This window comes from Ruegeria sp. CF3, from assembly GCF_056537365.1.
The window spans coordinates 1-43,478 of record NZ_JBQFRK010000011.1 but is presented as its reverse complement, the minus strand read 5'-3'; the positions used below and the strand labels follow the sequence as shown (position 1 = coordinate 43,478).

Genomic DNA, 43,478 nt, shown 5'->3' with positions numbered 1-43,478 from the left:
GGCAACACTGCACCAGATGCGGTGGATGACACCTATGTCACGAACGAGGATACTCCCCTTGTCATCGCGGCGGCAGGCGTGCTGGCCAATGATAGCGACGCGGATGGCGATACGCTGAGTGCCGCACCTGTCACAGATGTTTCGAATGGAACGCTGATACTGAATGGCGATGGCTCTTTCGATTATACGCCGGACCCAGACTTTACAGGTCAAGACACGTTCACCTACACCGTCTCGGATGGAAATGGCGGCAGTAGGCAGGCAACAGCGGTCATCACGGTGAACGCAGTCAACGACGCACCCGAAGCTTCTGATGCGGTCTTTGTCATCAGTCCTACAGCCCCTGTGGGCCGCGTCGTCGGAACGGTCGTGGCCACGGATGTCGATGGTGATGTGCTGAGCTATGATATCACCACGGGCAACGATCTGGGTACGTTCGCCATCTCGCCCACCGGTGTCATCACATTGATAGACCCTGCGGCCCTTGATCCTGTCAACGCCCCTACCCTGCAATTAACCGTTCAGGTTTCGGATGGGACAGAGACCGATATTGCCACAATTGATATAAACGTTAGCGAAAACACCACCCCACAGCCCCTATTTGACAGCGGTCCACATGATTTTACCGGGAATGTATCGGGTGCGGTGGTGCTGGCCCATGATCCCGCCTATCTTTTGCCTGATGGCGCGCTGACCTTTACCTTTACCGCAGATACCGTGAGTGGGCGGCAGTTTCTGTTCTCAAAGGACTCCAGCGGATATGACAATGGCGGGCATGCGGGCGTCTATATCGAGAACGGCCGAGTCGTTGCGCGGTTCCAGGACCTGACTACCACCTATATCGCCGAGACCGGTGTCTTGATTAACCCCGGTCAAACCCATCATGTGGCGCTAACCTTCGGAGCCTTGGGGCTGACCGTCTATGTGGACGGCGCCGCACAGGCCAGCGATGCCTATACCGGTGGGCTTCTGGGCAATGAGGAACCTGTGGTGCTGGGGGCTAATCAGTGGTCCAGCGGAGATAGCGTGGCCGACAATCTGCGTGACGGGTTTATCGGCACGCTCCGAGAAGCCGCGCTCTTCGACACTGCGCTTGATGCTGCCACCATCGCACAGCTAAGCGCCGAAGCCCTCGAAACCCCTCCGGGCAACACTGCACCAGATGCGGTGGATGACACCTATGTCACGAACGAGGATACTCCCCTTGTCATCGCGGCGGCAGGCGTGCTGGCCAATGATAGCGACGCGGATGGCGATGCGCTGAGTCTGACGGGCGTGACGCAGCCCGCCAATGGCGCGCTTGTCGACAATGACGACGGCACCTATACCTACACGCCGAATGCGGGGTTCAGCGGGACCGACAGCTTTACCTACACGATCTCAGATGGAACAGACACCGATACCGCTACAGTGAATGTCACTGTCAACAGCGATACACCACCGCCGGGAGACATCGTTTCCGACGATTTTGCGGGCGGTACGCTTGCGCCTGAATGGGCATTTTCTGGGATTGCGGGCAGCGCCGAGCTGGGAACCAGCGCTACGGACGGGTTCCTTATCATTGCCTCGCCGCCGGGCACTCCCGTCAGCGCCTCGGATCTGCTGACCACCCCACGGGTTCTGCAGAATGTCGCGGACGAAGACTTTCAGATCAGCGCCGGGTTCCTAACCGAGCCCAGTCAGACTTTTCAGGAACACGGTCTACTTGTAGTGCAGGATGACAGCAATTTCATCCGGTTCGACATCGCCTTTACCTCGAATTCGGTGTTGCGGTTGATTGTGGGCGTGGTCGAAAACGGCTCAACCGAATTCCGGCTGTTTGATAGCATATCCTTTGGCAGTGTGAGCGATTTCAGAATTACGCGGTCAGGCGACAACTGGGTCTTTGAAACCTCGAATAACCGTGTCAATTGGACCACGGCGCTGGTGCTAGATCATGCGATGACGGTCACGCAGGCGGGGGTTTTTGCGGGGAGCGCGCCGAAGGATGGGGTGACGCCCGGCTACACCGCGCAGGTGGATTACTTCGAGAACAGCGCTGACCCGATCGTGAACGAGGATGGCACAATCATACCTCCATCCAACACCGCGCCGGATGCGGCGGATGACGGGTTGGTGACGGATGAGGACGTGGCGCTGGTGATCGACGTTGCGGGCGATCTGTTGGCCAATGACAGCGACGCGGATGGCGATGCGTTCAGCCTGACGGGTGTGACGCAGCCCGCCAATGGCGCGCTTGTTGACAATGGCGACGGCACATACACCTATACACCCAATGCCGGGTTCAGCGGGACCGACAGCTTCATTTACACCGTCTCAGATGGAACAGACACCGATACAGCAACGGTGAACATATTTGTATCGGATGGATCTTTGCCGTCGCCGATATTGGTAGCAGGGCCCCACATATTCAACGACGATATCAGCGACGCAGTGATTATCCCCCATGACAACGCTTATGAACTTGCAAGTGGCGCGTTAGTCCTGACCTTTTCAACCGACAGTGTGGCAGGCATTAATTACTTATTTTCAAAAGACTCTGGGGGGTTTGATACCGGAGGGCATATCGGCATATTCGTCGAGGATGGCGCGCTGAAGCTTCGGATTCAGGACACATCAAGCACCTATCAAACTGCCACATCAAATCTCATCATACCGGGGCAGACCCACCAGGTCGTTGTCAATTTCGGCACACCCGGTGGACTGCAGATTTTCGTCGATGGGGTTGAGCAAACATCCATTGCCTATACCGGCGGGCTGTTCGGCAATCAGGAACCGATTGTGATAGGTGCAAACCAGTGGAAAAGCGCCAATTTTGTTGCAAACAATCTGGAGCACCCTTTTGACGGCCAAATTCAGAATGCACATGTCTTTTCAGCCCCTCTGGATCTGGCGGCGGTTACTCAGCTTTACGAACAGGTTATCCCGATTGGTTCACCCGCAGATGCACCTGTACCTCAGGGTGATTTGCTAGCCACCTCGCCAAACGAAGCGCTTTTGATCACCATATCTGATGATCTTCTGACAAACGACAGCGATCCGAATGGAGACAGTCTGACATTCTCGGGAACCGGTACTCCGACGCATGGAACACTGGTTGACAACGGTAATGGGACGCTGACTTACACACCCGACCTCGATTATGAAGGCAACGACGGCTTTGAATACACGGTGTCCGATGGCAACAGCACCCGAACCGCCAACGTGATCATCGCAGTAGCCACCGCCCCTGAAGAGCCTGATTTGGGCGGATCTTCTCCGGACTGGCAGTACATCAGCACGACAACCGGCCAGATTCCATTGCCGGGAACCCCTGAATTGACCGCTGCACAGGTTATGGATGTGGATCAGGACGGCCTTATGGATTTTGTGATTGCAGGCCGTAAAGGCGACCCCGCAATCACCTGGTATCGACAGGCCCCAGACGGCACCTGGGAATCTATCGTAATCGAATCCGAAGCCCTGCGCATTGAGGCAGGTGGAACGGTTTACGACGTTGATGGGGACGGCGATCTTGACATCCTCATGGGTGGAGATTCTCAAAGCAACGAAGTCTGGTGGTGGGAAAACCCCTACCCCGAGTTCGACTTCAACGTCGACTGGACCCGCCACGTGATCAAATCCAGCGGCGGGAATCAGCATCACGACATGATTTTCGGTGATTTCGACAACGACGGTCAGGATGAGTTCGTGTTCTGGAACCAACGCGGCACGCCCCGGGGCCTTTACATTGCGGAAATTCCAACCGACCCTAAAACATCCGAACCATGGAATGCTGTCCAGATCACCGAAACAAAACGCGAAGGCCTTGCCAAAGGCGATATTGACGGCGATGGGGGGCTTGACATAGTGACCGGGGGCCATTGGTACAAATGGAATGGCGGCACAAGTTTCACTGAGCATTTGATTGATGCAGACTTCCCCGAAGGCCAAGTTGCCCTTGGCGACTTTGACGAAGACGGCACTCTAGATGTCATTCTGAGTAGCGGCGACCAGAATGGGCCATTGCTGATGTACCAACAGGCCGGAGACCCGACGGTGACTTCAAACTGGGTTGCAACGAATCTGCTGGGGCTCATCACGGACGAAGTTCATAGTCTTGAGGTGGCCGACATTGATCAAGATGGCCATCTGGATATTTTTGCCGCCGAAATGAACCTGCGTGGCGAAAACCTCGACGCAAAGACATGGGTTCTGTTTGGAGATGGTACCGGAAGCTTTAGGACAACCGTTGTTGCCACCGGGATTGGCAGTCACGAATCCACTCTTGGTGATCTGGACGGGGATGGCGATTTGGACATCCTTGGCAAGGGCTTTGAAGAAGCAGATCTGCACATCTGGTACAACACGCTGAATGAAATCACCCTCGGCGGGTGGGAGCGTAATGTGATCGAAAACGACCGACCTTGGCGGGCAATATTCGAAGAACACGGCGATATCGACGGAGATGGCCTGCTGGACATTATCACCGGCGCCTGGTGGTACAAAAACCCCGGCAGCATTGATGGGGAATGGGTGCGTAACCCGATCGGCGGAACACTCAACAACATGGCGGCAGTCTATGATTTTGATGGGGATGGTGATCTGGACATCCTTGGAACCGAAGGCGTCGGCAGCACCGCTAACAGCGATTTTGTATGGGCACAAAATGATGGTAGCGGCAACTTTATCATCTACGACAATATCGAATCCGCAAACGGAACATTCCTTCAGGGCGTGACAGTCGCCGAGTTGGAACCGGGCAGCCCGACAACGGTCGTGCTGTCATGGCAAAACGGAACCGGAGGCACTCAGGCCTTGACCCTGCCGGACGATCCGACCATCAGCACTTGGTCATGGTCGCAGCTGACCCCTGTTTCTCTGGGCGAAGGTCTGGACAATGGCGATATCGACGCGGATGGCGATATTGACCTACTGCTCGGCTTCAAATGGTTGCGCAACGATGGTGGAATCTGGACCGAGTTTGATGTGCATGTTCCGACGGGGGCTGCGGAACCGGATCGTGTCCATCTGGTTGATATGGATTCCGACGGCGATCTGGATGCTGTCGTCGGATTCGGCCACGAGACGAGCATCACGACGCTGGCCTGGTACGAGCAGACCGACGATGAGACAGCCTCTTGGATAGAGCACATTATCTCGAACAGTCTGGTGGGCAATCCGCAAAGCGTTGATGTTGCTGACCTTGATGCAGACGGTGATCTGGATGTTGTCGCAGGTGAGCACTTGCCCAGCGATCCAGACACACTGGCACTGTATGTCTTTGAAAATGTAGACGGAGTTGGAGGTGACTGGTTTCAGTACGAGGTCTTCACAGGCGACGAGCATCACGACGGGGCCCAACTGGCCGATTTTGACAACGATGGCGATTTGGATATCTATTCCATCGGCTGGACCCATGGGCGCGTCTCAATCTACGAAAACCTAACCAACGGGTTCGATTACATTCTGGTGTAAACTCTTTGGCGGGCGTATAGGTTAATCTGGCGCATGGATCATACAGTGGTATGGCGCTCCGGGCGGCAGGCCATAGCATGTAACCGGAGTAAGAATCTGGTGCGATATAGGGCGTAATCGTACATTTCGCGTCACTTAACATTCAGACAGCATGCCGCGAACTCGCACAGAGAACAGTCTACCTGGCGAACGCATGAATTGTCGTTTCCGATCTTCCAAGAAGCAACACATGTTTTTCTAAACAACGGCGATACTCGAGAGCTTTTTGCCACCCTTGAAGAAGGGGACCGCCTAAACAACGTCGTATACCCACAGGAATGGCAGCTGTGCGGGTTGATTGTCTAAATTACCCAAAGACGGGTTGGACCATAACCGTTGGTGGATGGCTTACGATTCCGCTGGCCGCCATGCGCCTATCGCTGCATCGCTCACTCACACGGGCGCAGAAGTATTATGGTGATGAGTAGATAACGAGGGCATCTCACTGTCAAAGTCAACTGAGAAACGTTGTTTCTCTTGCCTCTTCAAACACGCCCTTGGTGATAGGGCAGGATAAGGTGTTTGTGTTACAAATTACTGTTTGTCAATTGGTCCGCGTGGGCAAGACTGCCTAAACAAGAATTTTTGCTCAAAAGCGCAGTCATGTGTCACCGGCCATCACATATTATGAAAACTCTCACTTGGTTTGATCCCGAAGTGTTCCTGATCGCGGGATCAAACAGGCATTTGTGAGGCATTGTGAAGCTGTCAGAAAAGTTTTGACAGAACAGCTAGCAGTTAGCCCCTGCCCGCTTGCGTACCCAACCCAGAAACGCGGCATCCGGCTTCCGCAACCGTGGCGTGCCTGACCGGACCCAGACCCCGCGCCATTCCGCTTCCAGCCCGTAGACATCAACACCGGGCATGAGACGGCGCGCCTCTTTCAGGGTTTCCGCATCCAGTACCGGCGGAGGCATGTCCGGCTCAATCAGCGCTGCACGGGGAGTAAACCGGATCAGATCCCCCGGATTCTCGCGCATTTCGTAATCGGGCAAGTGGTCCGCCTCGATCATATCGCGGAGCATCTTGCGGAAAACACGCCGCGGCGACGCGCTGCCTGACTTCTTCAAAAGCGTGTCCACCGAAACCGTCCAACCAGGCTGACGCCCGCAATGTTTGCGCGCCAACTCGTAAATCCTCCGTTCCAGAGGTTTACGCAGACGAAAGTAATCACGCGACAGCGTAAGCACGGATTTCGACAACACCGCCCGATATAGCCAGTCGGACAGGGTCACCGCCACACTGACCATCCGGCCTCCGCGGGTTTTGCGCACAATCTCCCAGCTTTCGATCAAACCAAAACCCGTGGTGGTTTCTTCTTCTCCTGTGACGATGTTGGTGGTGATGCGAGTGCCTGCCAACCGTTCGAAAGCCTCGCGCAGCCGCCGGTAGGCATCACCGCTGGTCTCACGGTTGGTTGCCACCAGCAAATCATGCGCCTTCAGTTGCAACGTTCGGCTGACCGTACGTCCGGCATTGATCGCCGCCATAAGCTGACTGATGCAGAAAATCAGGATGTCTTTGTCATGAATCGTCGCCAGCCCTTTGACCGACGGCGTCACCGTGATTTGCACACCGTTGTGCTGGTATTCTAGAATGCGGCGATCCGGACGGGTCGCCAGCGAGAACAGCGGGTGCTCCATACTGGCGAGATCATCCTTGGGAATCACATCAAAAACATCGCAGACGAAGAAATCGCCCTGCTGTCTGCGGTCTGGAAGAAGACCCCCGACCGTATCTGTAACTGCCCTGCCCATGGCCCTCTTTCCTGCAGCTCTCTTTCGGAGCCTTCCTGTCAAACCGCCATCCGACTCGTTTTTTCGTGGTTTTAGTGACACCTATCGTAGAGTTATCCACAAACCTGCACAACGGGGGTTCAGAGTCACCAGATCGGGGGATCAGAGTCATTATATCGGGGTTTCAGAGTCAGTGTGTGAGGAAAAATATGAGTTAATTATCTGTTATAAAACAATAATTTTGGGAACAAGAGAGCCTATAACGATAAATAACACAAAAATAACTTAAAAAGAAAATCCACAACATCCTAAGATGCGTTATATTCGCACCATTATCCCCTTATTTTGCTTAGAAAAATCAGCGCTGTGCGCATTTCGCTTTCATGTGTCATGTTTTTGCGTATCATAGGAAAAAGGCAGTACATCAGGCGGCAATCATCATGGCTAAGGACGGAACCCCCCTTCCCCCCTATTTCAATATTGATCCAGATTCCGCACTTGCAGATTTGGACTTACCCACAGGCTCAGACGATTTTGAAGCCATTGCTCAAGCTTGCGCCCAAGGTCGAGCCGATCTTGCCAGTCGGGGTTTGAGCGATGAGGGACATAAGTCTTTACGCCTGTTTTCCACCTGGGAAATCACCCGCTATTTGATCCCTGTTGCTCAAGCGCATTTTCGCCGCGTTCTAAAACAAAACCCTGACCTGCCTCAGGGACGATCCGAGACCGAAGGTGGTGCCAAGTGGTTCAGTCTGGAGGAAGTGTTGTGCCTGCGTGCCTTCTTCGGTGCGCAGGGCTCGAAGTCAAAGAATTATCTGCCTTATCGACCAAAGAAACAGCCTGCTAAATTGGTTGCGGTGGCCAACTTCAAAGGTGGCGTAGGTAAGACATCCACTGCAGCGCATCTGGCAATGTCCGCCGCGCTTGATGGGTATAAAGTACTTGTCGTCGATCTCGACAGTCAGGGCTCAATGACTTCGATCTTCAGTGGTCATGTCGAAGATGAATGGCAAACAGCCTTTCCCTTGCTGGCCCGTCACTACGGTGAATATCTGCGTATAGAAAACCAACGGCGCTTGGATCGTGGAGACCCACCGCAGCCGCTCGACGACACATTGAGTGCAGCTTTGGAAATGACCGCGGAAGATGTCATTCAAAAAACACACTGGCCTAATATCGATCTGATCGGAGCACAACTGAATCTGTACTGGGCCGAGTTCCAAATCCCGGTCTGGCGCATGCAGGCGAGAGGGTGGAAGCTTTGGGACGCATTAAGCGACCGGTTAACAGCTGATAGTGTGCTGGAGAACTATGATCTTGTTTTCATAGATACCCCCCCTGCCCTGGGCTATCTGACTATAAACGGTCTGTCGGCAGCCGATATTCTGTTGGTGCCGCTTGGGGCCTCCTTCCTGGAGTTTGATTCTACAGGGCGGTTCTTCAATATGTTACATTCGACATTTGCCAGCATAGAAGATGGTGAGAATGTTGCAGCCCGAGCCTTGGGACGACCTGAAATGGCATTCGAATGGGATGCTGTCCGCGCGGTCATCACCCGATATGACGGAGCCCAGCAAGGGGAGCTTTCGGCTCTAATGCAGGCCTATCTGGGCAAAACGCTTTCTCCGCACCGACAGGATTTCACCGCTTTGATCGGACAAGCTGGCGAACAGGTAAGCGGAATTTATGAAGCTGACTACCGTGATTTTAACCGTGAAACCTATGCGCGCGGCCGCGAAACATTCGACGCGACTTATGCTGCATTCAAGCGACTGTTGATCGGTGTATGGCGCCGGGATGAACTGGTTGCGCAACAAGCGGCAGAATAACGATCCCGGGACAAAACACTATAGGGCATGTGAGGAGAAGCAGAGATGGCAAAACGCAAGCGATTGACCCCGGCCCAACCGAGCTATCTGAGCGCGGTGCCCGAGGTGAAATCTGCACCATTAGGGACCAATGCGGCACCTATCGCACAAGTCGCGGGAGAAGCGTCAACCGTAGCCGCGCTTGAAGAAGTTACCCAGGTCTTGCAAAGCGCTCGAAAGGAAGGGCGCATGATTGAGATATTGCCTTTGGAGGCTATAGATGAGCGTCATCTGGTGCGTGACCGCCTGGAGCAAAACGAAGAAGAAATGGCTTCGTTGCTGGACAGCCTGCGTGCCAGAGGGCAGCAAATGCCCATTGAGGTTGTCGCTCTACCGAATGCGGAAGGGGCTCTTACCCATGGATTGATTTCAGGCTGGCGGCGCCTGACAGCGCTGCGCAGGCTGTACCGAGAAACCTCTGATCGGAGGTTCGCAAGCGTGAAGGCCATTGTGATTACCCCGAACAGCGCCCAGGATGCATACGTGGCAATGGTTGAAGAAAACGAAATCCGTGTGAACCTGAGCCATTATGAGCGTGCGCGCATCGCCGTAAAAGCAATGAATGAGGGCGTGTACCCGACCCAGAAAGCCGCGCTGCAGGGATTGTTCGGTAATGCAACCCGCTCAAAACGATCCAAGATCGGCACCTTCATTGTTTTGGTTGAAACCTTTGATGCTGAGCTGAACTTTCCCTCAGCCATCAGTGAGAAACTCGGCTTATCATTAGTGCGGCATATGAACCTAGATCCGAGTTTTGGCGACGCACTCAAAGCGAAACTACAGAACAACCCTCGGAGCAATGCTGAGGCTGAAGTGCAAATTCTGTCATCTGCGCTGTCTGAATGGGGGATGCCCCGGTCATCGCCCCGATCCCGGATATGTCAACCAGAGCCAGGTGCAGCATCGCAAGAACGGGTTATAACCCACGTTACAGAGGGTATTGAAATGCGTTTTGTCCCGGCGGTGGACCGCATCGAGTTGGTTGGCGCGGGGGTCTCGGAACAGCTTGCCCTAGCGTTGCAGGAATGGCTGAAGGCCGACTGAAATTTCAGGATGTTTCGCACGCGAAACGTTGAGTAACCTCATCTGACTGGTCCAATTTGATTGTTAGTGCATCGTCGGTCTGTAATCCATCGGGACGACGGTTTCAGGTGCTGGCGGGCGATAGCCCAGTGCACTGTGGGGCCGCTGTGTGTTGTGGTGTTTCCTCCATTGTTTAATCAGAATTTGAGCTTCGCGTAGGCTGTAGAAGACTTCACCGTTGAGTAGCTCATCCCTGAGCCGGCCGTTGAAGCTTTCACAGTATCCGTTCTCTGACGGGCTCCCAGTTTCAATGTGAGCCGTCTGGGCGCCGACGGCGGTAATCCAGTCTCGGACGGCTTGGGCGATAAATTCTGACTCATTGTCTGAACGTATGAAGCGGGGCGTACCCCGCAGTATGAACAGATCCGTCAGGGCATCGATCACATCGACCGAGTTCAGCTTGCGCTTCACTCTAATCGCCAGGCACTCCCGGCTGTGCTCATCAAGGATGTTCAGCGTCCGAAAAGCTTTGCCGTCATCGGTTCGACAATGAACGAAGTCATAGCTCCATACATGATTGCGATACTCCGGCCTCAGCCGAACACACGAGCCATCGTTCAGCCAGAGCCGTCCTTTCTTCGGTTGTTTCACTGGTACTTTCAGCCCCTCTCGCCGCCAAAGCCATTCAATCCGCCCGTCGCTCACCGACCATCCAGCCTCTCTAAGCCGCTCGTTCTCTTTCTGAAGCCGCTTCAGTTCTTTCAACTGATCTACACCCATTCCGCCGTACTTCTTGCGCCACCGGGAATAGGTTTGTTCAATAACGTCGATCTGCCTGATCGCATCGAGACGGGACATCCCTTGCCCCATCAGAACTTCAATCTGCCGTAACTTAGAGACAATCTCTTCGGGCTTCGGTCTCTTGTTTGCCATTTGTGGTCCTCCGTTTCCTAAACATAACGGTGGACCAGTTCAGTTGGGGAGGCTCGGTATGGACTAGCGAAACTTGGGTGTTACGCGTCGCAGAAAAAGGGATAAGAAATGGCTATGCGACTTATTGTTTTCTAGATCGCAAGAGTATGACTTGCCATCTTGCGCTGTTTGCTGAAACCGGGCAAGGTTTTGCTGTGTTTGACTGAACTATAGGAAATTGGTCGAAAGTGCTGCCAGTTGGAAAAGCCTTTGTGATCGGATAGCAGAGTCACTTCGGATAGAAGTAAGGTAGATTATATTTTAGCGAATTGCAGGTTTGGTGTAGTTTAATAAGTGGTTGGTTTAGAAACGGTTAGTATGACAGCCCTAAAAAATCAAAAAATAATGGCAATAGCGTCTGGTGGCGGACATTGGATTCAGATGATGCGCCTGAAGCCAGCCTTGCAAGATCTTGATGTGTTTTACGTCAGCCTCGATCCAACATCTGCTGTGGATGTTCCAGAGGCGCGCTACTACTGTATTCGAGACGCTTCCAGAAAGAACATGCTGGCTTTCTTTGTTGTAGCCTTTCAACTTTTGGCGATTCTCATAAGAGAGCGCCCTAAGGTCGTGATTACAACTGGATCGGCCCCGGCGCTGGTTGCTCTTATTCTGGCCAAGTACACACTGCGGGCTCGCACAATTTGGATTGATTCAATTGCCAATGTCGAAAGGCTTTCGACATCCGGATCTAAGGCCGGGAAGGTGGCTGATGCCTGGTTGACGCAATGGCCGGAGCTGCAAGGTCGTGGCAACCAAGGACCGCACTACTGGGGGAGTGTGCTGTGATCTTTGTAACCACGGGTTCGATGTTCCCCTTTGACCGGCTGATTCGGGTGATGGATGACTGGGCTGCCAACGCCGGTCGCAGCGATATTCTGGCTCAAATAGGAGGCGGAACGTATCTGCCACGGCAGATGGAATATACCCGCAGCTTGTCTAAAAAGGAATTTGGAGAGGCGATGGCTAAAGCCGATCTGATTGTGGCTCATGCCGGTATGGGAACGGTTATAACAGCGGGTCGTTTGGGGCGACCGCTTGTGATTATGCCCCGCATCCAAAAGTGGGGTGAGCATACGACCGATCACCAAATTGCTACAGCCAACTGGCTGCGCGACAAACCCGGCATCTTTGTGGCCGATACAGATTCCGATCTACCGGGAGCAATTTCAAAGGCGTTTCACGAAAAAGGTGAAGTAGCATGTCTGCCGCCTTTTGCTCCTGTCGAATTTACCGATCGGGTCCGGAACGCGATACTAGAATTCTTGAAATAGGCAACTGAGACAATTGAAAAATATGATTAGATTAGGTCTTGTTGGGCTTGGAAAGATGGGAATATCTCATCTCTCAATAGCCAATGCCAACCCCCGGACAGACGTGGTTGTCTGCGATACTTCTGCATTCCTGTTGGATGGAATTAAACGTTATACAGACTGCCCGGTTTATAAAGATTATGATGAAATGCTTGAGCAGGCGGCAGTCGATGCAGTGATAATAGCCACGCCGTCGCGCTTGCATGCCCCGATGGTGCGCAAGGCGCTGGATCGCAATATTCACGTCTTTTGCGAAAAGCCCTTCTGTCTTGACTGGAAGGTTTCAGAAGAACTAGCCGCACTCGCCGCGGCGCGGAATCTGGTTTCTCAAGTAGGGTATCACAATCGCTATGTGGGCGCTTTTCAGGAGATGAAGCGAATTGTCGATTCAGGGGCACTTGGGGGCATCACTCATGTTCTGGCTGAAGCTTACGGGCCGGTGATTTTGCGCCCAAAAGGCAAAACTTGGAGAACCGACCGCCAGGAAGGCGGAGGATGCCTGTACGATTACGCAGCGCATCCCATAAATTTGCTAAACTGGTTCTTTGGTGAACCATCTGGTGTCGCTGGTACCATTCTCAATCCTATTTTCTCAACCGATACGGATGACGAAGTGTATTCGACCCTGATGTGGGGCAATGGTCTTTCGGCCCATGTTTCTGTTAACTGGTCGGACGAAAGTTATCGCAAGATGTCGACGAAAATCACCATAAACGGTACCAATGGCCGCCTTTATTCAGACCGGCAAGAATGTCAGCTTTATCTCCGAAACGCATCAGATAGCTTGCCTACATATACATCAGGCTGGAACGTCCGCTATACAACCGAGCTAACGCAAGAGGTTAGTTTCTATTTGCGCGGAGAAGAGTATTCGGCCCAGATCGAAGACTTCGTGAACGCGATACTGGATGGTACTGACAAGACAGCCAACGATTTTTCTTCGGCCGCCAAAACCGACAAAACAATTGCGATGATGTTGGCGGATCGGGAAACTGCTCCCACACGATCCCCTGGGGCACCGATAGCCGCAAGTAGACGTTCGTGGTTCCGGCGATAATAATCGGAAAGAGATTTATGACACTCGACAAGCTAATTTTTGGCGACAATCAATTCTTTGGCATCAATCATATGTCCGAAGAGAAGGCCCGGGCACAGGCTATTAGCTTTCAGGATACGTCTAAAATCATAGATGTACTGGATGCCGCATTAGACGAGGGCGTACGTAGCTTTATGTGTACAACGCATGACCGGATATCAGAAGTGTGCGATCATATGCGCGTCAATCCGGGACGCTACAAGGATTTCCAGTTCTACCCGTGTATGCCGTATGCTCATAAATACGCCAACGCGGTTACCGAGCTTGGAATGCTGGGGGCAGCTTTGCATTTCATGCCGGATGACGGCTTGCTGAAATCTGCAATAAGGGGCGCCAAATCTTTGGCGTCTAAGGATATTGAAGGTATCACAAAAATTCTGATTGATGTAGAAATGAAAATGTTCAAGGGGCTGAAAACCCCAGTCATCTTCTTGCAGAACGTAATCGTAGATTTGCTTTTGGGTATGGGGATGAAAGATGTATTTCGCATTTTTCATGACCATATCTGCGAGAAATACGATGCCGAGCCGGGGTTTATCACAATGAATATGCCGCAGCTGTATCAAGCTCTGACAGAGGTTGGGATCAAAAACCCGATTATATGTTCGAATATCAACAAGATAGGATTTCGAACTTGCGGGGGATTGGATGCCTATGTGCAAACCTTGAGAGAAGGTCAGTTGCGAGGAATCGCTATGTCTGTTTTCGCATCAGGTGCAATTCCTCCGAGGGAAGCAATTGAGTGGCTTTCTACAGTGCCAAATTTGGAATCGATCGTTTTTGGGGCCTCGAGCCGTCAAAATATCGCAGCTACCAATACTCTGGTAAATGAATATTTTGGTGCCCGATAATCGCTGAAGCTCAGCTTTGTCCTTTTGTCGCGGTGGCGGTAATTGGCGAGGCCGCGTGTTGTTTTTCTAGCCTGCGCCCATAATTGATGAGCGGTCCTTCGAAATATCGAAATGATAACAGGGCTTGAACATGTGTAAACAGCAATGAAGCTAGGACCAGTGCCCAAAATGGGGGCAGGGCGCCGGGTAGCGTTCTCTCCCACACCAAAGCCAGAAAATGAATGTTGAACACGTGAAACAGATATGTGAAGTAAGAATAAAATCCTATTGAGGCCAGCCAGGGAAGCGGCCAAAAGCACCAGTTCTTCATCCAAGCTTCAATAACGACGATAAAAAAGCACGTCCCAAGAGCAATATTTGTAAACAGCAGTGGGTTTTTGAAGGCCGGAACCATCAGGTTCAGCGGCAGCGTTACGGCCATGATGGTCAGAATGCACAAGGCGATTTTATTAGGGGATTTCTTGAGCGAAAAGTAGGCAACCAGCCCACCAATAGCAATCGAATCCAGCCGGGCAGGTGGGAAGGTATCGAATCCTTTTACAATCGGGTTTGCCAGATCAATTCGTAAAGCGGTTGACAGAATGCAGATACCCAACAAGATCAACGGCATGTGTTTTCGGCTAATCCAAGCCGCGATACCAAAGAGAATATACGCGAATTCCTCGACCGAAAGAGACCATGTGATTGTGTATGGAACGGCTGATATATCATAGAAAAAGATGAACCAGCCAGTCAGGAAAAGATATGGAATCCAGATGTGTTCTAAAGGGTCCGGGCTGCCCAGTATTAAACCGGACACCAGAAATGTCGTGACTCCTACAAGATACAAGGGAAGAATTCGAAAAATCCGGCGCTGGAAAAAGATCCGGACACTGCCCTTTCCGGATTGTTTGATCAGGTAACTGGTTATCAGATACCCGCTGAGGGGGAAGAACACATCAACGCCGAGTTTTCCATAAACACGCATGAACTGCCCGAACGCGCCCAGTTCGGCAGGGTTATAGAGTTTCGCAACGTGGAAAATAAGGACAGCCAGTATAGCAAGGCCCCTGATGCAGTCCAACAGAATGGATCTGTGACTCCGAAGGGCCGTAACGGTGTTGCCGTGTCGCGAGGTACTGCGATTGTGAGACTGTCCGGTCATATTAAGCGTCTTATGTCCTGTCCGTAAATTTGTGTGGCGAATCCGCGGGGAACCGGGTGTATTTGATACCTGAAGTTCGAGTAGTTGCAGGAATTGTGACTCCAGACGATTCTGATACACTTGCGCCCATCATCCATATGCCGGAACCGACCACGAAAAGGACAATCGAATAAATTTCGGCCCAGATAGCCACAGTTGATAATACCAGAATAAGGCTGATCATCGTGAATACCCAACCCAGCCGCAACTGTACCAGAATCGGATCTTGTGAAAAGTCCCGGCGGCCAATGCTGATCATAGATGATAGAAAGGCGGCTGCGAAAAAAATGAATGTGGGGACGCCGAAGGTGATGGCAAGCAAAAGCCAGAAATTGTCAATACTACCCGACAACCAGGTCGGCAACGGCCATCGGTGGTAGCCTACGCCGAATGTGGGTGTCCGGTGAATCTGCTGCACCCCATACTCGAATAGGATTTTCCGGGCATAGGCCGTCATCGGGTTGAACGACATTTTTTCTACGATTGCATATAGGGCGAACCGGTTCGAAGCGAGTTCGGCAATTGTATAGAAAATTACGAAGAGCCACCCCAAAAGCCGCCACTGGATGCCGGTCCATTTAAGAGCCCAACCCCATCCGATAAGTGCGAACTGGGCCAAAAGTGCTAGAACCGGGCCACTGGATACAGAAAAGATGCAGCACACTGCGATTATACCAGAAATGATATATCGTCGGGTATTGCTCCAAATACCTTTCATGCCGACAAAGGCGAGGGAAAAGACCAAGGAGCAAAAAACGCCATAGTGAATGGGGTGTGAAAAAACCCATTGGGTTCGCCACAATCCAAGCCGTTTCTGATGCTGGACGTCGTCGTGCGAAAGCACTCCGGGCAACATATCCAACCAGCGAGGAATGGTTGTCCGGCTGGTCCAGGATTCATAAATTGCGAATGGGAAGCTGATGGCGACCACAAGCGCCAGAAAACGGATAAACCCGACAAAGTCCGACTTCGTTCGTATAGCTGCCCGCGCCGTCAAATATCCCCCCAGCAGGATCAATGAATTTGAGCCCATATACTCGACCGCTACGCGGGGCGAATGATTGATGAACATAGCCAGAGCCATCCATGCCAAATACGCAAATATCAGAAGGTCAGGTATTAAGATCTTCCCGTAACGCCCGCTCAAAAACCTGATACCCAGATATGGAACTGTGACCAGAAAGAGTATTTTTGAGGGGGTCAGGACCAGCGGCCCAAGCGACAGAAAAACCGGTGTCAGCAAAGTTAGCAATGTGATTTTGGCAAGCAACGGCAATTGAGAACGGGCATCCACTTGGTTTTGGGTAGAACAGCTCTCAAGTCGTCCGAAAGCTGAGCCCGTGGCAAGAGATGGTCTTTCAGGTCTCATTATTTTCAAGCCTTTGTTTGTCCGCCCTGTAAACTGATGGCCCAGAACAGCGCCTCCAGCTGCGGGCGCTGAAGAGGCTCGGCTATGTGATAGCGCCGTTTGGTTGGCATGATAACTCTAGCTGTGTAAGGTGCTTGCTGCGATCCGGTCTGCATAATCTTTCTCATAATAGTGCAGTTTTTGTGTCTAAACCGCGGCGGGTATCCAACGGCGCGCAGCCGCAGTGAAGAGCGTTGAGCAGGTGCAGACAAAGGCAAACAAAATCAATCCATCGGGTATGTGGATGCGTTCTGCAATCGATGAGATGGCCGGATGGACAAGGTAGATTCCTAAAGAAAGCTGGGACAGATATCTTGAGACCTCGGTCGATGGCACATTTGACTCCAAAGCCAGCCATACAACCACCATACAAATCAGGAGTTGCAGTGCGCCTCTGTCCAGAGGTGTAAGCATTAGAAGCAGGAACAGAATGCTGCTCAGCAATATGATGAGATTTCTGTTCCGAGTGTCCCTGAATAGAAAACCAGCGGCGGCGGCGGGCCACACGGAGAACCATTGTACAAAGGGCGGGCCCAACTCGGTCAGATTGTAAACTAGGTAGGATGCCATGCTGGTTAGCAGCAGCAGGATAATCCTGAAGTGCTTTTCGAGATTGAAAAAGAGGACCGTAAACACAAATACAAAAGGCAGAAACCAAAGGTGGATGTTTGGTCCTGTCAAAAACATCCAAGGTTCGAATTCAGAGACGAGGGTTGAATCGGTTGTGAGGGCTTCGATGCATTTGAGAACAAAGTAGACTCCGGACCATATGGCCCAAGGAACCAGAAGCCGTTTTGCTCTTTCAGCCTTTGGCCGACCGTAGCCGTAGTAAATAGAAAGAAGAACAAAGATTGGCAGTGCGGAAAGTGCAAACTCCGATCCGGGGAGGCTACGGTGAAAATAGACGATGGCAATTGCACCGATAAAGCGAAGATATTCGATGCCGCCGTTACGCTGACGATATAACATACTGATTAAACTCGCTTCATACTCCCAGCCGCCTCTGCAGTATTTAAAGCAAAAAAATCTTACAGGGTAGCGGAAGTGTTACATACTTCTGACATAGCAGAGAGTGCTTTTGATCACATAGATGTGTTTCGTGTAGTAATGAACACAGGCTAAATGCGCCGAGAGGACCTAGGAGTAAACGGCTTGGGGGCGTTTATAGGGGAACAAAACGCGGCAGCCTGCGCATGCTCTGCTCCATGAAATCAATCAGCCGTGTATCTGCATCAGATTCGGTCTCACCCGGAGCTATCGGAGTGACATAGCGGATCAGAGCGCCATCGGTTCGGCCCATCGTGATGCTGTCCATGACAACGCCTATCTTGGCCTGAAAATCATTGATCTGGCGTTTGCCGCGCTGTTCGAACCAGTAATAGACTAGCTGGCGGTTTAACCCCTTCTGAATGATAGCCCGGTTCACCACAAATGTGCCATACGCCTCGACGCCCGGTGCGACCTGATGGGCGTTTAGGTTGAAAATCTCCCAGCCGCCCACAGGCAGGCAGACTTCAGGGGAATGGATGCCCGACCCTTCGGTCTGCTTCTCGTAGAAGGCGACAAACATGTTGATATAGCTGGAGTCTCCGGCCCGGGCATAGGTAGCGTTGAGGTAATCTGTGGCGCCCAGCACTTCTTCAACCTCAGGGTCCAACTGCGTGCTTGATCCTGACCATTCGCCAAGTTGGTGCGGGAACAGAGAGAACGGATCGCGGGTGACCGGATCAGCGCTAGGGGTCGGTTGCAGTGCCCATGCCGTGGATACGGCCAGTGTCAGCAACGTTGCGGTGGCAAGTGCACGTGAGGGGTGGATCGCAAAAACCCGCAACGCAACCGGACCGAAGCCGTGTGTATCCAGATCAATCGCCTCGGAAAGCGGTTTGGGGTCAGGCCCCAAACGTTGCAGGATGACGGCTATCAGGAACAGAATTGCGATACAGATCAAAAAGACGACCCAACCTTCAAAAAAGTGTAGAAACCCTTCGGCAGCTTCAATGCCATAGCTGTCCACAAGAATGCCGATGATCCCGATCCGCACAGAGTTCATCAAGATGGTCAGAGGTACAGCGGCTAGCAGCAGCAATAGTTTGTGCCAAATAGGTCCGCGATAGAGCAGCGCGAAGAGATAGGAAAAACTGAGGATCGGGAACAGGTATCGCAGGCCAGAACAGGCTTCGGCCACCTGTAACTTATAGACACCTAGATCGATCACGTTGCCTTCGAGAAAGACGGTTACGCCCGCCAAGTCGACCAGCCAGACGCCGATCAAAGAAGAAACCCCTTGCAGAAAGATCGTCAGTTTCCAGTAAAGAAATTGGGGCAGGGGCAGCATGAACACCAGATGCACTACCGGTAACTGATGATGCCACCCGCGTTTCCAGCCAAAGATACTGAACACCACGCCGCTCACCCAGATGATTATCGCGTATGTCACGATATCGGGAATGCGTGTTAAGTTACCAAAGATCGCTAGCGCCAGAGCAAGCAGCACAATGATGGGGCCAGGCCAGCGATCAGTCACGTTCGGGTTAGGTGCGGGCAATTGGCGCATCTCGCGCAGGAAAAGATATAATGAGATGACCGGGATCAAGGGGCCATGGCTGTATTCTGGTGTAGACCATGCCTGTACCAGCGATACCAATCCGATCCAGAAAATTGGCACGGAACCAGCCAGGAGCAACAGAAACCACGCCAAACCTGCCGGGTTTATGGCGGGAGATGCGTGGGAAATCGTGTGAAATTCATGTGTGCCAGACATAAAATCGCCGTTCTCAAACTAATAACCGAGCACCGGAAAACGAGGCTATTGCGGTCTATGATCCCATTATAGGCGAGATGGTTGGGAAAGCGAGTCCGACAACTTATCGTCTTGTCGCGAAGCGCCGGGATAGGGTCAGGAATATCTCGTTGGAATCACGCCGAGATTCGGTATTTGATTCAAAACTCACGTACTCGTAACCAGCTGACAAGTCCCAGTCATCCGTCAGTTCATGGACATAGGCTGCGCGGAACGTTCCGGCTGTTGAATCCCGGAAGCTGCCTCGTCCGATAGCGGTGACGCTGGCGTAATCAAGATCAAATGTCATGGAGGACAATGTGTTGATGACTACGGCATAGCCCAGTACGGCGCGGGTGGTACGGGTTTCTTCGCTGCGGTCATTTGTCGTGAACCCACGTTCAAAGCTGCCGGTCAGGGTCGTGCGGGGGCGTTCATATACGATGCTGAGGCCACCAATTGGGTTGGTTTCCCCCAACGGCCCGCGTGTCACACCGACACTGGCAGAGATTTCGCCTAAAGGCAGGTCGATCTCGCGGCTAAACAACAACGATTCACGGCGGCCATTGACCGACAATTCCGAGGAGATATCGACCCCGACCGTGCCTGTGGGTAGCTCACGGATCAAGGCAAAACGGCCAGTCATTCCACGCTCGGTAATGTCCGGGAAGGTGTCTGTTGTTTCATTGATATTGGCATAGCCGATCACGGCCTCAATCAAGGTTACCGGGTTCACGTCATAGGTCAGGGCAAAGTCAGTGGTACGGGTGGTGCGGTCAGTATCATCGTCTTCGGGAGCCCGGTAATCCTCCTGCGCGTAGCCCAACCGCCCATCCAACACTGGAGAAAATCGGAAGCGGCCAAAGACTTCGCTGTTGTTTGTGCGCCGGGCGAACAGGTTGGGATCAGTGGTGTCGTCAAAGCTGATCCGGCGATAATCCAGCGCAAATCCTGCACCGAAAGGATCGCTTAGCCCGGTCTCGAATTGCAGTCCGGCGCTGGCTGTTCTGCGGGTTCCATCATCCAGAACAAGTTCATCATTGATGAGATCGTCGAAATCCTCTTGCAGACGGCGAAACGGATCGTTGAAGGCCAAATCTATTTCGCTGTAGCGCAACTGGCTGTCCAGCAGGCTATTGGCACCGGTGCGTGTATACGCAAAGTTAGCAAAGGGGGCATCGAATTCAGAACCGCTGGACTGCAGGGGAATGTCCGAAAACCGGAGCGTACCACCTAGACCCAGCAACAGTCGATCCAGAGATGTTTCCTTTTGTAACTCGTAATCCAGAATGTTGTCCCACAGCGTCGACGTGCCCGGGGATGGATCGTTGAGGCCAAAATTGTCATTTGACCGCAGCGTGGAAGAGATACCAAAATTCTGGGTCAGAGCGCCCGATCCGGTTTCCTGAGATGCAGCTGGGCCTGTGATGGTAAGGCTGGTGTATAATGTCAGGAAGAAGCGGGCCGTTCTTCTTTTGCTCGTCCTCATTCTCGGATCTTTCGTCTATCTTTACTATATATTCTCTAACGCTGTTGCCGGGCGAAATCATTTAAGAAGCGTCCTAATGTCGTACCAGTTGGCCCAGACGTAACGCCAAAGCCACAATAATCTTGAATGAGATGTATTGTTGACCGTGCCTGCGCGGAATTGCCCGCGCAGGTCACAACCTGTATGCGTGAGCCGCCACTTTGGGAAATGGCTGTTATTTTGAATGATCTCGTTTCAGAGTGCTGATAGGTCTGGAGCTATCTAAGGTGGATTTAAAAGAATATTTTTGACATGTTATGAGTGCCACGAGGAATTTCATGAAAATAGAAGAAACGCACCTATCTGGCGTTCTGATTCTGGTACCAAAGCGTTTTGGCGATGCGCGGGGTTTTTTCAGCGAAAGTTGGAATTACATGGTTCTGGCGGATCGCGGAGTTGATCTAGATTTTGTGCAGGACAACCACTCTCTGTCGGCGCAGGTAGATACGATCCGAGGCCTACATTTTCAAGCCCCACCCCATGCGCAAGATAAGCTGGTGCGCTGCGGGCGGGGGCGGTTGTTTGATGTCGTTGTCGATATCCGCAAGGGGTCGCCCACCTATGAACAGTGGGTGGGGGTTGAACTATCGGCCGAAAACGGCCGTCAGCTTCTGGTGCCCAAGGGGTTCCTGCACGGCTTTGTCACCCGCGAACCCGATACCGAAATCTGTTACAAATGCACCGATTACTACGCACCGGAGTGCGATGGTGCGGTGCGCTGGGACAGTTGTGGCATTGACTGGGAATTGACCGGCGATCCGGTTCTGTCCGAGAAAGACGCCGCCGCCTTGGCCTTGGCCGATTTCGACAGTCCTTTTGTGTGGGAGGGTGCCGCGTGAAAATTCTTGTGACCGGCGGCGCCGGGTTCATCGGATCGGCCGTGGTCCGGCAGGCCATTGCCGCAGGGCATCAGGTGATCAATCTGGATGCGTTGACCTACGCCGCCTGTCTCGACAATGTGGCGAGCGTGGGAAATTCGCCCAATTATACCTTTGTAGAGGCTGATATTCGCGACCGTACGGCGATGGATCAGGCCTTTGTCGACCATAGCCCGGACGCCGTGATGCACCTAGCGGCGGAATCCCATGTGGATCGTTCGATCGACGGGCCCGGAACCTTTATCGAGACCAATATCACGGGCACCTATACATTGCTTGAGGCCGCGCGGGCGTATTGGCAAGGGCAGAACCGGCCCGAGGGCTTCCGCTTTCACCACATCTCGACCGACGAGGTGTTTGGCTCGCTTGGCGAAAGCGGTGCGTTCACCGAAGAAACGCCTTACGATCCGCGCTCGCCCTATTCCGCCTCGAAAGCGGCCAGCGACCATCTGGTCCGGGCCTGGCACGAGACCTACGGGCTGCCGGTGGTGCTATCCAATTGCTCGAACAATTACGGGCCGTTTCATTTCCCCGAGAAACTTATCCCGGTGGTGATCCTGAACGCGCTGGCGGGCAAGCCGATCCCGGTCTACGGCAAGGGTGAGAATGTGCGCGACTGGCTGTATGTCGAGGACCACGCCGACGCGCTGCTGACCGTACTGCAGAAGGGCAGGGTAGGGCAGTCCTACAATATCGGTGGTGAGAACGAAGCCCGCAACATCGATCTGGTCCGCATGATCTGTGCTATTCTTGACAAAAAATGTCCGCGAAACAGATCCTATTCCGAGCAAATTAGCTTTGTTTCCGATCGCCCAGGTCACGATCTGCGCTATGCCATCGACCCGACCCGTATCCGTGATGACCTGGGCTGGCGCCCCTCGGTCACGTTGGAGGAAGGGTTGGAAAAGACGGTGCAGTGGTATCTGGACAATGAAAGCTGGTGGCGGGCCCTGCAGGATCGGCAGGGCGTGGGTGAACGGCTGGGGGTAAAGGCGTGATCCTTGTCTTCGGCCGGACCGGTCAGGTGGCACGGGAACTGGCGGCATATGGGGATGTAGTCTGTCTGGGCCGGGCCGGGGCTGACCTGTCGGACCCTGAAGCATGCACCCAGGCCATCTGCGAACGAAACCCAAAGGCGGTGATCAATGCCGCCGCCTATACCGCCGTGGACCGCGCCGAGGACGAGGAGGCACTGGCCACGGTCATCAATGGCGATGCGCCGGGCGCAATGGCGCAGGCCTGTGCCGATCTGGGGGTGCCCCTGGTTCAGATTTCAACCGATTACGTGTTCGCTGGTGGTGGCGATACGCCTTGGACACCGAAAAGCGCCACCGACCCGCTTGGGGCGTATGGGCGGTCGAAGCTGAAAGGCGAACAGGCAGTGAGCGGGGCAGGGGGATGTTATGCGATCCTGCGGACCTCCTGGGTGGTCTCGGCGCATGGTGCTAATTTTGTTAAGACAATGCTTAGGCTGGGCAAGGAACGTGACCGGCTGACCATCGTTGCCGATCAGATCGGCGGGCCAACCCCGGCGCGCGACATTGCAGCGGCCTGTATAGAGATTGCCGAGCAGCTCGCCTCTGATCCCGGGAAAACGGGAACGTACCATTTCTCGGGTGCCCCGGATGTCAGCTGGGCCGGACTCGCGCGCGAAATCTTTGTGCAGTCGGGCATCACCTGTGACATCGCGGATATTCCCAGTTCGGATTATCCGACCCCGGCCAGACGACCGCTGAATTCACGGCTGGATTGTTCAACGTTAGAGACCGTTTTCGGCATTTCTCGCCCCGACTGGCGGCAGGGTTTGAAGGATATTCTGAAGGATTTGGGAGAGATTTGATGACACAGCGCAAGGGGATCATCCTGGCGGGTGGCAGCGGGACGCGGCTTTATCCGATCACCATGGGCCTGTCGAAGCAATTGCTGCCGATCTATGACAAGCCGATGATCTATTACCCGCTCAGCGTGCTGATGCTGGCCGGTATCCGTGAGATCTGCATCATCACCACGCCACAGGATCAGGAACAATTTCAGCGCACGCTGGGGGACGGGGCGCAATGGGGCGTGACGCTCAGCTATCAGGTGCAGCCCAGCCCAGACGGTTTGGCGCAGGCCTATATTCTGGCCGAGGCGTTTCTGGCAGGCGCGCCATCGGCGATGATCCTGGGTGATAACATCTTTTTTGGCCATGGCTTGCCCAAGTTGATGGCCACAGCGGATGCCAAACCGGCGGGGGGAACCGTGTTTGGCTATCACGTAGCGGATCCCGAGCGTTATGGCGTTGTTGCCTTCGACGATGCGGGCCGGGCGCGGGAGATCATCGAAAAACCTTCGGTGCCGCCGTCGAAATACGCGGTGACGGGGCTTTACTTTCTGGATGCTACGGCTTCCGAGCGCGCCCGCGCCGTCACGCCGTCCCCGCGCGGCGAGTTGGAGATCACCGACCTGCTGCAATCTTATCTGGAGGAAGGTGCGCTGCAGGTGGAAACCATGGGGCGGGGGTATGCCTGGCTGGATACCGGCACCCATGCCTCGTTGCTGGATGCGGGCAATTTCGTGCGCACCCTGGAAGAACGGCAGGGGTTGCAGACTGGCTGTCCCGAAGAAGTCGCCTTTCAGCAGGGCTGGATCAGCCGGGACGAACTGTCCGCACAGGCCGAACGTTTTGCCAAGAACGGGTACGGGGCCTATCTGGCAGGCTTACTAAAATAAGGGGCACTTGCCCCATACCTGCCGGGAGTCACGGACAAATTCAGAGAAAGCGCGTTTATTCGAACAAACGTCGCTGCGGAACAACGATGACGTCACCGGGTGTTAGAACCGTATTGCCCGCGATACTGGGTTTTTTTCCGGTTCGGTGAAAATCATAGTTCATGACTTGATTGTGCCGCCGCAATTGAATGCGCTTGGCCGCCGCAAAACGGGTCAGGCCACCCGCCTGCGCCAAAGCCTGTAACAGGGTCGTGCCCGGCCTTGCTTCGATCAGTCCGGGCGCGTTGACTTCGCCCATAACATAAATGTCATCTGTATTAGGGGCGGCGATAGGGTCGGGGAGTTTGGGCTGCGCCGTTGCCGCAACGGCGACATAGACAGTGGGTGGAGACTGAAACTGCGGGGACAGACCAGAAGTAAGATCACCCCGGATCGCGGCGACCGATCTGCCACTTGCCTGAACCGATCCGACGAGAGGAAAGTTGATGGACCCATCAGGCAGGACCAAAACCGTTCGGTTGAGAGTGGGGTCTTCCAGAACTTCAACCTGAAGTGTGTCGCCGGGCTCGACCTGATAGCTGCTCTGTGCCTGCGCGACGGTCGTCGAAAGGATCAGGCTGAACAGGCCGATCAATATTCTTAGCATCTTATGCGTCCTCAAAATTTGACTTTCCAATCGAGCCTAGCGCGGAAGCTGGGCCTATGTAAGCCATCCGCCGCGCGCCGGATCACTGTTGTGGTGAAATTGTTCCGCCATCAGAATCAATTACCACCTCGGGGTGAAGCATCCAGATTGGTAATAGCATCATGCACTTTTTGTGTCAGATCATCGGATGTTTGCATTTCGGCGGCCTGTTCAAAAATGCTGCGTGCGTCTTGAGTCCTCCCGAGTGCGGCATAGGTGGCCCCCAGATGATACAAAATGCTAGCCTCCTCGGGTAGTTGGCGGGCTGCAAACTCCAAATGTTTCAGGGCAGTTCCATAATCACCGCGCCGATAGGCGATCCAGCCATATGTGTCGCTGAAATGCGGAACCGTGCTGTTCCGTAGGCGACGGGCAATGCGATAAGCCTGATCCAAACTTTCTGCATCGTCGCGTCCGGTTACCAGCAGGCTGGCAAGGTTGTTGGCGATAATGTTTGAGTCGCTATCAGCGGCATATAGGCCTTCGTAGACATTAATTGCACCTTCGATATCACCTTGTCTCTCTAGCGCCCCTGCCTGCAGCCATTTCAGGGTTGCGCTGTTGGGCAGGGCGATGACAGCCTGTTCCAGAATCTCGGCTGCTTGCTGCGGATCGGCTTCCAACAGCAAGACGTGAAGCGCCACCCACGACCGTTCGCTTTGTGGCCTTTCTGCAACCAAACCGCGATAAACAGCGATGGCCTTGTCCTGCTGCCCTAGTCCGGCGAGGACCGATGCTTGGAGAAACCGCAACATGAAATCCTGAGGTGAGGCCTCGAGCGCCTGTTCAAGATATTCAAGCGCCGCGTTCAGGTTGCCGTTGCGCAAATGGGCGCGTACAGTGCCGATCTCAGCCATGTAATCGATGCTGCCATTTTGGGCGTTCAACCCTTCCAGATAACTAAGCAGGGTATCTTCCTGACCCTGAGCATCAATCAGATTAGCGGTTAGAACTTGTGCTTGCTGCTGAGCCGGCGCATCTAGGGCTTGGAGCCTGTTGATAATGGCTTGTGCCCGTCGCCAGCTTTTTTGCCGGATATGAACCCGCCCGAGTAGAACCAGCAATTGAACATTTTTGGGTTGGCGTTCCAAGGCGTCGATCAGCACGCTTGCGGCGTGGTCATTCTGACCTTCGCTGACCAGAAATTCAGCGTAGCGCTGGGACTCGTCCGGGGCACTATTCGACATTTCGACCGCCAGAGACATCATGTCTGCCATTAAGTCCCGATTGCCGCTGCGTTCATGCGCGCGGGCCATCAGTGTCATTAGCTGAGGGTCGCGGGGGCTGTCGCGTAGGGCTTTGCGCAACAGGATAATGGCATCACCAGTACGATCGTTCATAATCAGACGGGCGACCTCGATTTTTATGGCGCCGCTATGACCGGAATCTTCAGTCAGCACCTTTTCGGCGAGCGAATAGGCCCCGGCGGTATCTCCGGTTTCAATCAGCATATGCGCCAGAACCATTTTGGCGTCATTCAGATCTGCTGAGGGTTCGGAGCGATCGATAAAAGCCTGCAGGTCGGCAATTGCTTCCTCTGTGTTACCGGAAGCTAACACCTGTCCGGCCCGCAGCGCGTGATACAACGGACGACGGGTCAGATCGCCAACTAACATTTTGTCGATCTCGGCAATCGTTACTTCGGGACCTTTAGTGGCCGCCAAGAATCGCAGTAAGATCATACGATACTGAGGGTCATCCAGTTTCGGATCGATACGTTGACGCAGAAAAGTCTCGATGGCTTCCAAGTCGCCGCGAGACATGTACCAGTTAATCAGACTGGTCTGAATGCTTTCATCCTCGGGAAATTGTAGGACCATGCCATCGAGCGCAGCGCCGATTTCATCGGTCCGGCCAAGCCGATCCAGAACGCCAAGGCGCAGATTGTAGAACCCTCGTGTTTCTGGCGAGACCGCGATAGCCGCCTCAAGTGCCTCCAGCGCGGCGTGCCAATCCTCTTGCCGTATCCATTCATTTACGACGACGAAATGCGGGATCACAAGGTCTGGCGCTTCGACACTCAGCGCAAGCCCTTGTTTCGCGGCGGACAGAATGGTAGCTTCGTCGTCCAGAGCGATGGCGTCACGATAGGCGATACTGGTTAGGACAGCCCGCACAATTGGGTCTTGCGGAGCTTGTTTTGCAGCGACCTTGATATGGCGCTCGACCTCGGTCCAATCCCCGCCCAGCGTGGCCATCTGCGCCAGGGCACGCCGGCCTTCGAGGTTGTCGGGATATTGTTCGACCAGGCGCAGATATTGACTGTACGCTTCGGATATTTCGCCAGAGTCGCGGCGCATCCGCGCATAGGTCAGCCGTGCTTCTTTGTGTTTGCCGTTCAGCTTGAAGACGTTGCGGAACTCGACCGCAGCCCGGGCGATATCACCGCGTTCAAGATGCGCCAGCGCAGCCTGGTAGTGCTTTTCGGCCCGCTCCTCAGCGGAATCGCAGGCAGCAAGAAGAAACAGCGCCGCTCCGAAATAAACGCCCTTGACGACCTGTTGTATCATTGTTCGCATTCCTATCATCCTGCACAGGATGATGATGCGGCGAGTTCGCCCTTGGTTCAAGAAAGACTGCCTATCTTCAATATCCTGTGCACCGCAGAACAACCGATACCGTGCGCATCAGGATGGACAGGTCTTTTCCGGCCGAAAGGTCTGCCAGATAACGGTTGTCGTATTCTGCACGGGCTGCGAAACTGGTCATGTTTCGATCCGAAACCTGCCATGGTCCGGTAATGCCCGGGCGCAGTTCAAAATAAGCACGACCCGGATAGAGTACCTTTTGGTCGGTCATCATCGGACGCGGCCCAACGATAGACATATCTCCCCGTAAAACATTCCAGAGTTGAGGTAACTCATCCAGCGAAGTACGGCGCAACAGCTTGCCGACACGAGTGATGCGGGGGTCGTTTTTGAGCTTCTGGTCGCGTTTCCATTCAGCGTGGGCCGTGGGGTTTTGGGCAAGATAGGTTGCCAGACGTTTGTCGGCATCTGCCATCATGGTTCTGATTTTGAACATACGGAACGACTTGCCGTCCCTGCCAACTCGCTGTTGGGTAAAAAATGGGCTACCACCATCGCGCATGACCAACACGGCCATGATTGCAATCAGAAACAGTGAGATTGGGGCGGATAGAATAACAAACGCAATATCCAATACCCGCTTTCCCCAAATGGAATACAGACTTTGTTTCTGTGATCGGCTATAGACTGAGGCATCCTGCTCAACTGCACTGGCACCCTTAATGTAACTCGTCATAATCAACTATACTCCGGCATTAACACTGCCGCTCAATTGCGGCCTGCCCACTCATTAACCTCAAAGACCGCACAACAGTTTAGCTGGTCTTGAACACTGCCACCCCGATTACAGGGTATTCTCATATAACTAAGCTAAATTTTTATCCGATTCCTGCCACTTTTCAAAGAGGAATTCAGGTGTTTTGTACATCAGGTCTAATATTATTGTCACCCGCCTGCATTCTATGCAGGAATATCGCTGCATAACCTGCTCTTTAGAGTTTGCCCTGGAAGGCGCGGCGGCAGATTCCAAGAAAATTTTTGACGTTGGGCCAGATGCCCGCGTGTGCGGCGTTTCGGGTAAGATAAAACCCCCGGAACCGAGGCCAAGGCCTCGCCAGAAGGCGTAGAGCGTAAACGCGTGCAATCGTATAGCGTCGTTTCTGCGTTTGCCCCGGCTGGATGTTTTCAAGTCTGGAGATGTCGAAATCGGAAAGCACGATGCGTTTGCTCTCAGCCGCGTCCTGTATCAGGGTATCCCCCTTTGCTGTCCGGCTCATGATCAGGCTGATACCATCCTGTTCGTTAAACAGAGGATAGCCCCTGTCGTCGGTTTCCCACGCGTCGGCGCAGACAACATCGGCCAGTCCCCCGGTTCCGTCCGGGCAGAGTTTGCAGCGGAGTTGCAGGTGTTTGGACAGAATGCCGCCCCAACTGTCGGCATAGCTCATCTGCTTCTGTCCCCCGTCCAAGCATGTTGCCGTTGCAAACCCGGGCCATCCATTGCCGCGATACTGAAAAGCGGCAATGTTCTCCTCTTTAATGCCCAGTGCAGCCAGAATCCCCCGGGCGCCTGACAGGCTGGGTACTCCTGCGCAAAAGAAAGACAACATATAAGGAAAGTGGTCTTTCACGCGCGGGTCACGTTTTTCTAGTGCCCGCAGTGCGGCAATGTCACAAGGCTTACCTACGAACGCATATCTGCAATTCGTATTCAGCAGTTGGTCGATTTTAGTAAGAGGGGCCGAGGGAGCATATCGCGACCCCGAGGCCCGCGATATGGCTTCAAAATCCGCATTCAGAACGGTTTGGTTTCCGATGGGCAAAACCGGGTCAGCCCCCGTCTGCAAAACATAATCCACAGAGCTAGAGGAGACGAGATGATGCAGAATGGCCGACAAACCGCCGCCAGATGACGCTCTGTACCGCATTTTAGGATCCGTTGCATAGCCCTCATACACGCTGACAATCGGGCCCCAAAGAATATGCTGTTGGGTTTGGTTATCTTGGTCGTAGCCCAAGCCGGGACAGACGGCGGCAACGGCAGCTTCCTGTTCTGTAGTCAAGTCTGCAATTTGAACGGGGCGAAGAAAACCGTCCGGGGATATTGTCATGCCAACGGCATTCGGCGCCAAGCCCGAGCAGGCACCGCATCCTGTACACAGATTACCTTTGGCTATTTTTTTCAGGGTCGGCGATGTCATAAAAACTCCTCCCGAGATTATCGCTGAGAGGCGCGTAGACAGTCTGTTATTGAAGCCTCATAGGTTTTCAGTCGTTCAAGACCTCGCTGCAGGCTGGCTTTTGCCTGCAGGCGCAGGGCTGTCCTGTTGTCGAGGGACTGGCGAAACTTAGCGAGAATTTCGTCTGAACTCTCCTCTTTGAAATCTGCAATGGAGTCATAGCCCATAGACGAGAACAACCCTGCGAATTTGCGGCTATAGGCCATAGGTAGGACGGGTACACCGGAAGAAAACGCTGCGATACAGGCATGCATGCGCGCGCCGGCAAAGAAATCCATACCTGCGACGTAAGACTTGGCGTCGATTGGATTGGAGAATTTCGGGGCCAGTGTAACATTGGGAAATTCTATGGCCAGAGTCTGATTGACCCGAAAATCGTCCTCGACCTGGGACCAATCCGAGATAACGTGAGGGACCAGATGGACCTCATATTCGGGGACCGAGGTCAGCCATTGCAGCAATTCCCGGATGGTTTCGGCATAAGGCGCACGCAAACCGAACATGTTGTCCCGAGAGTATCCACCATTAAAAAGCAGGCCGGAAACATTTAGGCCGATCCTGATCTTGGTGTCATCTCCGGTTCTGTTAGGTTTGGTAAACGGAAGCCGGAGAGCGACATCACTGGCTTCGACGATGTGCCGGTCAAATCCCATATCTCGCAGAAACTGCGTAGACAGATCGTCACGGCTTGAGACGATGTCGGATTTCTTCATGACCATCAAGGCCAGCTTTCTGACCCACGCCCTCTGAAACGGCCCGATTGTCTGCGGGCTCAGAATAAGTGGGCGGCGTGATAGAATCGTCAGAATTTTGGATCCGACAACCGTTCCAAACCGTTTTAGACCATAAATATCGGCAAAACTATCACCCGCGCCGATATCCATAACAATGTCACACTCGCGCAGTTGGCTATAAAGCCCACCGGACGGTTTGAGGAAGTCTTTCAGCCGAAGCCCGACAAACCTGACATCATCCCGCTGCAAATAGTCAGGATTTGGATCCGACCAGCCAAGGATAACAAATTCAGGAGTGACTTTAGCCTGCTGCGCTGCGTCTTCGATAATGGCGATATTCGCCAGAGTCAGTGCGCCAACTCCCAGATTGCTGGAGTTCATTGAGTGCCAAACCAGCCCGATCCGGGCTCTACGCGAAGAATGTATCATGCTAAAATCTTTTCTACTCGATAGCCGATCACACAATTTATACCGAAGAGAATGCAGTAGGCACAAACTGAGATTTCATAGCTCTGTTGAGCCCTGAGCATAGAAAATAGGCAAAAATCTTCTTGCCTCAATATGGCATTGGCAGGTCTTTGCCCAGAATATCGCCCTTTGCAGGTCAATAAGTTGCCGCAATCGGAACCAATTGTTATGCGAACCTCGGTTTGTTGCTGAATGAGGGGCAATGAGGCGCCACTAAAACGGAGGCAGAAGCAGGAGCGCTTTCAAAGCGCAGCAGGTAACCAGTTATCCACGTGCTGGGGATGCACTTGGATTGGAATTTCTCGCCCACACGAAAATGAGGCGGCTGTCTGATCGGGAGTCAGGTGTTGCCGTTTTTAGGCTGGACGGTCGAGACGCGCTCATGGGGATGCGCGATGGCCAACGGAGAGAGCGGAACACGCTATGACTGAGATTTATGTATCGAACGAAGCAGAGCTGATGAAAGCTTTGTCATCCGCGGATGGAGGCGACACGATCCTCCTTGAAGCTGGCAACTATGGCGCCGTCGATTTGCGGAACATCAAGTTCAACGATTATGTGACGATCAAATCTGCGGATGCCAATAACAGGGCTGTTCTGCAGGAGGTCGAGTTCGGGAATTCGAGCTACATACGAATCGACGGTGTGAAGGTCGAAAAAGGACCGGAGGCCGGAGCCAAGCTGGTTGAGATCAATTCCAGTGACAATATCTCTATCATGAACTCAGAGATTATTGGTGACGGCGCCCGGGAAGGCACATATGGCATCTATGCCAAAGATGGGAACACCAACCTGCAGATCGATAACAACTATGTCCATCATGTTGGGGTGGGTATTACCATCTTTAGCACAACAGGTGTCGAAGTTACTGAAAACCTTGTGGATTACATCTCATACGACTTCTACAAGGGCGGCAGCATCACCAACGGTCTATGGGAAAACAACGTAGGTGGTGGCCATCTGTTCCCTACCCCGGAAGCCCACGCTGATTTTCTCCAGTTCCAAGGTAGCGCCACAGACGTGGTTTTTCGCGGCAATGTCTATCTTGCACAAAATAATGAGCGAGCGCAGGGTATTTTCCTGGATGATGCCACATATACAAACATATTGATTGAGCAGAACATCATCTACTCGGGCAAATACAACTCGATTTTCGTCCTCGAAGGGTCCGGCATTACGGTCAGGGACAATACGCTTCTGACTACGCCGGATTTGGGGCACAATGCTGCCGGTATTCGAGTGCCGTCAGGGACTGTTGTCGAGAACAATCTGTATACACACCTGAATGGTGGTACGTCTGGGTCGAATGTCGTTGCGCAATGGGATGATGAGAATGACATTAATCACTATAATGACCTTTTCGTGAATGCAGACAAAGGTCTCGGCGTCACTCTCGAAGACTTACGCCCGATCGAGGGTAGCTTGGCGGAAACTCACGGGGCTTATGATCGATTGATGGAACTGCTCAACGGCACATCTTCCAACAATCCTGGTACGACCAATCCGGGCACAGGCTCCGGTGATTACATAGATGACGGTTCCGAAGGCTCTGGAAGTAGCGGTTCGGAGGTTGATGACGCCGGTGAGGCGGGCGGCGGTGGCTCGAGTGAGCAGGGCAGCATCGATACCAACCAAATTGAAGGCACTGCCTTTAGTATGCTGGGCACGAAGAGTATCAGCCGCGCGTCGGATGTTGTTGAAGTGGCCCATAACAAAGACATGGAACTGACGTCGGGAACCATCTCACTGAGCTTCAAGGCGGATACTGTTTCCGGGAAAATGGGGCTGATCTCGAAAGATGCCAGCTACTATGTGGGCGGTGGCAATCACTTTGCAGCCTATATCGACAACGGCACCTTGGTCGTGCGTTTCCAGGATGGAGCCGGTGACGAGATCGCCCGGATCGATGGGATCATGGCCAATACGGACTACGATCTGCAGATTTCTTTCGGGAATGACACAGTCGGCATCTGGCTGGATGGGGAGCAGGTCCACACTGCAGATTTCTCGATGGACTGGGCAAACAACGTTGAGCATTTTCAGGTTGGAGCACTAGGCTGGGCAAGCCAGTCTGGCCAGGGAGGCTTTAAGAATGTGTTCGACGGCGGAATCTCTGATGTAGTCATCGTTGAAGGTAAGTGGTCTCCTCAGCAGATGAAGGATTTCATATATGACTCCAAGCCGCTGCCCGATGAAAATTCTGGCACGACCGATCCGGACGTCACAGATCCTGGCACGACCGATCCGGACGTCACAGATCCTGGAAATCCTGCGGGTGAAAACAACGTAAATGCCGTGTTCGAAGCAGATGAGGTCGAATTTTACGGCAGAAAAAGTAACATTGTTAATCTGGAACACGACTCAGATCTTGAATTGGCTGAAGGCACAATCGCATTTACGTTTAATGCAGATGATCTGAAGGGTACACAAGGTCTGTTGTCCAAGGACGCCAGCCATTACGTCGGCGGTGGTAATCACTTGTCAGTCATGCTGAAGGGGGATGATTTGGTCCTGCGCTTCCAAGATGAGGATAGCGACGCTTATCTGACCTTCGACGGTGTCAATGCCAACGAGGACTATGATGTTCAGACCTGGTTCGGAGACGGCAAGATAGGCCTAGCAGTAAATGGTCAGCTTGTAGCGGTCAAAGACTTTGACTTCGAGCTGACTAGTAACCAACAGAACCTGCAGCTTGGTGGACTTGGGTGGGGCAGTTCCGATGGTGGTAGCGAAGTGACACGGGCTTTTGATGGCACAATGACCGAGGTTGCCATTTATGATCAAGTTCTGCCACTCGACAGTGGCGACCTGATCGTCTGAGAGTAGATCGGACAAATGAAAACAGAAAACCGCCGGGGCTTTACTCAGGCGGTTTTCTTGTTGAGAAATCTGCGAAACAACAAAATCTTTCACCAAGCCGAAAGATACGGCTTGGAGCCATTGCCCAGGTCGTGTTTCTCTCAGGGCACAGAGTGTAATGATAGGTAAAACAACCAAAAAGACACTCATTGGACGTGTCCCGTATTAGCGCCGCCCCAAGTGCTCGTTTAGGCCACATTCCGTTCGAATGCGGCCGGACTTTCCAACCCAATGCTGAGTGCCTTCGTTGCGGATTGTAGAACCCGTTGATGTATTAGAAAATGGCGAATTTCACAGCTCTGAGTGTCGGCCATGACTGCCGCCATGTGAGCTCGGCATTAAGGATCCATACAAAAAGAGCCGCTTCCAGCGGCTCTTTGATAGATGATTACCGATATGAGCATTAGGCAGTGGTCTGTCGACGTCTGCGCAGAAGGGTCAGCCCCCCCAACGCACCCAGCAACATCAGGCCCGCTGCAGGTAGAGGAACTGCCGATGCTGTAACCAAATTCTGACGTTGCTTGCGGTTTGTATTTTCAAGATAGCTTAGATCCCATTTTTTATCTCCACCAGCATATGCGCTTGCTGCCGCCAGGTAGCTATTGGCCAAATCCACCACACTGGTATTCCCGGACGCTTTGAACGAGCCGATGCTGGCGTCATAGTCAGTATCGTAAACGGCATTCCATAGCGCGACTTGGAAGGCGGCTGATGTAATGCTGCTATCCGTGGCCAGGGCTTGGCTGAAATTCGCGTCAAAAAGAGCCTGAATGCGATCGATAGCACCGTTTGTCAGCAGGTTGACACCCCGCATAAACGGAGTGTCGGTCAGTGAATAATAATTTCGCTTGCCATACGGTGCCGGCGAAGCCAAATCCAAGCAAAATGCAACAAAGTTTTTAAACTGGTTATTTGAAGCAGGGGTTCTGTCTTGCAGGCTGAAGGCTCCCGTAGGAACGTTGCCCGATCCAAGGCCAGCAACGTTCAGATACACGTTCTCATACGATCCCGCCGCAGGGCCGTTCATCTTAACCGTGAGGGCTGATGCAGATCCAGCCACTGCCACCGAAATAACGGCTGCAATGGCCAACATTTTCTTTATCTTCATTTTCAATACACCTCACAGCAACATTTAAATTGTTAACTGGTCAACAACGACCAAGTAGCTTTATGTAAAGCCCATACGCCCTCAGCATATTCTGTTTTATTCGGTCTTGGAAGGGCTTTGACAAAGTTTTGACAAGATTTGCGACACTTTAAGGCTGTTTCCATGGAATGGTGCGCCGAAAAAAATAGGTGATGTAGCGTTTTTTTGCTTTAACACTTAGAGGTTGTACGGATGCTCCGTATTCGTCGCCCGGCTTCGTGAAAGCCCAAGATGAGCGCGCGGGTTTCTTTGAATGCTCTGTTCATTGTTGATGATTAAGGCACAAAGGTCGATTTTTGAGAGAACTTTGTATGCTTCAATATTTGTTCGCGCACGGACGGCTGCCGCTAATATCGCCCGAGAAATTCAAAAAAAACCTTAATATCGAATAGTTAATCTATCCGGATAGCCGAGAAAATAGGTTCAGAGGGTATGCGGCGATAACCGATAGCGCTACAATCGTGTTAAGATTGTGCTATTCTGGCGCTTAGGCATTGCGTGGGTTATTTTGGCATGATTTTTCGGGGTATCTTATGCCATCGTCGAGTTGAGTTTAGTTGGTTAAAAAAGTTGTCGGTCGCATGAGCTCAAGTGATCTTTATGTTGAACAATTCGGATTGACCGAGCGGCCGTTCACCCTGCTGCCCGATCCGGGGTTTCTGTTTTGGTCAGAGCCGCATAAACGCGCCTTTATGGTGCTGGAATTTGGCATTCTGTCCCGTGCCCCCATCACATTGATCACTGGTGAAATCGGGTCGGGAAAGACTACCCTGATCCAGAAGCTGCTTAGCCAGATGGACCGTGATGTCACCACAGGGCTCATTTCAAACGCGCAGCGTGGCCGGGGTGAGATGCTGCAATGGGTCCTGAACGCTTTGGATGTCCCGGTCAACCCGCGCGCGCCATATGTGCAGCTTTTTCAGAAACTGCAGGATTTTCTAGTCGCCGAGTATGCCGCCGGTCGCCGCGTTGTACTAATTTTTGACGAGGCACAGAACCTGTCCCGCGAAGGCCTGGAAGAGTTACGCATGCTAACCAATGTGAATGCGAACAAAGATGAACTCATTCAGCTTGTCTTGGTGGGTCAGCCCGAATTGCGGGACATGGTTTTGGACCCGAGCATGCGACAACTTGCCCAGAGGGTGGCGGCGAGCTTTCATCTGCCAGGCATGGATCGTGCAACCGTTGAGGATTACGTCGCGCACCGCTTGCAGGTCGCGGGTGGTACGGGACGGGAATTCTCGGAACAGGCATGCAACCTGATCCATGATGCAACAGCAGGCATTCCCAGATTGGTCAATCAGCTTTGCGAATTCGCCTTGCTGTATGCATGGAGCGACGGTCTTTCGGAGGTATCCTTAAGAATCGTGGAAAACGTCTTGGATGATGGCGTGTTTTTTGGCGCTCTGTCTTTGCCGGAAGAGAGCAAGAAGGGGGAGTGCCAAGTGCTGAGGCTTGGCAAAAATGAACAAGTGCCACCTGAGGAACAGGCGGGATGATCGTACAGATTTGTAGTCCGTTGCAGGTTGGCTGGCGGCGGAGAGGTTGAACGTGGATATCAAGTATTACTGGTCGCTTTTTTTGCGGCGCCTGCCCATTTTCGTGCTTGTCACAACGGTGATCAGCGCGACTGCAATTATTATTGCGTATTCTCTTCCTCCGGCCTACGTTGCCGAAACGAGGCTGATTGTCGAAGCTCCACGCATTCCGGATGAATTGGCTGCGTCGACGGTGCGCACCCCGGCCCAGCAACAGCTCGAGATTCTTGAACAACGTCTACTCACCCGTGCCAATCTTCTTGAGATAGCTAATGATCAGAAGGTGTTTGTCGATATTACCCGTATGACGCCGGATCGGATTGTCGAAGCGATGCGGGCGCGCACGACGGTGCGCGCAAGCGGTCGGCGGGATCCGATTCCTCTAATGCAAATCAGCTTCGAGGCCCGTACAGGTGCCATCGCTGCCAGCGTTCTAAATGACTATCTGAATCTGATTCAGCAGGAGGATGTGGAATCGCGCACCGGTCGCGCTGCGCAGACGCTGGAGTTCTTTGAACAGGAAGTGGCGCGGCTGAGTGAAAAACTGGCTGAACGTAATGCCCGCCTTCTTGCATTTAAGACTGAGAACTCGGATGCGCTGCCGGAAAGCCTAGATTACAAGCTCAGTCAGCAGACGCTTTTACAGGAGCGTCTGGCACAGATTGAGCGCGAAATCATCGGCTTTGAAGACCAACAGCAGAATCTGGTTCTGATTTTCGAAACAACCGGACGTGTGAGCGGATATACAGCAACGGCGCAATCGGCGGAAGTTCAGCAGCTTGAGGCACTTAAGCGTCAGTTGAGCGAGGCACTGGCCATCTATTCCGAGGAAAATCCGCGCGTAAAGGTTTTGCAGGCGCGTATTGCTGAATTGGAAAAAACAGTTCGGCCTGAGCCGGAAGAACAGCAAGAAGCCACTGGAAATGCTTTTCTGGACGCGCAACTGGCTGAAATTGCGTCGCGCATCAATGTGCTGGAAGGACAGCGGCGGTCGACACAATCCCAGCTAGATAAACTCACGGTCACGATCAACCGCACTCCGGCCACGTCGATCCGGGTCGAGGAACTGACACAGGACCGGGACAATATACAGCAGCAATATAATCTGGCGGTCGAACGTCTGTCTAGGGCCAGCACGGGCGAGCGGATCGAGGTAACGGCGCAGGGCCAGCGCGTTTCGGTGATCGAACCTCCTGTTGCACCGAATCGACCCTCTAAACCTAACCGAGCTATGATCGCGGGAGGGGGCAGTTTCGTTGGCATTTTGGCCGGGCTGGGCGTGGTACTGCTGCTTGAACTGCTGAACCGCTCGATCCGGCGGCCCGAGGATTTGGTGGCCAAGCTCGGTATCACGCCACTGGCGACCATTCCTTATATTTCGACACCAGGTGAGGTTTGGCGCAGGCGAGGTTTCAAAGTGGTGCGGCTTGTGGTGATTTTGGTTGGTGTGTCTTTAGGCGTTTATGCGTTGCACACTTATTATCAGCCTTTGGATCTGGTTGCAGATCAGGTCATGGACAAAATCGGCGTGCGCTGGTGATTGGCGGCAGGAAAGGGTAGCGCTCAATGGAAAAACTACAGGTCGCCATAGAAAAGGCACGGGCACAACGCCATAAAGCTAGCCAGCTTAAGCAGGTGGCTGAACCGATCACACCGGAGGAGCAACCTGCTGAACAGAGCGTTGCGGAGCTTTGGCAAGGGCTACCCGAAATTACGGTGTCTCCTCAAACCATTGCCCAGAACCGGCTGGTGGCAGGCACGAACAGCGTCGCTGCAGGACCTTTTGACATGTTACGCACTCGTATACTGCAGCAATGCCGCCTGCATGGATGGAGGCGGATCGCTCTGGTTTCGCCTCACAGTGCCTGCGGGAAAAGTACCACAGCGGCGAATCTTGCGTTTAGCTTCGAGCGTCAATCCGATTTGCGTACCATGGTTCTAGACCTAGATTTGCGGCATGGCGGACTTAGAAAGATACTTGACCAAACCTGCCAGTATACGATGGGCGATGTACTGCAAGGTGCGGTGCCGTTTTCCGAGCACGGTCAACGGCTGGGCAGCAATCTGGCGTTTGGTTTCAACAGCCACACAGTTCCAAATGCTGCGGAAATCTTGCAAAGCGGCAAGGCTATCGAAGCGCTGGAGGCTGTCGAGGTCAATTTTAAACCCGACATCGTGCTCCTGGATATGCCACCTTTGATGGAGGTTGATGATAATTTTGGTTTTTTGGGAAATGTGGACTGCGCACTGCTTATCGCCGAGGCTGAGCGCACCACCATTGATCAGGTGAATCTGGCCGAGCACCAGTTGGCAGAACTAACCAATGTGATGGGTGTTGCACTGAATAAGTGCCATTACGCAGACGGAACATATGGATATGGGTATGGGTATGGAAGCAGTTGAGGCTGTAGTCATTATTCCCCATTATAATGATTTTGACCGGCTGGATCGCTGTCTGGCCGCCTTGATGGGAAATGATCGAACTGGTGTGGAAATTGTTGTTGTGGATAACGGCTCCTCACTGCCATTGACTGAAATTCAGGAACGCTATCCATCGGTCCGGTTTTTGGTTGAGACGCAAAAAGGGGCGGCGGCGGCACGAAACCGCGGTGTGCAGGAAACGCAGGCCCCGCTGCTCTTTTTCATTGATGCAGATTGTGTCGCCGGACCGAACTGGCTGCAGGTCGCGCGCCGGGTTACGCTTGGGGGGGATCTGATTGGCGGCAGGGTGGATGTTTTCGATGAAACGCCTCCACCGCGCAGCGGGGCTGAGGCTTTCGAATCCGTTTTTGCCTTTAACAACAGGGCCTATATTGAGCGCAAGGGGTTTTCGGTGACGGCCAATTTGCTGACTAGACGCAGCGTGTTTGACGACGTTGGCGAGTTTAACCCTGATGTGTCCGAGGATTTAGACTGGTGCGCTCGTGCTCGAGCCAAGGGGTACAAAATCGCCTATGCACCGGATTTGCGCGTTTCGCACCCAACAAGAAGCGACTGGGTACATCTGAGGAAAAAATGGGCGCGGCTGACATCCGAGAGCTTTGGCACTAATTGCCAGACTCGCCGGAAAAGATGCGGTTGGGCTCTGCGGGCCCTAGCCATGCTGCCCAGCATCTTACCTCATGGTATCACAGTGTTTTTTAGCGCGAAACTGGACAGTCCAGGTGAACGTGCCCGGGCGTTTTCAACGCTTGTACGGCTGCGCATGACCCGCATGGTCTGGATGCTGAGGCAGGCAATTTTTGTTAGAAAAGACTGTTTTTGATCATGGCCTTGTTATTTCGAATGTTAAAAAGTCCATGAGTTTGAGGGGGCATGGTCAACGATATTTTTAAAAGAGGTTCAACAATATGCTCATAAAGGACAGAATAAGGCAGATCACTAACAAGCTGCCGCAACCGGTGAGGTTCGAGCTCAGGAAGCTGCTCTTTAAGGGAAGCAGTTTGACATGTGTGCTGTGTACCAACCCAGTGCGCTCTTTCTACAGTCATGGCGGCGGGGCCGAGGTGCTGGACCGGCGTCAGGTGGTCGGCGGAATGCTGCGCAAAAGCGACCGCTGCCCAGTTTGCCACGGCTGCGACCGGACCCGGATGATGATGCTGTTTCTGCAAAAGCATACGCCAATCGGGCAGAAACCCCTTAAAGTATTGCACATAGCACCGGACCATGGCCTTTATCTCTGGATAAAGCGCCAACCCGATGTTGACTATGTGGGGACGGATATCGATGCCAGTCGCTATCGACATATCGAGGGATTTCAGATTGCGGACATCACCGGGATGAATTTTCCCGATGATACGTTTGACATTATTATTTGCAGCCACGTTCTTGAGCATGTTCCCGACGACGCAGCCGCCTTCAGCGAGTTGTACCGGGTACTTAAACCCTCGGGCACTGCTCTGTTGCTGACGCCCTATGCGATTGATGGTAGAGGAACCGATGAAGACCCCGCAGTGAGCGACCCTCCAGAACAAGACCGTAGGTTCGGACAGTGGGACCATGTGCGGATTTATGACCGACAGGATTTTCTGGGTAGGATGGGTCGCGCCGGATTTTCGCCCGATCTTTATAATCCGTTTGAAACCGATGCCATTCAGGCAGCCGAGCTTAAACTGAACCCTCTCGAGCGCCTTCCTATCGGTAAAAAAGAAACTTTGGGTGTCGTTTAGATTTCTGAAGGTTGGCCCTACCGGGCACGTGACGCAATTGGAGCATGCATATGATTCATCCAGTCATTCTTTGCGGAGGAACAGGTAGCCGGTTGTGGCCAAGCTCACGCCAGGCCTATCCGAAACAATTCGTTGAATTCGTAGATGGGCGCAGCCTGTTTCAAGAGGTTTGCCAAAAGCTGACGGGTCCGACGTTCGATGCACCGACCTTCCTGACATGTCGCGATTTTGAATTTCTGGTCAAAGACCAAATTACAGCTTTGGGGCTGTCTGATGGTCGTATCATTTTAGAACCTGAGGCCCGAAACACCGCGCCTGCCGTTCTGGCTGCGGCGCTAGCCTATGAAGAGGCCCAAGACGCCATTCTGCTTGTCGCGCCGTCAGATTGTCTACTTTGTGAGAGCGACGCTTTGCTTGATGCGGTTGAAATCGGTCTAGACGCTGCTCAAAACGGCAAGCTGGTTACATTCGGGGTAGCGCCTGATCGCCCGGAGACTGGGCGCGGATATCTGCAGTTTGCTAGCCCGATCAACGGCCGAAAGGCTACGTCGGTGTCAGGGTTTTTACAAAATCCAGACGAACAGCAGGTTGCTGGACTTCTGGAAGATAATTGCAGTCTTTGGCATACTGGGCTGTTATTGTTTCGGGTTGCAGATATTCTCGAAAGATTCAAACGGCATACACCTCAGGCACTGGACGCCTGCCGGGAAGCTTTGCAACAAGCCGAGTATGAAACCGGGTGTGTCAAACTGAATGCTGAGCTCTTTCGGGGTACTGCCGCCATTTCGATTGAAGACCTGATTTTTACAGACACCAATGATGTCGTCTCGGTACAGCTGTCGGCCATCTGGCCCAATCTGGATCGTTGGGACACGTTCCATTCAATGCTGAAGTCGAATGGTAAAGACTTGGCGGTTATGGGCTCCGCAACGGCGGTCGATTGTCAGAACACGCTTCTACGGAACGAGGATGATAGCACACAACTGGTTGGCCTAGGGCTGAAGGGTATCGCTGCGATTGCCACGCGTGATGCGATTCTGGTCACGGATATGGCCCGCGCGGGCGATGTTGGAAAAGTTGTCAGCTCGTTGAAGCGGGCGGGAATCTCTCAGGCCACAGATTATCCACGCTTCCACCGCCCCTGGGGATGGTATGAAACGCTGTGTCTGGGCGAGCGCTTTCAGGTAAAGCGCATCATGGTTAAGCCGGACGGCATTCTAAGCCTGCAAAGCCATGTGCATCGGTCGGAACACTGGGTTGTGGTTGGTGGCACCGCCCGCGTTACGGTTGGCGATGAGGTCAAGCTCCTGTCCGAGAATGAAGCCGTCTATATCCCCTTGGGTGCGGTTCATCGTCTGGAGAACCCGGGTAAATTGCCAATGTACCTGATCGAAGTTCAAACAGGTCCTTATCTGGGTGAGGATGATATCGTGAGGTATGAAGATGTCTATAACCGAAGCTGACAGGCCATCATATTTACGTGATTCATCAAAGGTCACGAGAGGCGGTGCCAGAAACAGGGCTGCAGCGGGGTTCGAAACTGTGTTATAATGCAGTAGGGCCGTGTTGATGCCCGCTTCTGCGTGTTGAATGAGTGCCTGTATTGCGGGGTTTTAATGAGTGTTTCCGACGATTTTGCATCTAATGTATTAGCTTCTGTTTGGAGTATTGAGGGTCCGGCGGGTATTTCACACACGCTAGGGACGAATGCATCGGATGCGTATCTAGAGCTGGTGACACCGGACGGCAATTATGACGTTTGGAACACCAATAATGGCGCGCGCGCGATGCAGGCGACCTCGGACACGGATTTTCAGATCGGGACGCGTTTTTTGACCACTCCGACTGAGAGGTATCAGTTGCAGGGTTTGCTGGTTGAGCAGGACGCCGACAACTGGTTGCGGTTTGGCACGTATTCGGATGGCAGTAAGCTTTATGCATTTGCGGCGATTACCGTGGATGGAGCCTCGAGCCAGGCCCTCCGGACAGCCCTCCCCGAAGGCACGGCCCCTTATTTGCGGGTTGATCGCTCTGGTGATGTTTGGACGTTTGAATACTCACTGGATGGCAGCAGCTGGATCACTGCAGGTAGTTTCACGCATGATTTGACCGTGTCGCAAGCCGGTGTTTACGCAGGGAATACCGGCTCGGCTTCAGGCTACACCGCGCAGGTGGATTACTTCGAGAACAGCGCTGACCCGATCGTGAACGAGGATGGCACAATCATACCTCCATCCAACACCGCGCCGGATGCGGCGGATGACGGG

32 protein-coding genes and 1 pseudogene are annotated in these 43,478 nt (G+C 53.2%); 19 read left to right on the top strand and 14 right to left on the bottom strand.

The window, feature by feature from the left end; translation table 11 throughout:
• On the top strand, window positions 1–5,457 hold a 5,457-nt coding region (locus tag ACR0KC_RS22130; protein ID WP_480796376.1), incomplete at its 5' end, for a cadherin-like domain-containing protein.
• 770 nt (window positions 5,458–6,227) lie between these two features.
• Here the strand turns inward: ACR0KC_RS22130 and ACR0KC_RS22125 are convergent.
• Window positions 6,228–7,253, bottom strand: coding sequence for a replication initiator protein A (locus ACR0KC_RS22125; protein WP_480707707.1), 1,026 nt, complete (start codon window positions 7,251–7,253; stop codon window positions 6,228–6,230).
• A 419-nt stretch (window positions 7,254–7,672) separates the two neighbouring features.
• Here ACR0KC_RS22125 and ACR0KC_RS22120 point away from each other — a divergent pair, with 419 nt between their 5' ends.
• Window positions 7,673–9,061, top strand: coding sequence for an AAA family ATPase (locus ACR0KC_RS22120; protein ID WP_480707705.1), 1,389 nt, complete (start codon window positions 7,673–7,675; stop codon window positions 9,059–9,061).
• Between the two features lie 45 nt (window positions 9,062–9,106).
• Window positions 9,107–10,144: a ParB/RepB/Spo0J family partition protein gene (locus tag ACR0KC_RS22115; RefSeq protein WP_480772301.1), complete on the top strand. Its 1,038-nt coding sequence runs from the start codon at window positions 9,107–9,109 to the stop codon at window positions 10,142–10,144.
• 63 nt (window positions 10,145–10,207) lie between these two features.
• On the opposite strand, the gene ACR0KC_RS22110 is transcribed toward ACR0KC_RS22115, so the two are convergent.
• Window positions 10,208–11,056 carry an IS3 family transposase gene (locus ACR0KC_RS22110; RefSeq protein WP_480707701.1) on the bottom strand — a complete coding sequence of 283 codons (849 nt, stop codon included), beginning with the start codon at window positions 11,054–11,056 and terminating at the stop codon, window positions 10,208–10,210.
• A 357-nt stretch (window positions 11,057–11,413) separates the two neighbouring features.
• Here ACR0KC_RS22110 and ACR0KC_RS22105 point away from each other — a divergent pair, with 357 nt between their 5' ends.
• From ACR0KC_RS22105 to ACR0KC_RS22090, 4 genes are read left to right on the top strand one after another with little or no spacing between them, the layout of a single operon-like run.
• On the top strand, window positions 11,414–11,884 hold the full coding sequence (locus ACR0KC_RS22105; RefSeq protein ID WP_480707699.1) for a UDP-N-acetylglucosamine--LPS N-acetylglucosamine transferase: 471 nt from the start codon (window positions 11,414–11,416) through the stop codon (window positions 11,882–11,884).
• Entirely contained in the window at window positions 11,881–12,369 is a 489-nt protein-coding gene (locus tag ACR0KC_RS22100; protein ID WP_480707697.1) for a glycosyltransferase, read from the top strand. Before ACR0KC_RS22105 ends, ACR0KC_RS22100 begins: the two co-directional genes overlap by 4 nt.
• Before the next feature lie 22 nt (window positions 12,370–12,391).
• Window positions 12,392–13,465, top strand: coding sequence for a Gfo/Idh/MocA family protein (locus ACR0KC_RS22095; RefSeq protein ID WP_480707712.1), 1,074 nt, complete (start codon window positions 12,392–12,394; stop codon window positions 13,463–13,465).
• 17 nt (window positions 13,466–13,482) lie between these two features.
• Window positions 13,483–14,355, top strand: a complete 873-nt coding sequence (locus tag ACR0KC_RS22090; RefSeq protein WP_480707695.1) for a hypothetical protein — start codon at window positions 13,483–13,485, stop codon at window positions 14,353–14,355.
• A 10-nt stretch (window positions 14,356–14,365) separates the two neighbouring features.
• Here the strand turns inward: ACR0KC_RS22090 and ACR0KC_RS22085 are convergent, their stop codons facing one another.
• From ACR0KC_RS22085 to ACR0KC_RS22065, 5 genes are all read right to left on the bottom strand, one after another.
• Entirely contained in the window at window positions 14,366–15,499 is a 1,134-nt protein-coding gene (locus ACR0KC_RS22085) for an acyltransferase family protein (RefSeq protein WP_480707693.1), read from the bottom strand.
• 10 nt (window positions 15,500–15,509) lie between these two features.
• On the bottom strand, window positions 15,510–16,907 hold the full coding sequence (locus ACR0KC_RS22080; RefSeq protein ID WP_480772300.1) for an O-antigen ligase family protein: 1,398 nt from the start codon (window positions 16,905–16,907) through the stop codon (window positions 15,510–15,512).
• Window positions 16,908–17,093: 186 nt separating this feature from the next.
• Entirely contained in the window at window positions 17,094–17,915 is an 822-nt protein-coding gene (locus ACR0KC_RS22075) for an acyltransferase family protein (protein WP_480707690.1), read from the bottom strand.
• A 193-nt stretch (window positions 17,916–18,108) separates the two neighbouring features.
• On the bottom strand, window positions 18,109–19,707 hold the full coding sequence (xrtD, locus tag ACR0KC_RS22070; RefSeq protein WP_480707688.1) for a VPLPA-CTERM-specific exosortase XrtD: 1,599 nt from the start codon (window positions 19,705–19,707) through the stop codon (window positions 18,109–18,111).
• 103 nt (window positions 19,708–19,810) lie between these two features.
• Window positions 19,811–21,214, bottom strand: coding sequence for a hypothetical protein (locus tag ACR0KC_RS22065; RefSeq protein WP_480707687.1), 1,404 nt, complete (start codon window positions 21,212–21,214; stop codon window positions 19,811–19,813).
• A gap of 317 nt (window positions 21,215–21,531) precedes the next feature.
• On the opposite strand from ACR0KC_RS22065, the gene rfbC reads away from it, so the two are divergent.
• Genes rfbC through rfbA form a run of 4 tightly spaced genes read left to right on the top strand, consistent with a single transcriptional unit; the run spans window position 21,532 to window position 24,843 of the window.
• Window positions 21,532–22,092, top strand: coding sequence for a dTDP-4-dehydrorhamnose 3,5-epimerase (rfbC, locus tag ACR0KC_RS22060; RefSeq protein ID WP_480707685.1), 561 nt, complete (start codon window positions 21,532–21,534; stop codon window positions 22,090–22,092).
• On the top strand, window positions 22,089–23,129 hold the full coding sequence (rfbB, locus tag ACR0KC_RS22055; protein WP_480707684.1) for a dTDP-glucose 4,6-dehydratase: 1,041 nt from the start codon (window positions 22,089–22,091) through the stop codon (window positions 23,127–23,129). The genes rfbC and rfbB overlap by 4 nt, the downstream gene beginning before the upstream one ends.
• On the top strand, window positions 23,126–23,971 hold the full coding sequence (gene rfbD / locus ACR0KC_RS22050; RefSeq protein WP_480707682.1) for a dTDP-4-dehydrorhamnose reductase: 846 nt from the start codon (window positions 23,126–23,128) through the stop codon (window positions 23,969–23,971). The genes rfbB and rfbD overlap by 4 nt, the downstream gene beginning before the upstream one ends.
• Window positions 23,971–24,843, top strand: coding sequence for a glucose-1-phosphate thymidylyltransferase RfbA (gene rfbA, locus ACR0KC_RS22045; RefSeq protein ID WP_480707680.1), 873 nt, complete (start codon window positions 23,971–23,973; stop codon window positions 24,841–24,843). The genes rfbD and rfbA overlap by 1 nt, the downstream gene beginning before the upstream one ends.
• 55 nt (window positions 24,844–24,898) lie before the next feature.
• Here the strand turns inward: rfbA and ACR0KC_RS22040 are convergent, their stop codons facing one another.
• From ACR0KC_RS22040 to ACR0KC_RS22020, 5 genes are all read right to left on the bottom strand, one after another.
• Entirely contained in the window at window positions 24,899–25,489 is a 591-nt protein-coding gene (locus ACR0KC_RS22040) for a polysaccharide biosynthesis/export family protein (protein WP_480707678.1), read from the bottom strand.
• Between the two features lie 116 nt (window positions 25,490–25,605).
• Window positions 25,606–28,047: a tetratricopeptide repeat protein gene (locus ACR0KC_RS22035; protein ID WP_480707676.1), complete on the bottom strand. Its 2,442-nt coding sequence runs from the start codon at window positions 28,045–28,047 to the stop codon at window positions 25,606–25,608.
• 67 nt (window positions 28,048–28,114) lie between these two features.
• Window positions 28,115–28,792 carry a sugar transferase gene (locus tag ACR0KC_RS22030; protein ID WP_480707674.1) on the bottom strand — a complete coding sequence of 226 codons (678 nt, stop codon included), beginning with the start codon at window positions 28,790–28,792 and terminating at the stop codon, window positions 28,115–28,117.
• 256 nt (window positions 28,793–29,048) lie between these two features.
• Complete coding sequence (locus tag ACR0KC_RS22025; RefSeq protein WP_480772303.1) at window positions 29,049–30,167, bottom strand: Coenzyme F420 hydrogenase/dehydrogenase, beta subunit C-terminal domain; 1,119 nt, start codon at window positions 30,165–30,167, stop codon at window positions 29,049–29,051.
• A 107-nt stretch (window positions 30,168–30,274) separates the two neighbouring features.
• Entirely contained in the window at window positions 30,275–31,459 is a 1,185-nt protein-coding gene (locus ACR0KC_RS22020; RefSeq protein WP_480772298.1) for a polysaccharide pyruvyl transferase family protein, read from the bottom strand.
• A 462-nt stretch (window positions 31,460–31,921) separates the two neighbouring features.
• Here ACR0KC_RS22020 and ACR0KC_RS22015 point away from each other — a divergent pair, with 462 nt between their 5' ends.
• Window positions 31,922–34,318, top strand: a complete 2,397-nt coding sequence (locus ACR0KC_RS22015; RefSeq protein ID WP_480772297.1) for a right-handed parallel beta-helix repeat-containing protein — start codon at window positions 31,922–31,924, stop codon at window positions 34,316–34,318.
• Between the two features lie 227 nt (window positions 34,319–34,545).
• Here the strand turns inward: ACR0KC_RS22015 and ACR0KC_RS22010 are convergent.
• A pseudogene (locus ACR0KC_RS22010) lies at window positions 34,546–34,697 on the bottom strand (IS3 family transposase); the annotation flags it as partial.
• A gap of 63 nt (window positions 34,698–34,760) precedes the next feature.
• On the bottom strand, window positions 34,761–35,465 hold the full coding sequence (locus ACR0KC_RS22005) for a VPLPA-CTERM sorting domain-containing protein (RefSeq protein ID WP_480707669.1): 705 nt from the start codon (window positions 35,463–35,465) through the stop codon (window positions 34,761–34,763).
• A gap of 620 nt (window positions 35,466–36,085) precedes the next feature.
• Here ACR0KC_RS22005 and ACR0KC_RS22000 point away from each other — a divergent pair.
• The 7 genes from ACR0KC_RS22000 to ACR0KC_RS21970 all read left to right on the top strand — a co-directional run.
• Entirely contained in the window at window positions 36,086–37,003 is a 918-nt protein-coding gene (locus ACR0KC_RS22000) for an ExeA family protein (protein WP_480707667.1), read from the top strand.
• Window positions 37,004–37,055: 52 nt separating this feature from the next.
• On the top strand, window positions 37,056–38,582 hold the full coding sequence (locus ACR0KC_RS21995) for a GumC family protein (RefSeq protein ID WP_480707665.1): 1,527 nt from the start codon (window positions 37,056–37,058) through the stop codon (window positions 38,580–38,582).
• Between the two features lie 26 nt (window positions 38,583–38,608).
• Complete coding sequence (locus ACR0KC_RS21990) at window positions 38,609–39,445, top strand: CpsD/CapB family tyrosine-protein kinase (RefSeq protein WP_480707664.1); 837 nt, start codon at window positions 38,609–38,611, stop codon at window positions 39,443–39,445.
• The gene (locus ACR0KC_RS21985) at window positions 39,426–40,307 is read left to right on the top strand and encodes a glycosyltransferase family 2 protein (protein ID WP_480707662.1); all 882 of its coding nucleotides are present in this window, start codon (window positions 39,426–39,428) and stop codon (window positions 40,305–40,307) included. The genes ACR0KC_RS21990 and ACR0KC_RS21985 overlap by 20 nt, the downstream gene beginning before the upstream one ends.
• Window positions 40,308–40,512: 205 nt before the next feature.
• Entirely contained in the window at window positions 40,513–41,211 is a 699-nt protein-coding gene (locus tag ACR0KC_RS21980) for a class I SAM-dependent methyltransferase (RefSeq protein WP_480707660.1), read from the top strand.
• A gap of 50 nt (window positions 41,212–41,261) precedes the next feature.
• On the top strand, window positions 41,262–42,674 hold the full coding sequence (locus ACR0KC_RS21975) for a mannose-1-phosphate guanylyltransferase/mannose-6-phosphate isomerase (protein ID WP_480772296.1): 1,413 nt from the start codon (window positions 41,262–41,264) through the stop codon (window positions 42,672–42,674).
• A gap of 153 nt (window positions 42,675–42,827) precedes the next feature.
• Window positions 42,828–43,478: DUF1349 domain-containing protein (locus ACR0KC_RS21970; RefSeq protein WP_480796375.1), on the top strand; the 651-nt coding region annotated here is incomplete at its 3' end.

Excerpts from the sequence above, each read along its gene's own strand:
- ACR0KC_RS22000 (WP_480707667.1), top strand. The coding sequence starts at position 36,086 with ATGAGCTCAAGTGATCTTTATGTTGAACAATTCGGATTGACCGAGCGG.
- ACR0KC_RS22105 (WP_480707699.1), top strand. The coding sequence starts at position 11,414 with ATGACAGCCCTAAAAAATCAAAAAATAATGGCAATAGCGTCTGGTGGC.
- ACR0KC_RS22020 (WP_480772298.1), bottom strand. The coding sequence starts at position 31,459 with ATGATACATTCTTCGCGTAGAGCCCGGATCGGGCTGGTTTGGCACTCA.
- ACR0KC_RS21975 (WP_480772296.1), top strand. The coding sequence starts at position 41,262 with ATGATTCATCCAGTCATTCTTTGCGGAGGAACAGGTAGCCGGTTGTGG.
- ACR0KC_RS22080 (WP_480772300.1), bottom strand. The coding sequence starts at position 16,907 with ATGAGACCTGAAAGACCATCTCTTGCCACGGGCTCAGCTTTCGGACGA.
- ACR0KC_RS22015 (WP_480772297.1), top strand. The coding sequence starts at position 31,922 with ATGACTGAGATTTATGTATCGAACGAAGCAGAGCTGATGAAAGCTTTG.
- ACR0KC_RS22075 (WP_480707690.1), bottom strand. The coding sequence starts at position 17,915 with ATGTTATATCGTCAGCGTAACGGCGGCATCGAATATCTTCGCTTTATC.
- ACR0KC_RS22125 (WP_480707707.1), bottom strand. The coding sequence starts at position 7,253 with ATGGGCAGGGCAGTTACAGATACGGTCGGGGGTCTTCTTCCAGACCGC.
- ACR0KC_RS22110 (WP_480707701.1), bottom strand. The coding sequence starts at position 11,056 with ATGGCAAACAAGAGACCGAAGCCCGAAGAGATTGTCTCTAAGTTACGG.
- ACR0KC_RS22065 (WP_480707687.1), bottom strand. The coding sequence starts at position 21,214 with ATGAGGACGAGCAAAAGAAGAACGGCCCGCTTCTTCCTGACATTATAC.
- ACR0KC_RS22120 (WP_480707705.1), top strand. The coding sequence starts at position 7,673 with ATGGCTAAGGACGGAACCCCCCTTCCCCCCTATTTCAATATTGATCCA.
- ACR0KC_RS22030 (WP_480707674.1), bottom strand. The coding sequence starts at position 28,792 with ATGACGAGTTACATTAAGGGTGCCAGTGCAGTTGAGCAGGATGCCTCA.
- ACR0KC_RS22115 (WP_480772301.1), top strand. The coding sequence starts at position 9,107 with ATGGCAAAACGCAAGCGATTGACCCCGGCCCAACCGAGCTATCTGAGC.
- ACR0KC_RS22090 (WP_480707695.1), top strand. The coding sequence starts at position 13,483 with ATGACACTCGACAAGCTAATTTTTGGCGACAATCAATTCTTTGGCATC.
- ACR0KC_RS22040 (WP_480707678.1), bottom strand. The coding sequence starts at position 25,489 with ATGCTAAGAATATTGATCGGCCTGTTCAGCCTGATCCTTTCGACGACC.
- ACR0KC_RS22095 (WP_480707712.1), top strand. The coding sequence starts at position 12,392 with ATGATTAGATTAGGTCTTGTTGGGCTTGGAAAGATGGGAATATCTCAT.
- ACR0KC_RS21985 (WP_480707662.1), top strand. The coding sequence starts at position 39,426 with ATGGGTATGGAAGCAGTTGAGGCTGTAGTCATTATTCCCCATTATAAT.
- ACR0KC_RS22035 (WP_480707676.1), bottom strand. The coding sequence starts at position 28,047 with ATGCGAACAATGATACAACAGGTCGTCAAGGGCGTTTATTTCGGAGCG.
- ACR0KC_RS22025 (WP_480772303.1), bottom strand. The coding sequence starts at position 30,167 with ATGACAATATCCCCGGACGGTTTTCTTCGCCCCGTTCAAATTGCAGAC.
- rfbC (WP_480707685.1), top strand. The coding sequence starts at position 21,532 with ATGAAAATAGAAGAAACGCACCTATCTGGCGTTCTGATTCTGGTACCA.
- ACR0KC_RS22005 (WP_480707669.1), bottom strand. The coding sequence starts at position 35,465 with ATGAAGATAAAGAAAATGTTGGCCATTGCAGCCGTTATTTCGGTGGCA.
- xrtD (WP_480707688.1), bottom strand. The coding sequence starts at position 19,707 with ATGTCTGGCACACATGAATTTCACACGATTTCCCACGCATCTCCCGCC.
- ACR0KC_RS22085 (WP_480707693.1), bottom strand. The coding sequence starts at position 15,499 with ATGACCGGACAGTCTCACAATCGCAGTACCTCGCGACACGGCAACACC.
- rfbA (WP_480707680.1), top strand. The coding sequence starts at position 23,971 with ATGACACAGCGCAAGGGGATCATCCTGGCGGGTGGCAGCGGGACGCGG.
- ACR0KC_RS21990 (WP_480707664.1), top strand. The coding sequence starts at position 38,609 with ATGGAAAAACTACAGGTCGCCATAGAAAAGGCACGGGCACAACGCCAT.